This is a genomic window from Vibrio sp. CJQ_6 (assembly GCF_043106745.1).
Taxonomy (GTDB): domain Bacteria; phylum Pseudomonadota; class Gammaproteobacteria; order Enterobacterales; family Vibrionaceae; genus Vibrio; species Vibrio furnissii.
The window spans coordinates 1-57671 of sequence record NZ_JBICMV010000004.1 but is presented as its reverse complement, the minus strand read 5'-3'; the positions used below and the strand labels follow the sequence as shown (position 1 = coordinate 57671).

General features: G+C 53.5%; 52 protein-coding genes, 1 tRNA gene and 1 riboswitch. Of the genes, 20 read left to right on the top strand and 33 right to left on the bottom strand.

Going from position 1 to position 57671, the window contains the following annotated elements:
• Positions 1–443: 443 nt before the first annotated feature.
• From polA to hemB, 3 genes are all read right to left on the bottom strand, one after another.
• On the bottom strand, positions 444–3242 hold the full coding sequence (gene polA / locus ACF8PK_RS00275) for a DNA polymerase I (RefSeq protein WP_392439474.1): 2799 nt from the start codon (positions 3240–3242) through the stop codon (positions 444–446).
• A gap of 688 nt (positions 3243–3930) precedes the next feature.
• A complete protein-coding gene (locus ACF8PK_RS00270; RefSeq protein ID WP_283512531.1) occupies positions 3931–4365 on the bottom strand; it encodes a GNAT family N-acetyltransferase in 435 nt (144 codons plus the stop codon).
• A gap of 128 nt (positions 4366–4493) precedes the next feature.
• Entirely contained in the window at positions 4494–5537 is a 1044-nt protein-coding gene (hemB, locus tag ACF8PK_RS00265; RefSeq protein ID WP_004724330.1) for a porphobilinogen synthase, read from the bottom strand.
• A 184-nt stretch (positions 5538–5721) separates the two neighbouring features.
• Between hemB and ACF8PK_RS00260 the strand changes: the two genes are divergently transcribed.
• Positions 5722–6483 (top strand): TatD family hydrolase, encoded by a 762-nt coding sequence (locus tag ACF8PK_RS00260; RefSeq protein WP_004724328.1) that lies wholly within the window; start codon positions 5722–5724, stop codon positions 6481–6483.
• Between the two features lie 345 nt (positions 6484–6828).
• Here ACF8PK_RS00260 and tatC read toward each other — a convergent pair whose 3' ends face one another.
• The 7 genes from tatC to rmuC form a co-directional block, all read right to left on the bottom strand.
• Positions 6829–7572, bottom strand: a complete 744-nt coding sequence (gene tatC / locus ACF8PK_RS00255) for a twin-arginine translocase subunit TatC (protein WP_004724326.1) — start codon at positions 7570–7572, stop codon at positions 6829–6831.
• Between the two features lie 62 nt (positions 7573–7634).
• Complete coding sequence (gene tatB / locus ACF8PK_RS00250; RefSeq protein ID WP_004724325.1) at positions 7635–8036, bottom strand: Sec-independent protein translocase protein TatB; 402 nt, start codon at positions 8034–8036, stop codon at positions 7635–7637.
• Between the two features lie 3 nt (positions 8037–8039).
• Positions 8040–8282: a Sec-independent protein translocase subunit TatA gene (tatA, locus tag ACF8PK_RS00245; RefSeq protein WP_004724324.1), complete on the bottom strand. Its 243-nt coding sequence runs from the start codon at positions 8280–8282 to the stop codon at positions 8040–8042.
• Between the two features lie 50 nt (positions 8283–8332).
• On the bottom strand, positions 8333–9967 hold the full coding sequence (ubiB, locus tag ACF8PK_RS00240; RefSeq protein WP_004724323.1) for a ubiquinone biosynthesis regulatory protein kinase UbiB: 1635 nt from the start codon (positions 9965–9967) through the stop codon (positions 8333–8335).
• Positions 9964–10602, bottom strand: coding sequence for an SCP2 domain-containing protein (locus tag ACF8PK_RS00235; protein WP_392439469.1), 639 nt, complete (start codon positions 10600–10602; stop codon positions 9964–9966). The genes ubiB and ACF8PK_RS00235 overlap by 4 nt, the downstream gene beginning before the upstream one ends.
• A gap of 10 nt (positions 10603–10612) precedes the next feature.
• A complete protein-coding gene (gene ubiE, locus ACF8PK_RS00230; RefSeq protein ID WP_004724321.1) occupies positions 10613–11395 on the bottom strand; it encodes a bifunctional demethylmenaquinone methyltransferase/2-methoxy-6-polyprenyl-1,4-benzoquinol methylase UbiE in 783 nt (260 codons plus the stop codon).
• A gap of 49 nt (positions 11396–11444) precedes the next feature.
• A complete protein-coding gene (gene rmuC / locus ACF8PK_RS00225; protein WP_143680745.1) occupies positions 11445–12977 on the bottom strand; it encodes a DNA recombination protein RmuC in 1533 nt (510 codons plus the stop codon).
• 146 nt (positions 12978–13123) lie between these two features.
• Here rmuC and ACF8PK_RS00220 point away from each other — a divergent pair, with 146 nt between their 5' ends.
• Positions 13124–14029 carry a DMT family transporter gene (locus tag ACF8PK_RS00220; protein WP_004724319.1) on the top strand — a complete coding sequence of 302 codons (906 nt, stop codon included), beginning with the start codon at positions 13124–13126 and terminating at the stop codon, positions 14027–14029.
• 26 nt (positions 14030–14055) lie between these two features.
• Here the strand turns inward: ACF8PK_RS00220 and ACF8PK_RS00215 are convergent, their stop codons facing one another.
• The 6 genes from ACF8PK_RS00215 to ACF8PK_RS00190 all read right to left on the bottom strand — a co-directional run bounded on the left by ACF8PK_RS00215 (position 14056) and on the right by ACF8PK_RS00190 (position 20407).
• Positions 14056–14886, bottom strand: coding sequence for an HDOD domain-containing protein (locus ACF8PK_RS00215; protein WP_004724318.1), 831 nt, complete (start codon positions 14884–14886; stop codon positions 14056–14058).
• A gap of 80 nt (positions 14887–14966) precedes the next feature.
• Positions 14967–15806 (bottom strand): arabinose operon transcriptional regulator AraC, encoded by an 840-nt coding sequence (araC, locus tag ACF8PK_RS00210; RefSeq protein WP_004724317.1) that lies wholly within the window; start codon positions 15804–15806, stop codon positions 14967–14969.
• A gap of 65 nt (positions 15807–15871) precedes the next feature.
• A complete protein-coding gene (locus tag ACF8PK_RS00205) occupies positions 15872–16387 on the bottom strand; it encodes a hypothetical protein (RefSeq protein WP_004724316.1) in 516 nt (171 codons plus the stop codon).
• Positions 16388–16432: 45 nt separating this feature from the next.
• Positions 16433–17935 carry an L-arabinose isomerase gene (araA, locus tag ACF8PK_RS00200; RefSeq protein WP_004724315.1) on the bottom strand — a complete coding sequence of 501 codons (1503 nt, stop codon included), beginning with the start codon at positions 17933–17935 and terminating at the stop codon, positions 16433–16435.
• A gap of 13 nt (positions 17936–17948) precedes the next feature.
• A complete protein-coding gene (gene araD, locus ACF8PK_RS00195) occupies positions 17949–18698 on the bottom strand; it encodes an L-ribulose-5-phosphate 4-epimerase (RefSeq protein ID WP_158141308.1) in 750 nt (249 codons plus the stop codon).
• Complete coding sequence (locus tag ACF8PK_RS00190; protein ID WP_392439465.1) at positions 18695–20407, bottom strand: ribulokinase; 1713 nt, start codon at positions 20405–20407, stop codon at positions 18695–18697. The genes araD and ACF8PK_RS00190 overlap by 4 nt, the downstream gene beginning before the upstream one ends.
• 362 nt (positions 20408–20769) lie before the next feature.
• On the opposite strand from ACF8PK_RS00190, the gene ACF8PK_RS00185 reads away from it, so the two are divergent.
• From ACF8PK_RS00185 to yjfF, 7 genes are all read left to right on the top strand, one after another.
• Entirely contained in the window at positions 20770–21771 is a 1002-nt protein-coding gene (locus ACF8PK_RS00185) for an arabinose ABC transporter substrate-binding protein (protein WP_004724312.1), read from the top strand.
• Between the two features lie 60 nt (positions 21772–21831).
• Positions 21832–23346, top strand: a complete 1515-nt coding sequence (gene araG, locus ACF8PK_RS00180; RefSeq protein ID WP_004724311.1) for an L-arabinose ABC transporter ATP-binding protein AraG — start codon at positions 21832–21834, stop codon at positions 23344–23346.
• A 17-nt stretch (positions 23347–23363) separates the two neighbouring features.
• Positions 23364–24350, top strand: a complete 987-nt coding sequence (gene araH / locus ACF8PK_RS00175) for an L-arabinose ABC transporter permease AraH (RefSeq protein ID WP_004724310.1) — start codon at positions 23364–23366, stop codon at positions 24348–24350.
• A gap of 335 nt (positions 24351–24685) precedes the next feature.
• On the top strand, positions 24686–25645 hold the full coding sequence (ytfQ, locus tag ACF8PK_RS00170) for a galactofuranose ABC transporter, galactofuranose-binding protein YtfQ (RefSeq protein WP_158141306.1): 960 nt from the start codon (positions 24686–24688) through the stop codon (positions 25643–25645).
• A 63-nt stretch (positions 25646–25708) separates the two neighbouring features.
• On the top strand, positions 25709–27214 hold the full coding sequence (ytfR, locus tag ACF8PK_RS00165) for a galactofuranose ABC transporter, ATP-binding protein YtfR (protein ID WP_392439462.1): 1506 nt from the start codon (positions 25709–25711) through the stop codon (positions 27212–27214).
• Positions 27215–27224: 10 nt separating this feature from the next.
• Positions 27225–28253 carry a galactofuranose ABC transporter, ATP-binding protein YtfT gene (ytfT, locus tag ACF8PK_RS00160; protein ID WP_038150715.1) on the top strand — a complete coding sequence of 343 codons (1029 nt, stop codon included), beginning with the start codon at positions 27225–27227 and terminating at the stop codon, positions 28251–28253.
• A complete protein-coding gene (gene yjfF, locus ACF8PK_RS00155; RefSeq protein WP_392439459.1) occupies positions 28240–29238 on the top strand; it encodes a galactofuranose ABC transporter, permease protein YjfF in 999 nt (332 codons plus the stop codon). Before ytfT ends, yjfF begins: the two co-directional genes overlap by 14 nt.
• 13 nt (positions 29239–29251) lie before the next feature.
• On the opposite strand, the gene ACF8PK_RS00150 is transcribed toward yjfF, so the two are convergent.
• From ACF8PK_RS00150 to ftnA, 3 genes are all read right to left on the bottom strand, one after another.
• Positions 29252–30439 carry an NAD(P)/FAD-dependent oxidoreductase gene (locus ACF8PK_RS00150; protein WP_392439457.1) on the bottom strand — a complete coding sequence of 396 codons (1188 nt, stop codon included), beginning with the start codon at positions 30437–30439 and terminating at the stop codon, positions 29252–29254.
• Positions 30440–30543: 104 nt separating this feature from the next.
• Positions 30544–30867 (bottom strand): universal stress protein UspB, encoded by a 324-nt coding sequence (uspB, locus tag ACF8PK_RS00145; RefSeq protein WP_041942463.1) that lies wholly within the window; start codon positions 30865–30867, stop codon positions 30544–30546.
• Between the two features lie 74 nt (positions 30868–30941).
• On the bottom strand, positions 30942–31469 hold the full coding sequence (ftnA, locus tag ACF8PK_RS00140; protein ID WP_004724303.1) for a non-heme ferritin: 528 nt from the start codon (positions 31467–31469) through the stop codon (positions 30942–30944).
• Between the two features lie 162 nt (positions 31470–31631).
• On the opposite strand from ftnA, the gene uspA reads away from it, so the two are divergent.
• Together uspA and ACF8PK_RS00130 are read left to right on the top strand one after the other, a co-directional pair.
• Positions 31632–32057 (top strand): universal stress protein UspA, encoded by a 426-nt coding sequence (gene uspA, locus ACF8PK_RS00135; RefSeq protein WP_004724302.1) that lies wholly within the window; start codon positions 31632–31634, stop codon positions 32055–32057.
• Positions 32058–32113: 56 nt separating this feature from the next.
• On the top strand, positions 32114–32998 hold the full coding sequence (locus ACF8PK_RS00130; RefSeq protein WP_392439454.1) for a carboxylate/amino acid/amine transporter: 885 nt from the start codon (positions 32114–32116) through the stop codon (positions 32996–32998).
• Positions 32999–33074: 76 nt separating this feature from the next.
• On the opposite strand, the gene ACF8PK_RS00125 is transcribed toward ACF8PK_RS00130, so the two are convergent.
• The 3 genes from ACF8PK_RS00125 to ACF8PK_RS00115 all read right to left on the bottom strand — a co-directional run bounded on the left by ACF8PK_RS00125 (position 33075) and on the right by ACF8PK_RS00115 (position 36678).
• Positions 33075–33482 (bottom strand): hypothetical protein, encoded by a 408-nt coding sequence (locus ACF8PK_RS00125; RefSeq protein WP_392439452.1) that lies wholly within the window; start codon positions 33480–33482, stop codon positions 33075–33077.
• Between the two features lie 77 nt (positions 33483–33559).
• Positions 33560–34348: a class I SAM-dependent methyltransferase gene (locus tag ACF8PK_RS00120; RefSeq protein WP_055466621.1), complete on the bottom strand. Its 789-nt coding sequence runs from the start codon at positions 34346–34348 to the stop codon at positions 33560–33562.
• A gap of 65 nt (positions 34349–34413) precedes the next feature.
• A complete protein-coding gene (locus tag ACF8PK_RS00115; RefSeq protein WP_274613713.1) occupies positions 34414–36678 on the bottom strand; it encodes a bifunctional diguanylate cyclase/phosphodiesterase in 2265 nt (754 codons plus the stop codon).
• 121 nt (positions 36679–36799) lie between these two features.
• On the opposite strand from ACF8PK_RS00115, the gene asnC reads away from it, so the two are divergent.
• The gene (asnC, locus tag ACF8PK_RS00110; RefSeq protein WP_004724297.1) at positions 36800–37264 is read left to right on the top strand and encodes a transcriptional regulator AsnC; all 465 of its coding nucleotides are present in this window, start codon (positions 36800–36802) and stop codon (positions 37262–37264) included.
• 42 nt (positions 37265–37306) lie between these two features.
• On the opposite strand, the gene ACF8PK_RS00105 is transcribed toward asnC, so the two are convergent.
• Both ACF8PK_RS00105 and ACF8PK_RS00100 read right to left on the bottom strand, forming a co-directional pair.
• Positions 37307–37588: a hypothetical protein gene (locus tag ACF8PK_RS00105; RefSeq protein ID WP_004724296.1), complete on the bottom strand. Its 282-nt coding sequence runs from the start codon at positions 37586–37588 to the stop codon at positions 37307–37309.
• Between the two features lie 106 nt (positions 37589–37694).
• Complete coding sequence (locus ACF8PK_RS00100; RefSeq protein WP_004724295.1) at positions 37695–38855, bottom strand: multidrug effflux MFS transporter; 1161 nt, start codon at positions 38853–38855, stop codon at positions 37695–37697.
• Positions 38856–38999: 144 nt separating this feature from the next.
• On the opposite strand from ACF8PK_RS00100, the gene ACF8PK_RS00095 reads away from it, so the two are divergent.
• From ACF8PK_RS00095 to choV, 8 genes are all read left to right on the top strand, one after another.
• On the top strand, positions 39000–39941 hold the full coding sequence (locus ACF8PK_RS00095) for a LysR family transcriptional regulator (RefSeq protein WP_004724294.1): 942 nt from the start codon (positions 39000–39002) through the stop codon (positions 39939–39941).
• A gap of 116 nt (positions 39942–40057) precedes the next feature.
• Positions 40058–41848, top strand: a complete 1791-nt coding sequence (locus tag ACF8PK_RS00090; RefSeq protein ID WP_014204214.1) for an aminopeptidase P family protein — start codon at positions 40058–40060, stop codon at positions 41846–41848.
• Between the two features lie 267 nt (positions 41849–42115).
• Positions 42116–42718: a transcriptional regulator BetI gene (gene betI / locus ACF8PK_RS00085; protein WP_004724292.1), complete on the top strand. Its 603-nt coding sequence runs from the start codon at positions 42116–42118 to the stop codon at positions 42716–42718.
• Between the two features lie 8 nt (positions 42719–42726).
• Positions 42727–44187, top strand: a complete 1461-nt coding sequence (betB, locus tag ACF8PK_RS00080) for a betaine-aldehyde dehydrogenase (protein WP_392439448.1) — start codon at positions 42727–42729, stop codon at positions 44185–44187.
• Positions 44188–44196: 9 nt separating this feature from the next.
• Complete coding sequence (gene betA, locus ACF8PK_RS00075; protein WP_392439446.1) at positions 44197–45918, top strand: choline dehydrogenase; 1722 nt, start codon at positions 44197–44199, stop codon at positions 45916–45918.
• 10 nt (positions 45919–45928) lie between these two features.
• Positions 45929–46858 (top strand): choline ABC transporter substrate-binding protein, encoded by a 930-nt coding sequence (locus tag ACF8PK_RS00070; RefSeq protein ID WP_158107876.1) that lies wholly within the window; start codon positions 45929–45931, stop codon positions 46856–46858.
• 51 nt (positions 46859–46909) lie between these two features.
• The gene (choW, locus tag ACF8PK_RS00065; RefSeq protein ID WP_055466617.1) at positions 46910–47752 is read left to right on the top strand and encodes a choline ABC transporter permease subunit; all 843 of its coding nucleotides are present in this window, start codon (positions 46910–46912) and stop codon (positions 47750–47752) included.
• Entirely contained in the window at positions 47749–48933 is a 1185-nt protein-coding gene (gene choV, locus ACF8PK_RS00060) for a choline ABC transporter ATP-binding protein (protein ID WP_283512546.1), read from the top strand. The genes choW and choV overlap by 4 nt, the downstream gene beginning before the upstream one ends.
• Before the next feature lie 122 nt (positions 48934–49055).
• On the opposite strand, the gene thiH is transcribed toward choV, so the two are convergent.
• The 9 genes from thiH to ACF8PK_RS00015 form a co-directional block, all read right to left on the bottom strand.
• Positions 49056–50168, bottom strand: a complete 1113-nt coding sequence (gene thiH / locus ACF8PK_RS00055; RefSeq protein WP_014204206.1) for a 2-iminoacetate synthase ThiH — start codon at positions 50166–50168, stop codon at positions 49056–49058.
• Complete coding sequence (locus ACF8PK_RS00050; protein ID WP_392439443.1) at positions 50165–50935, bottom strand: thiazole synthase; 771 nt, start codon at positions 50933–50935, stop codon at positions 50165–50167. Before ACF8PK_RS00050 ends, thiH begins: the two co-directional genes overlap by 4 nt.
• A gap of 5 nt (positions 50936–50940) precedes the next feature.
• The gene (gene thiS, locus ACF8PK_RS00045; RefSeq protein ID WP_055466616.1) at positions 50941–51147 is read right to left on the bottom strand and encodes a sulfur carrier protein ThiS; all 207 of its coding nucleotides are present in this window, start codon (positions 51145–51147) and stop codon (positions 50941–50943) included.
• Positions 51144–51953, bottom strand: coding sequence for a HesA/MoeB/ThiF family protein (locus ACF8PK_RS00040; RefSeq protein ID WP_392439440.1), 810 nt, complete (start codon positions 51951–51953; stop codon positions 51144–51146). The genes thiS and ACF8PK_RS00040 overlap by 4 nt, the downstream gene beginning before the upstream one ends.
• Complete coding sequence (locus ACF8PK_RS00035) at positions 51940–53142, bottom strand: thiamine phosphate synthase (RefSeq protein WP_392439439.1); 1203 nt, start codon at positions 53140–53142, stop codon at positions 51940–51942. The genes ACF8PK_RS00040 and ACF8PK_RS00035 overlap by 14 nt, the downstream gene beginning before the upstream one ends.
• Before the next feature lie 3 nt (positions 53143–53145).
• The gene (thiC, locus tag ACF8PK_RS00030) at positions 53146–55101 is read right to left on the bottom strand and encodes a phosphomethylpyrimidine synthase ThiC (protein ID WP_392439438.1); all 1956 of its coding nucleotides are present in this window, start codon (positions 55099–55101) and stop codon (positions 53146–53148) included.
• Between the two features lie 110 nt (positions 55102–55211).
• Positions 55212–55310, bottom strand: a riboswitch (TPP riboswitch).
• Positions 55311–55361: 51 nt separating this feature from the next.
• On the bottom strand, positions 55362–55745 hold the full coding sequence (crcB, locus tag ACF8PK_RS00025; protein WP_004724280.1) for a fluoride efflux transporter CrcB: 384 nt from the start codon (positions 55743–55745) through the stop codon (positions 55362–55364).
• 138 nt (positions 55746–55883) lie between these two features.
• The gene (locus tag ACF8PK_RS00020) at positions 55884–57266 is read right to left on the bottom strand and encodes a multicopper oxidase family protein (protein WP_014204201.1); all 1383 of its coding nucleotides are present in this window, start codon (positions 57264–57266) and stop codon (positions 55884–55886) included.
• Positions 57267–57544: 278 nt separating this feature from the next.
• A tRNA-Trp gene (locus ACF8PK_RS00015) sits at positions 57545–57621 on the bottom strand.
• Positions 57622–57671 lie beyond the last annotated feature (50 nt).

The window sequence follows — 57671 nt, the reverse complement described above, 5'->3', positions numbered from 1 at the left end:
CTTAGTTTTTAATTAGAATTAACTAAAATTGTGATTGGAGATTAGTTACAGAAATGAAGCTTGCTGTCATTGACGTGACGTCGAGGATAAACGACAACGATGAGCGAAATTGCGGTCAAAAAGCCCAGAAACAGGCCGAAGGAAATGTGGAATGCGGCCCAATAAAAAACGCCCCAGTCAAATGGTGACTGGGGCGGCTGAATCAGCCTAATCCAATAACGTGAAACAAAAGGTCTGAAAGATAGAACATCTTACCTCTGTACCCTACGGAAGTTAATGTACAACAATTGGTCACAAATGAAAACCATTTTTGTAGTTTATTTTCATTAAATTTTTATTAAGCAACACAAATATATGAATGTTGTTTACTTTTTTATTGGTAAAAAAAAGCCAGCGACTGTGCGCTGGCTCATATATTTAGCGTGATTTAGGCGATTTTAGGCTTAATGAGCCTCATCCCAGTTGTCACCATGGCCAGCTTCGGCCACCAGCGGCACCTTCAGCGCTGCTGCAGATTCCATCAATTTCTGTACTTTACTTTCAATTTCGGACAAAGCTGACTCTTCGACTTCAAACACCAGTTCATCGTGTACCTGCATCAGCAGTTTCACGCGACCCGCACCTTCCGCTTCAATCCACGCATCCACCAGCAACATCGCTTTCTTAATGATGTCGGCCGCAGTGCCCTGCATCGGCGCGTTAATCGCCGCTCGTTCCGCTGCTTTCCGACGCATACCGTTACGCGAGGTGATTTCCGGCAGATGGAGACGACGACCAAACAAAGTTTCCACGTAGCCCTGCTCTGCAGCGGTACTGCGTGTGTCTTCCATGTATTGCATCACGCCAGGGTAACGCTCAAAGTAAGTGTCCATGTACGCTTGCGCTTCACCGCGCGGAATGCCGAGTTGTTTCGCCAAGCCAAACGCACTCATGCCGTAAATCAAACCAAAGTTGACCGCTTTCGCGCGGCGGCGCTGCTCGCTGGTCACCTGATCGATGCTGATACCCAGAATTTCAGCCGCGGTGGCGGCGTGGATATCTTTACCTTGTTGGAAAGCTTCCAGCAGCGCTTTATCGCCAGACAAATGCGCCATGATGCGCAGTTCGATTTGCGAGTAGTCGACCGCCATGATTTTCCAGCCATGTGGCGCGATGAACGCCTGACGAATGCGACGGCCTTCTTCATTACGAATCGGAATGTTCTGCAAGTTTGGATCGGTCGAAGAGAGACGCCCGGTGGCCGTCACCGCCTGATGATATGACGTGTGTACGCGGCCCGTAGTCGGGTTGATCATCTTCGGCAGTTTATCGGTGTAGGTCGATTTGAGCTTCGCCAGACCGCGGTATTCGAGAATGACTGCAGGCAATGGATAATCCAGCGCCAGCTCTTGCAGCACTTCTTCGTTGGTTGATGGCGTACCCGATGGTGTTTTCTTGATCACCGGCAGTTTCATCTGATCAAAGAAGATGGTTTGCAGCTGTTTTGGCGAGCTGAGGTTAAATTCTTGGCCCGCGATATCGAACGCTTTCTTTTCCAGCTCATCCAGACGCTGCGCAATCTCTTGCGATTGCGCGCCCAGCAGCATGTCGTTGATCAGCACGCCGGTGCGTTCAATGCGTGACAGAACGGGCACCAGCGGCATCTCGATGTCGCGATACACACTCAGCAGTTTGTCGTCTTGTTCCAGCAGCGGCAGCAAACGATGATGCAAACGTAGCGTGACGTCGGCATCTTCTGCGGCGTAAGGCGCCGCTTGTTCAAGGTCAATCTGGTTAAAGGTGAGTTGGTTCTTGCCTTTGCCCGCCACCTGTTCAAACGAAATGCAGCTGTGTTGCATGAAACGCAGCGCTAGGCTGTCCATGTCATGCTTGCCGCCCACGCTGTTGTACACATACGATGCGAGCATGGTGTCGTGCGCGATGCCCTGCATATTGATGTCGTAGCGCGCCAGAATGCTGGTATCGTACTTGAGGTTTTGACCCACTTTGGCTTGCTGCGCGTCTTCTAAAATCGGTTTCAGTTGCGCCAGCACCCAATCGCGATCGAGTTGCTGTGGCGCGTCCAGATAATCGTGCGCCACTGGCACGTAGGCAGCCTCTCCTTCCGCAACGGCGAAAGAAACGCCCACCAGATTGGCCACCATGTAATCCAGGCTGTCGGTTTCGGTATCAAACGCAAACACCTCGGCGCTGCGCAGTTTGTCGAGCCAACGGTTGAATGCCGCTTCATCCACAATGGTCTCATAATGGCTGCGATCGATTTTCACCGCCACCGAGTCAGCCATCGGTGCCGCTTGCGGCGCGCCACCGACGGCAACGCTAGCAGCGCTTTTCTCTGCCGCTTCGACCACACCAGTGCCGCCTTCAAGCAGCTCGTTCAACCAAGATTTAAACGACAATTGGCCATAAAGTTCAATCAGCGCATCGCGATCCGGCGTGGCTTTGAGCAGCGTTTCCGGCGTGCAATCCAGCGCAACATCGAGTTTGATGGTCGCCAATTCGTACGACAGCTCGGCGTTGGCGCGGTTGTCTTCCAGCTTCTTGGCCATGGTTTTAGACCCACGGAATCCCAGGTCGGCAATTTTATCCAGATTGTCATACAGCGCAGTCAGGCCACCGATCCCCTGCAACAAAGCCGTGGCGGTTTTGTCGCCCACGCCCGGCACACCCGGAATGTTATCGACTTTATCGCCCATCAGCGCGAGATAATCGATGATCAGCTCTGGCGGAATGCCGAATTTTTCAATCACGCCGTCGCGATCCATCACCACGTTGGTCATGGTGTTGATCAGGGTCACGTTGTCGTCAACCAACTGCGCCATGTCCTTATCGCCGGTACTGATCAGCACCGGAATACCCGCCTGAGACGCTTGATGCGCCAGTGTCCCGATCACGTCGTCCGCTTCGACCCCTTCAATCGACAGCAATGGCAGCCCCATGGCACGAATCACGTTATGGAGCGGTTCGATCTGACAACGCAGATCATCCGGCATCGGCGGACGCTGCGCCTTGTATTCCGGATACAGTTCATCGCGAAAGGTTTTGCCTTTGGCATCAAAGACGACCGCCATTCGATCACTGGCAAATTGACGCATCATGGCGCGAACCATGTTGATCACGCCATACACAGCGTTAGTCGGGATCTCACCGTTGCTCATGGTGCCCGGGTAGGCATGAAATGCACGGTATAAATAAGAAGAGCCGTCGATCAGAATTAACGGGTTATCAGGGATGCGAGCCATAGTTTTGCTATCCAACAAGAAACAATGGCGCTAAGGATGCCATGACTGCTGATTGGTTTCCATGCTCACGACCGCATGCGGCGGAACTCACGGCGGTGAATAATTCAACGCCCAGCCCACCATCTGTGGATAACTCTGTTTATAGAATTTATCCACCGGTTATTAAAGCGCGAATAACGTTGTCATTTGTGTTTTTAATTACTTGTTTTTATTTGATTTTTACAAAGATCGATCATTCCTATCACGATCCTTTTGCGATCATGGATTGTGGAAAAGACACTCGCTGCCCTTTTACTCAACCTGAGATCTTGATCCCGACACGCTGCTGTAGATTTGCACAGATCAGGATCGAAAGTTGGACGTTTTACCGTAGGAGAATCAGGCGCGGTGGATAACCGGCATAAAAAAAGCGACATCCGAGGATGTCGCCTAGCAATAACAGGTCAAAGCCAATACCGATTGTTCAGCCTTACCATAAAGCTTAAATATTACACTGGAAGCAATGTGAGCAATGTCGTGTCAAAAAGAACGTGTGCAAGTTCAAGCGTCAGTTAGATTATCTGCCAACCTAAAGAACCATTCAGGTCGATAATTCAACGTCCTGGTGAACTTCACTCATTCCCTAAGACAGGGTTAATAATAATGATTCTCATTTAATGGTCAAGCATTAAATGAGAAAAAATCTCATTTAATTTTGGAAATGTTTCACGAAGTGAATGCGACTTTCCAACAATGGTTCTACTTTTTCAAAATTTTCAATGAGATAACCATTCCTTAGCAACAGGCGCAACATGGCCGGAAATTGGTTGCGCGATTTCACTTTGAGCTGGCGATAGCCATGCTTGGCCACCCAATGCTCTTGTGCATTCAATAAATGCTGCGCCACCCCGCGATTGCGCGCCAACGCGGAAACACCGCCAAACCAGCTATAGAAGGTCTCACTATCGAGTTCATAGCCAATTTTGAATCCGAGTAACTGGCCATGTTCTTCTGCGATCAGAATTAAATCGTGCTTGCCCGCTAAACGCTGCGCCATACTCGCCACCGTTTCTTTGTGCGCAAATTCATCAATCTCTTGGACCACCTGTACGGCTTCTGCCAATGTACCTAAGCGGATCTGCATCCCCACCTCCTCATGGCATTCGAAGCAAGCCGGTACTCACCCACCCGCGTTCACCGAATGCATTCTTAACCCCGAAAAAACAAAAAGGCCGGCAACGGTGCCAGCCTTCTCAATCGATGTTGCTGTCGTTAGTCTGCGCGCAGATGCTGCGCCGCTTGTGCGTTTTCTTCTGCCAGCCACTCAGCCACATCTTTGGCAAAGTAAGTCAGAATGCCATCGGCACCCGCGCGCTTAAAGCACAGCAGTGATTCCAGCACGGTGTCTCGCTCTTTGAGCCAACCGTTCATGATCGCGGCTTTGTGCATCGCGTACTCTCCCGACACTTGATACGCAAACGTCGGGACTTGCAGTTCGCTCTTCACGCGGCGCACCACGTCCAAATAAGGCATGCCCGGTTTCACCATCACCATGTCCGCGCCTTCGTTGATGTCCATCGCCACTTCATGTAGCGCTTCATCACTGTTGGCCGGATCCATCTGGTAGTTTTTCTTGTTGCCACCTTTGAGGTTGCTCGCCGAGCCGACTGCATCGCGGAACGGGCCGTAATAGCATGACGCGTATTTAGCCGAGTACGCCATGATCTGCGTATGAATATGCCCCGCTTCTTCCAGCGCGTCACGAATCTTGCCGATGCGACCATCCATCATGTCAGATGGCGCCACCACATCCGCACCCGCCGCCGCATGGGACAACGCTTGCTTGATCAGCACTTCCGTGGTTTCTTCATTGAGGACGTAACCCGCTTCGTCGATGATGCCGTCCTGACCGTGGGTGGTGAACGGGTCCAATGCCACGTCGGTGATCACTCCCATTTGCGGCACGTGTTCTTTCAGCAAACGCACTGCGCGCTGCACCAAACCGTCCGGGTTGTAGGCTTCGGTCGCACACAGGCTTTTCGCATCCTGATTGACCACAGGAAACAGCGCGATGGCCGGCACGCCAAGGTTGGCCAAATACAGCGCCTCTTCCAGCATCAGGTCAATCGACAGACGTTCAACGCCCGGCATCGATTCCACTGCTTCACGACGATCTTTGCCCATCAGAATAAACATCGGGTAGATCAAGTCACTCACAGACAACTGGTTCTCCGCCACCAGACGACGGCTGAAATCATGCTTACGCAGACGGCGCATACGACGCCCAGGAAACTGACCTTGGATGGATACAGACACTCGACTCTCCTTATTTGTCTACCTGAACCACGGCGCTGACGCGCCCCGTCAGGCGTTTTGTGTTGGCGAAATCATATCATTCTGATGGCCCGGCGCTAGGCTCTGGGCGGAAAAATGCAAAAAATGACCCCAAGCTCACACTCACGTATACTGCCGCCAAGCTTACCGAAAATGAGACGTTGCCATGATTGATACCCACGCCCACATTTATGCCAGTGAATTTGACCACGACCGCGATGAGGTGGTCAGCCGGGCATTGGCGCAAGGCATTGAACGCATTCTGCTCCCCAACATTGATCTGGAATCGATTGAGCCGATGCTGGCGACCGAAGCGGCTTACCCCACAGTCTGCCGCGCCATGATGGGCCTGCACCCGTGTTATGTCGATGGCAACGTCACGCAAACACTCGACACGATCCACCGCTGGTTTGCCCAACACGATTTTATTGCGGTGGGCGAAATCGGCATCGACCTCTATTGGGACAAAACATTTCGCGCCGAACAAGAAATGGCGTTTGTGACCCAGCTCAACTGGGCTAAAGAGATGAACCTGCCGGTGGTGATCCACACCCGCGATTCGATTGACGAGACGCTCACCCTGCTCAAACAAGAGCAAAATGGCCAACTGCGTGGCGTGTTCCACTGCTTTGGGGGCAGCGTAGACGAAGCCAAAGCAATCAACGACCTTGGCTTTCATCTCGGCTTGGGCGGCGTGTCGACATTTAAGAACGGCGGCATGGATCAGGTGATTCCACACCTCGACATGAACTACGTGATTTTGGAAACCGACTGCCCGTATTTGGCCCCGGTGCCCCATCGTGGAAAGCGTAACGAACCGGCCTACACTCAACTGGTTGCACAACGTGTTGCGGACCTGAGAATGACGACCATCGAAGCGATCGATTGCATTACATCAGTGAATGCTAAATCACTGTTTAATCTATAGTTTAGGGATATGTTGATTACTAATTTATAGATTAAGATCACATTTTTTAAATGGGATAAAGATCACATTAATCGCTATGCATGCAATGTACTATTCGTGGCCAAATTTTTATAACGATCTACATATACAAACGTCATGGCTAGCTGTAATCACACCAACCAACTGCAACGACTACGTCGTACCTTCTGGCAGAAAATGCTGGGAGTGAAAGAAGTCTACGTCTGCAAGCATTGCGGACAAATCGTAAAAATTAAATAATTTTGACGAGAAGACACCCCATCTACAACGGAAAAAGCGGCCACTGGCCGCTTTTTTTTATTCATGGTTTGCCCCATCACGTGACGACTACGCTTCCCCGTCTTGCGCCTCATCTTTGCGCGTGTAGAAACGCGCGAAGAATAGACCGATTTCAAACAGCAAACACATGGGAATCGCCAACAGTGTTTGTGAAATCATATCAGGCGGTGTCAGCAGCATGCCAACCACAAACGCGCCCACGATGATGTACGGACGTTTTTGGCTTAACTCTGTCGGCGTGGTCGCGCCCGTCCAACACAACAGAATGATGGCCACCGGAACTTCAAACGCGATGCCAAACGCCATAAACAGCGCCAAGACGAAATCAAGGTAACTGGCAATGTCGGTGGCAAACTCCACCCCGCCGAGCGATATCGCGGTAAAGAAGCCAAACACCAGTGGAAAAACCACGTAGTAAGCAAACGCCACACCGCAATAAAACAGCAGCGAACTCGACACCAACAGCGGAAAAATCAGGCGACGCTCATGCTTATACAGGCCCGGCGCCACAAACGCCCACACTTGATAAAGAATAAACGGCACCGACACAAATACCGCCACAATCAGCGTCAGCTTGAGTGGGGTGAAAAACGGTGAAGCCACATCGGTGGCGATCATCGTTGCCCCTTCCGGCAGGCGATCCACCAGCGGGCGAGAGACAAATTCGTAGATGTGATTGGAGAAATAAATCAGCCCAAGAAACACCACGATCACCGCCGCAATACTGCGCAGCAAGCGATCACGAAGTTCCAATAAGTGGCTGATCAACGGTTGAGTCTGTTCGACTGACATTGACACCTCATGTAACCGATCAAAAAGAGTTACCGCTCAGGGGTAACTCTTTACAAAGACTATTAGTCGGCTTTCTTTTCTGCCGTCTTCGGCTGAGCGGGTTCAGCCACAACGTGGAGGGATTCTGCCGAGGGTTGCGGCTGGTCATCCTCTGTCGGGCTGGTGGCTGGAGTGGCGTACGGACGTTGCACGTCCTGCGCTGCCTGCTTGAGCTTATCGACCGATTCTTGCAGCTCTGGCGACAAGTTTTGCATCCCCATCTGCTCGGCTTTGCGCAGGTTTTCCTGCAGCTCCTGCACTTTCAGCTCGTGCGCCAGCTCATCTTTGACACTGTTGGCCATGTTTTTGGCCGCCGAGACAAACTTCGCCACACTGCGAATCGCATGCGGCAGCCGCTCTGGACCCAGCACCACCAGTGCCACGACAGAAATTAATACCAGTTCCCAAAAACCGATATCAAACACGATTTAAGCCTGCTCTTTGTCTTTCTTTGTTTCAGCAGTTGCGTCGGTCTTCTGCTGTTCCAGATTTTTCTGTTCGAAATCGGCATCTTTCTTCGCCGCAGACTGATCTTCGTCTGCCATGGCTTTCTTGAAGCCTTTCACTGCGCTACCGAGATCGCCGCCGATACCACGAAGTTTCTTCGTACCGAACAGCAATACAACGATGACCGCAATGATAAGAAGTTGCCAAATACTGATACCACCCATTCTTTCTACCTCGGGTTATGTGTTACAAAAACAGTTCAAGAGTTTAACGTTTATTGACGATAAGCTCGCCAACTAAACAACCAAAATGTGACGCCTGCGATTGCACTGCCCGCGGCCCACGGTTCGTAGTGACTGGCCACCAATATAGCCGAGCATACGACTAAAGTGGCGCCAACACCAAACAAAAACTTACCGGTCGCCTGCTGGCGCTTGCTGTCGCGGTAGCCCTGATAAAACTGCTCCATGCGCAGATTCAGGTGACGACCTTGTTTCAAACTGTCGTACAGCAATTCCGGTAGTTCCGGCAATTTTTCGGCCCAGAACGGCGCACGCTCTTTGATGGCATTCACCACCGCTTGCGGGCCAACCTGATTCATCATCCATTTTTCCAGAAAGGGTTTCGCCGTCTGCCATAAATCCAATTGTGGATATAGCTGACGCCCTAACCCTTCTACGTACAGCAGCGTCTTCTGGAGCAACACCAGTTGCGGCTGCACTTCCATATTGAAGCGACGTGCGGTGTTGAACAGGTTCAACAGCACATGGCCAAAGGAGATGTCGCACAGCGGTTTGGCGAATATCGGTTCGCACACAATACGAATCGCCACTTCGAATTCATCGATGTTGGTGTCTTGCGGCACCCACCCCGAATCGACGTGCAATTGCGCCACTTTGCGATAATCGCGGTTGAAGAACGCCAGGAAGTTTTCCGCCAGATAACGTTTGTCGTCTGCATTCAGCGTGCCGACAATGCCACAGTCGAGACCAATCCATTGCGGGTTGTCTGGATGCTCCGGATTCACAAACACATTGCCCGGATGCATGTCTGCATGGAAGAAACTGTCGCGGAACACCTGCGTGAAAAACACACTCACGCCGCGCTCAGCCAAGAGCTTCATGTTGGTGCCATTGGCCTGCAAGCGTTCAACATCGGACACCTGAATGCCATATATTCGCTCAGAAACCATGACAGTTTTATTACTGAAATCGGTAATGACTTCAGGAACATACAATTCTTCGCTGTCTTCAAAGTTGCGGCGCAGTTGAATCGCATTGGCCGCTTCACGACGCAAATCCAGCTCATCAAGCAGCGTTTTTTCGTAATCACGCACCACTTCAAGCGGTTTCAAACGACGTGCTTCAGGCGTCGCTCGTGCGACTATACGCGCGAGACGATGCATCAGTTTTAGATCTGCATCAATCACCGGACGAATATCTGGACGAATGACTTTTAACACCACTTCGCGGCCGTTGGATTTGAGCGTCGCGGTATGCACCTGAGCGATCGACGCAGAAGCCAGCGGCTGGAGGTCGAAGTCGTTGAACCACGTTTCCAGTGGGCCGCCGAGTGCGCTTTCGATCTGCGCTTTGGCAAGGTTGCCGTCAAACGGCGCTACTTTGTCTTGCAGCAGCGCGAGCTGATCGGCGATGTGCGGAGGGAAGAGGTCGCGGCGGGTCGACATCATCTGGCCGAACTTGATCCACACCGGGCCAAGTTCTTGCAACGCCAAACGCAGCCGCTCACCGAGCGGTTTGTCGGCGTGTTGATTGCGAATCCAGAAGATGGACTTGCGCGCCAGCCGCGGCGCTTTGGTCAGTTGATGTTCGGGTAACAACTCGTCCAGCCCATATTCGAGCTGAACTTTGATAATGCGGTATAAACGTTTGAGTTCGGCTGGGGTCATACAGTGTCCATGTACCCTTGTTCTGTCGGTTGCCCGCGCTCAAGCAACTGATTCAGGCGGCTTTCTAGGCGTGCCGCTTGGCTGTTTACCTCGTCCACTTGATCGCAAAAATGAGCAATTTCCAGCGGCCCCGGAGCCACGCGCCACTCTTCGGTCAGCACTTGCGCCAAATGGTTCTGGTGTTTACTCACTTGCGCACTCAGCAGCGCGCCGAAGTTTTTGGCGCCTTGCACCACGGTGTGTGCGACCACATCACCGGTCACGCGTGACAACCACTCTTCGATGTCGGGTTTGCAGTCCGTCATGAGCTGAGAAAATTTCTGCGCCAGTTGAATGTCGCCTTCCAGCACCAATTTGTCTTGTTTGATCAACTGCGTGATGTTGGCCTGCTCACGCAGTTCCGGCAGCACCGACAGATTGAGCGACAGATAACAATCCGGCGCCCCTTCGTAGTGAGCCAGCACGTCGATCTGCTGACTGAAAATGAAGGTCAGGGTTTGATTGAGTTCTTTGAGATGGACCTGAATCACTTGGCCTTTAAGGCGGGCCAAACGACGACCCAGCTCCGGGTCGTCTTTGATCAGGGCATTGAGCGATGATTCAATCACCGCGGTGATTAACGGTTCAAACGGCATACGCAAGTCCTCAGAACTTGTAGCCGCGGTGCAACGCCACGATACCGCCAGTCAGGTTGTAGTAGCTGGCCTGATCGAAGCCCGCATCTATCATCATGCCTTTCAGCGTTTCTTGATCTGGGTGCATGCGAATCGATTCCGCCAAGTAACGGTAACTGTCAGCGTCGTTGGCGATCAGTTGACCCATTTTCGGCAGAATGTGGAACGAGTACGCGTCATACACTTTGGATAACGGTTCCAGCACCGGTTTTGAAAATTCCAGCACCAGCAGACGACCACCCGGCTTCAACACACGGAACATCGAACGCAGCGCTTTGTCTTTGTCGGTGACGTTACGCAGACAGAAACTGATGGTGATGCAATCAAAATAGTTGTCTGGGAACGGCAGTTCTTCCGCATTCGCTTGCACGTAATGCACGTTGCCGACAATGCCGATGTCGCGCAGTTTATCGCGGCCGACATTGAGCATGGAGTTGTTGATGTCTGCCAGCACCACGTGGCCTTTGTCGCCCACGATGCGAGAGAATTTTGCCGTCAGGTCACCGGTACCGCCGCCCAAATCGAGAATACGCTGCCCCGGACGCGCGCCGGCACAATCGATGGTGAAACGCTTCCACAGACGATGAATCCCGCCCGACATCAAATCGTTCATGATGTCGTATTTCGCCGCAACCGAGTGGAACACTTCCGCGACCTTGGCTACTTTTTCTTCTTTACGTACGGTTTCAAAGCCGAAATGGGTGGTGTCTTGATTCTCTACTGCTGTTTTCGTTTGCACGCTGGTATCCGTCATTGTGTTTCCTCTTAGGCAGTTTTCACGACCAAACTGCGACTGCGGGCGATTAGTTTACTTTATCCTCAGCGGGATGTCTTTCTACTAAAGGGCCAATTTCCGAATCTGCCTCACGCTGTGCCTTTTCCACCCACTCGGTGTTGATAGAACGCTTAATCTCCACGCCCAGTTGCTTAAAGCTTTCGGCCTGACGAATGGCATTGCCACGCCCGGTAGCAAGTTTGTTCATCGCGCCTTGATACGATTGGTTGGCGCGGTCGAGCGCGCCGCCCAAGCCTTCCATGTCTTCCACGAACAGGCGCAGTTTGTCGTACAAACGGCTCGCCCGCTCAGCAATCAATTGTGCGTTCTGGTTCTGGCGTTCGTTGCGCCACAGGTTATCAATAGTGCGCAGCGCCACCAGTAACGTGGTCGGGCTGACCAGAATGATGTTCTGCTCCATCGCATCTTTCACCAAGCTCGGATCGGCTTGAATCGCAACCTGAAACGCAGGCTCGACCGGAATAAACATCAGCACGTAATCGAGCGACTGAATGCCTTTGAGCTGATGGTAATCTTTCTGCCCCAAACCTTTGATGTGACTGCGCAGCGCCAGCAAGTGATCGCGCAGCGCGACATCGCGCTCGGCATCGGTGTCAGCGTGGTAATACCGCTCATACGCCACCAGCGCCATTTTGGAGTCAATCACCACCTGTTTATTGTGCGGCAGATGCACGATCACATCCGGTTGATATCGCTTGCCTGCTTCGTTTTGCAGGCTCACTTGGGTTTGATATTCGTGCCCTTCTCGCAGGCCCGATTCGGCCAGTACGCGCGCCAACACCACTTCGCCCCAGTTGCCCTGCTGCTTGTTGTCGCCTTTCAGCGCTTGCGTCAGGTTGAGTGCTTCTTTGGCCATCTGTTCATTGAGGCGCTGCAAATTACGCAGCTCATGCACCAACGTGTGACGCTCTTTGGCTTCTTGGTTGAAGCTGTCGTTGACCTGTTTCTTAAAGCCATCCAACTGCTCACGCAGCGGCGATAGTAAACCATCCAGACTTTGGCGGTTTTGCTGATCCACTTTGGCGGTTTTGGCTTCAAACACCTGATTGGCGAGGTGCTCAAACTGCTGCTTGAGGCGCTCTTCAGCACGTTCGAGCAGTTGCAGTTTGTCTTGGCTGGCTTCGAGTTGCTGCTGATGACGCGCTTCTTGCTCACGCAGTTGCACGTCGAGCTGCGCTTTCTGTTCCCGCATGCGGTTGAGTTCGTCGGCGTATTGCTGGCGCTCTTGTTTAATCGCATCGAAATAACGCAGTTTTTCCATCACGGCCATCACTTTGCCGTGCGATTGCTTGAGCTCAAACTCCGCTTTGTCGCGCTCTTGGTCGAGTTCATCCAGCTCTTGCTGCGCCGCCTGCAACTGCTGTTTGAGCTGCTCAAGCTGCTGTTCATGCCAGCGAGCATCACTCGTCAATTGCTGTTCTAACAGCTGCGCTTGCAGTTGATATTTCTGTTTCACCCACCAACCAGCGGCGGCGGCGGACACCACGGCGCCAGACAGCGTACTGATCCACACGGCGGGGTTCTCGAGAATCCATTGCATAATAATGAGTTACTTGATGTTGGTTGTTGATAAAAAGAGTATTTCGATACTGGATAAATGTCCAGTTTGCCGGGCAATTATTCAGCCGATAGACTAGCGATTCACCTGAACACAGGTTTACCTAACATGGATATGGGGAATTGGGAATGAATGAACGCCGCGCTCTGGGATTGGGCTTGTCTGCTGTGTTGTTGTGGTCGACGGTGGCCACTGCGTTCAAACTGACGTTGGCAGAGTTTTCCCCCATTCAAATGCTGACCATCGCCAGCATGGTTTCAGCCTTGGCGCTGTTGGTCATCTGCACGCTGCAAGGCAAGCTGCCTTTGGTGATCAGCACCTTCCTCGCCAACCCGTGGTATTACCTGCTGCTGGGGCTGATTAACCCGCTCGCCTATTACCTGATCCTGTTCAAAGCCTACGCCCTGCTGCCCGCCTCGCAAGCACAGGCGATCAACTACAGCTGGGCGATCACCCTGACACTCATGGCGGCGGTGTTTCTTGGCCAAACCATTCGCAAACAAGATTGGATCGCCTGCGCGCTGAGTTATTTCGGCGTGGTGGTGATCGCCACGCAAGGCGATGTGCTCGGCATGCAGTTCGAGAGCCCGCTCGGCGTTGGGCTGGCGCTGCTGTCGACCCTGTTGTGGGCCGGTTATTGGATTCTCAATACCAAAAATCAAGCCGATCCGGTGGTGGGCGTGCTGTTGGGGTTTGTGATTGCAATTCCGTTTGCCATTGCGCTCAGCGTGTATGAAGGGGCGCCGTGGCAGCACATCAGCCCGCAAGGCTGGGCGGCGGTGACCTACGTCGGTTTATTTGAGATGGGCATTACCTTTGTGTTGTGGCTCAGTGCGCTGAAAAACACTCGCAACACCGCGCGCATCAGCAACTTGATTTTCGCCTCGCCGTTTATTTCACTCATCCTGCTGTCCACCATCATTGGGGAAGCGATTCACCCCACCACCCTGATTGGATTGGTGCTGATCATCGCCGGTTTGGTGGTGCAACAAGTGAAACGTCGCAGCAAACCGCTTGCCACCGAAAAAGCGTGAGCGGCGCTTCGACCCGCCAAAGTGCGTCAGAACAATTGATGCGCCAATTCGGCGCCTTGGCCGCGTACCTGATCAATCAAGCCATGACTCTCCGGCGCTAAGGCCAGCGCTTTGGCTGCCGGATGACGGGCGAGAAACGCCTGCTTTTCATGCACATCAAACAGCGAATCCCAGCGCTTATGAATGTCACGCGCCAGATAGAGCACGCACGCCAAACGCTTGGCTTCGCCCGCTTGACCGGGATGATTGACGTGTTCAATCGCATCGGCCATGTCGACCGGAAAATTCCACGCTTTGGCCAATTGCGCGCCGAGTTGCTGCGCGTCAACGCCCAGTAAATCCTGCTGCACATCTGCCCGCTTTTCGCCCTGCTTGACGCGCTGTTCAATCTGCTCGGCGAGATTCGGTTCGAGCGCATGAATCATCAGCTCGCCGATGTTGTGCAAGACGCCGGTGGTGAACACTTCGTTGGGATCAAGCTTGAGCGGTTTGGCAAGCTTGCTGGCGATCATCGCGATTTCAAATGTGTTCGACCAGTAATCTTTGATGTTGAGTGTTCGCAACTGGGGAAACACCCCCGACACGACCGATGAGGAGATCAGCGTGCGCACCGCGCCGCTGCCGACACGAATGATGGCATCACTGATGGTGGAGACGCCCTTGCCGTTGACGCCGCCAAATTGCGCGGAATTGGCCATTCGCAACACGCGCGCACTGAGGACCTGATCCATCGACATTTTGCGCGACAGTTCGCTGAAGTCGACGTTGTCGCGATTCACCATATTCAGGAGTTCTTGCTGGATACTTTCAATGCGGGGCAGTTCATTCAGGCGGGAGATCAGGGCTTCTTGATTCATTCGTTCACTCCTTCTAGCAACCAACAGATTTACTATAGGACAGAAATCCCGCTTTGGAATGGCAAATGCTGAGCAATTTATCAGGTAATTTGTTCGCGATAGAGCTTCGGACTGACCCCGGCTTTGCGTTTGAAGACGCGCGAGAAATAGAGCGGATCCGAGTAGCCGACAATCCGGCCAATGTGGTTGACTGAGTAGTGAGTGGTCACTAACAACTGTTTGGCACGACTGATGCGCTGATCATCCCGCCACTGGGTGATGGTCATCTTCATCTCATCACGAAACAGGTGCCCTAAGCGCGACGGCGACAAACAGGTGTACGCGGCAATCTCTTCCAAGGTGAAGTCTTGATTGAGGTTCTGCGTCATGTAGTTGATGGCCTGAATGATGCGCGGGTCGAGCGGCTTGCTCACCACATCCGGTTGCACCGTTTTACAGCGGATCAGCAACTGCTCGAGCAGGTTAATCGCCAAGTCATCGCGATATGGCATGTCGGATTTGGCGGTGTATTCGATATCGACAAACAGGTTTTCGATGTGTGCCATGGTTTGCGCGTCTAACCCACGAGTCAGATAGACCCCGTTGCGCTCTTCCTGCCAGCTCAGCCAGTCATTCCAGAACGCGCGCGGACGAAAATAGACCCAGCGATGGAACCAGGACGCACTGTCGGTCCGACGATGATAAAAGTGCGCCGCACTGGGCGGAAACAGCAACAAGTCACCCGGTTTCACATGAAACATCTGCTCGCCGGAAAAAATAGTGCCCTCGCCTTTGCTGGTGTAGTTGATGATGTAGCCTTTCATGCCATGAGGGCGGTCGATCGGGTAATCGAGCTCATCGCCTTCGATGATCGGCGTTAAACCGGCTACCAAATGCGCATCAAAGTTATAGCCCGGTTTGAGAGGATCGGTTGTTTGCATAGACCAACAGTCGCTAAGTTTTTGCCTAGTGTATGTTGCGCCTTGTCGCATTGCGATTTTCGAGTTCACACTTTTCCTAATACGATCCATTGGGTGGCGGAAAACGCCTCACGAAACCAATCGGTTTTGGCCGATTGGCGAATAAAATCGCTCGGTAGCCCGTGTCTGGCGCGTTGCCAGTCCGGCTGGACGGTGTCGGTGGATGGGGGCACCACCAGCGCCGCGTTGAGCGGCTGAATGACGTGACGAATGTCGAGCCGAGTCGGAATGCTGTTGCGCGCCAGATACTCAATCACCACCGCATTGTGCTGAAAGTAGTAATTCATATTGAGCGACAACCGGTCGCTGTGATGCCACTGGCACCATTGCTCAATCTTGTCCGCGCGATGGCGAAAGTTCCACTGCGCATGCGACACATCCAGCGCTTCGCCGTTGTTGATCAGCTCCAACGCCCCTTCGTACATCAGTTGATTGCCATGCAGCAGTTGGAACTGTGTCGGGCTCGCGCTGGCGACCCGCAGCGTCCAACGTTGATGATGAATGTCAAAGTGCGACACTCGCTTCGATTCGTCAACCGTCATAAGTACCTCTACAACGCCCCCTCATCGCTGAGGGGGCTGATTTCGTTACACCCCAGACGTTAAGCGATAGTACACGCTATTGGTTTTCAACTCATGTTTGAAGGTGCGCGTCTCGGTGTGTTCATCAATCACCACCATTTCCATGCCAAGAATATCGGCATAGTCAGCCAAGGTGTCGACACTCACTTGTTGGCTGTACGCACTGTGGTGCGCCGCCCCGGCGTGAATCCAGCTCGCCGCCGCAACTTGCAGATTCGGCATCGGTTCCCACAACGCATGCGCCACCGGCAAATGCGGCATACTTTGCGGCGGTGCCACGGTGTTCACTCGGTTCACCACCATGCGGAAGCGGTTGCCCAAGTCGATCACCGACACGTTCACCGCCGGGCCTTCACGACCGCTAAACAGCAGGCGAGGCACGTCGCAGCGCAAGCCGATGGTGTGCAAATGCACTTCGAGTTTTGGTTTCGCCGCAGCAATCGATGGACACACTTCCAGCATGTGCGCGCCCAGCACTTGGTCAGTGGCGCCGAAGTTGTAGGTGTAGTCTTCCATAAACGAAGTGCCGCCCTGACGCCCTTTGCCCATCTGTTTCATGATGTGCACCATGGCCGAGGTTTTCCAGTCGCCTTCCCCGCCGTAACCAAAGCCTTTGGCCATCAAACGCTGGGTCGCCAAACCGGGCAATGAATCCAGGCCGGTCAAGTTTTCAAAGGTGTTGGTAAACGCATGCGCGCCCACGTCGGTCAGGAAACGTTCCATCCCCATTTCCAAACGCGCTTCGTGCTGCATCAGTTTGAGCAGCGCCGGATCGCTCAGCAGCTGCGGGCTCATGTCATAGGTGGAGGCGTATTCATCGAGCAGACGCGCGACATCCGCATCCGACACCGATTGCACCACTTCGCTCAGTTCACCCAAGCCATAGGCATTCACTTCATAGCCAAATTGAATTTGCGCCGACACTTTGTTGCCTTCGGTCACTGCCACTTGGCGCATGTTGTCACCAAAGCGCGCCACTTTCAGGTTCTGACCAGCATCAATGCCGATCGCAGCGCGGCACCACGCGTCGATTTCTTGATGCACGTTCGGGTTCTGCCAATGACCGACCACCACTTTGCGGTCCAAATCAAGACGTGTGCCGATAAAGCCAAATTCACGACAACCATGCGCACTCTGGTGCGTGTTCATGTAGTTCATGTCGATGCTGTCCCATGGCAGCGCCGCGTTGAACTGGGTATGCAGATGCAGGAACGGTTTGTTGAGCTGCGATAACCCCGCGATCCACATTTTTGCTGGCGAGAAGGTGTGCATCCACAGCACCAGACCAATACACGCCGGATCGTTGTTGGCCGCGCGGCACACTTGCAGAATTTCGTCCGGTGACTTCACCGTGCCTTTGTCGACCATCGGCACGGAAATCGCGTCGGTTTGGTTAAAGCTGGCCACGATTTGTGCGCTGTCTTGCGCCACTTGCTCGAGCACTTTTGGGCCGTACAGGGTTTGCGAACCGGTTACGAACCACACGTGTTTGTTGTCGAATACTTTCATAACTTTCCCTTGATTATTTTTTGTTCGTCGCAGTCTGACCGTAATAAGCGTTCGCGCCGTGTTTGCGCAGGTAATGCTTATCGAGCAGAGCCTGATTGATAAATTGCACCGCCGGGTTGATTTGCAGCGTTTGCAGCGCCATCGACGCCACCACTTCCATCACCACCGCGTTGTGCACCGCTTGATGGGCATCTTTCCCCCAGCTGAACGGGCCGTGTTCATTGACGATGATGCCGGGAATGGCCATCGGGTCTTGCGCTGCGATGGTTTCGACAATCACGCGTCCGGTATTGAGTTCGTAATCGTGGGCGATTTCGTCATTGGTTAGCGGGCGCGTGCACGGAATGCTGCCGTAGAAGTAATCGGCATGGGTGGTGCCAAGCGCCGGAATGGCTTTGCCCGCTTGCGCCCACGAGGTGGCGTGCGGCGAATGGGTGTGCACCACGCCGCCAATGTGTGAATAGGTGCGGTACATCACCAAATGGGTCGCGGTATCAGACGACGGATTGAGGTCACCCTCCACCACATGCCCCGCCAAATCCACCACCACCATGTTGTCGGCCGAGAGATCTTCGTAAGCCACGCCGCTTGGTTTGATCACCACCAACCCTGATTCGCGGTCGATGGCTGAGACGTTGCCCCAAGTAAACGTCACCAGATTGTGGCGTTGCAGATCGAGGTTGGCTTGCCACACGTCATGGCGCAGTTGGCGCAGCCGTTCAGTTTGAGTCGATACGGGTTGCATCAAGGTGTGTTCACTCATGATTGCACTCCTTGGCTTGATGATTTGGCTTGATGAAATTCAGCCAACTGTTCTAGGTGTTGACCCAGCTCACGGTAGCCCGCGTAACGTTCACGGCGCAGCGCTTGCGTGTTGGCATTGGGCGAATACACTGCACTGATGGGGCTCGCCATCGCTGCCTGCGCTTGCTGGGCGTCGTCATACACTCCCGCTGCCACAGCGGCGAAAATCGCCGCGCCCAATGCGCAGCACTGCTCTGAGCGCACCACCGCAATGTCGCGGCCAATCACATCGGCGCACATCTGCATCACATAAGGCGATTTTTGCGAAATGCCGCCAATCGCGATCACGCGATCCACCGCCATACCTTGGTCGACAAAACAATCGACAATCGCTTTGGCGCCGTGCGCACTCGATTCCACCAACGCGGCAAACAGCGCAGGCGCGGTTGAGCCCAAATTCAGATCCGACAGCGAACCTTTCAGGCGTTGGTTGGCGTAAGGGGTACGGCGGCCATTGTGCCAGTCCATTGCCAGCGGCGAATGGGCGTTAAACTCGTAGCTTTCCGCCGCTTGAGACAGCATCGGAATCAAAGCTTTATCTAAGGCGTCTAATGTGGCTTGCGCTTCGGGCTGCTGCGCAGCCAAGGCTTGCACTGGCCACAACAGCACGCGTTTGTACCAAGCATAAATGTCACCAAACGCCGATTGACCGGCTTCAAGCGCCATCAAATTCGGCAGTGCGCTGCCTTTGACCTGGCCGCAAATGCCGTGAATGGTGCGCTCGCCCACGTTGTCGGCGTCCACCATCAAAATGTCGCAGGTGGACGTGCCAATCACTTTGACCAAATCGTGCGCGCCTGCGCCTGCGCCGACAGCGCCCATGTGGCAGTCAAATTCGCCAACTGCGACCGCGATGCCCTCCGGCAAGCCCAGCGTTTGTGCCCAGGCCGCCGACAAGGTGCCCGCTTGCTGCTCAGCGGTGTAGACCTCGCTGAACATGCGCTCGCGCATGCCATCCAAGGTGGGGGAAATTGCCGACAAAAACGCTTGATCCGGCAAACCGCCCCAGCTTTCGTGCCACATCGCTTTGTGGCCGGCCGCGCAGATGCCGCGGCGCAGGTGGTGTGGGTGCTGATTGCCGCTCAAGAGCGCTGGAATCCAGTCACACAACTCCACCCAGCTGTAGGCATGTTTGGCCACATCGGCATCTTGTTCGCTGACCCACGCGGCTTTGGCCCAAAACCATTCCGACGAATAAATGCCGCCGATGAATTTGGTGTAGTCAGTAAAATCGCCGCTGTGCGCCAGTTGGTTAATGCGTTCGGCTTTGGCGACCGAGGTATGGTCTTTCCACAAAATGAACATCGCGTGTGGGTTGTGTTCAAATTCCGGCAGCAGTGCCAACACATTGCCTTCAGCATCGATCGGTGCCGGCGTCGAGCCGGTGGTGTCAACGCCAATGCCCACCACCGATTGCGCGACCTCAGCCGGCACGGCGGCCAGCGCCTCACGCACCGCTTGGGTCATCGCTTCAATGTAGTCTTTCGGGTGGTGGCGAAATTGCGATTGCTCCGGCTGGTTGTACAGCCCCTGCATCCAGCGCGGGTAGTAAGTGACGCCGGAGGCGACTTCTTCCCCGCTAACCGCATTCACCAATAAGGCACGCACGGAATCGGATCCAAAGTCGAGGCCGATGACATGCGCAGGTTGAGTAGCAAAATGCTCCATAACAACTCCAATTCGGGTGATATTTTCTATTTGTTATAACGCTCGAACCCCATTTCAACCATGAACCGCACCGCTAGATTCATGGATAAAAACGCCACATGGACAAAACCGTGCAGTTGTTTAAAAAAAGTGCATCATGTTTGAAATGGCCTTAAAAACCTCAGTTAACCGTTTACATCGGGTCTATTTTTATGCAACAACGCACCAAAAAATAGCAAATGGGATCCACATCATGGCTACTCGCGCTAAATAAATGGACTTTTCTGCTACATTTTTTTGGTGTGATTTTGCTCACTCCAACGGCGAGTCGAATCAACAACTATGGATAGCGAAACAACCCCCTACCAGCGGATGGACTTATAATGAAACTAAAAACCTTACTCTCGACCGCAGCCCTCTCCGGGCTGACGCTGCTCAGTGCTTCTGCCAACGCTTTCTTTGGATCCAGTGACGACACCCTGAAACTGGGCTATCTGGTGAAACAGCCCGAAGAGCCTTGGTTCCAGACCGAATGGTCGTTTGCCGAACAAGCGGGCAAAGACATGGGCTTTAAAGTGATCAAGATGGCGGTGCCGGACGGCGAAAAAACCCTAAACGCGATCGACACCCTAGCGGCCAGTGGCGCCAAGGGCTTCGTCATCTGTACCCCCGACCCGAAATTGGGGCCGGCGATCATGGCCAAAGCCAAAAGTTACGATCTGAAAGTGATCACCGTGGATGACCAGTTCCTCAACGCCAAAGGCGAGCCGATGAAAGACGTGCCGTTGGTGATGATGGCCGCCAGCGCGATTGGCGAACGCCAAGGTCAGGAGCTGTACAACGAAATGCAAAAACGCGGCTTTGATGTCGCCACCACCGGTGTGATGGCGATTACCGCCGATGAACTCGATACCGCACGCCGCCGTGTGGACGGTTCAATCAAAGCGCTGAAAGCGGCTGGCTTCCCCGCCAACCAAATCTATCGCGTGCCCACCAAAACCAATGACATTCCCGGCGCACTCGATGCGGCCAACTCTCTGCTGGTGCAATACCCGAACGTGACCCAGTGGCTGGTGGTCGGCATGAACGACAACACCGTGCTGGGTGGCGTGCGTGCCACAGAAGGCCAAGGCTTTGCCGCGGACAAAGTGATCGGCATTGGCATCAACGGTGTGGATGCGGTGAACGAACTGGCGAAATCACAAGCGACCGGCTTCTACGGATCCCTACTGCCAAGCCCCGACGTTCATGGCTACAAATCGATTGAGTCGCTGTACAAATGGGTCCAAGACGGCGTGGAACCGACCAAGTTTGTCGAAGTGACCGATGTTGTCCTCATCACCCGTGACAACTACAAAAAAGAACTCGAGAAAAAAGGACTGTAAGTCCGGTTTGGGCGGCAGCAGATTGACGCGGCCGCCCGCTATTGGAACGGAGAGAATGTTATGGCGAAGTCCCCCTCATCCCTTGAGTTTCGCAACATTTCAAAGCACTTTCCCGGTGTAAAGGCGCTGAGCAACATCAGTTTTCGCGCCAACGCAGGCAGCATTCACGCCCTGATGGGCGAAAACGGTGCCGGTAAGTCCACGCTGCTCAAAACGCTCAGCGGACTCCACCAACCCACGGAAGGTCACATTGCGATTGACGGCCAAGAGCTGTCGCTCACCAACACCACCGATGCCCTCAATCAAGGCATCGCCATCATTTACCAAGAACTCAATCTGGTGCCAGAACTGAGTGTGGCGGAAAATATTTTTCTGGGGCAATTCCCGACCAAAAACGGCCGCGTGGATACCGAAACCCTCAATCGTCAGGCCCGCGAGCAATTGCTGCGTCTGGGCGAGGATTTCGACCCGTCACGTCCGCTGAAAGAGTTTTCCATCGGCCAGTGGCAGATGGTGGAAATTGCCAAAGCGCTGAGCCGCAACGCGCAAATCATCGCCTTTGATGAACCGACCAGCAGCTTGTCGCAACGTGAAATTCAAAACCTATTCAACGTCATTCGCGAACTACGTGATGACGGCAAAATCATTCTGTATGTGTCACACCGCATGGAAGAGATTTTTACCCTGTGCGATGCGATCACCATTTTCAAAGATGGCACTCATGTGCAGACGTTTGATGACCTAACGCAACTGACTCACGATCGCTTGGTGGAACTGATGGTCGGACGCGAAATCAACGACATCTACAACTACCGCGCGCGCAAACTGGGGCTCAGCGGCCTGCGCTTAGAGAACTTTGAAGGCCCCGGGCTAACCGCGCCGGTGTCGCTGGATATTCGCCAAGGCGAGATCCTCGGCCTGTTTGGTTTGGTCGGCGCCGGACGCACCGAACTCACCCGGCTGATCTTCGGCGCCGAAAAACGCACCGCCGGCGACTTGTACCTGCACGACGTCAATATCCAAGTGCGCAAACCGGGCGATGCCATCAAAGCGGGCATCACCTTGTGTCCGGAAGATCGCAAAACCGACGGCATCGTGCCGATCATGTCGGTGGCAGAAAACACCAACATCAGCGCGCGTCCGTGGCACCTCAAACTCGGCAGCCTGATCGACTTTCACTGGGAAGCGAAAAACGCCGACACCCAACGTCAGGCGCTCAACGTCAAAACCACCTCGTTGGAGCAGCCGATCGGTAAACTCTCGGGCGGCAACCAGCAAAAAGTGATTCTTGGTCGCTGGCTCTCCACCGCCATGAGTGTGATTTTGCTCGATGAGCCTACGCGCGGCATCGACGTCGGTGCCAAATCAGAAATCTATGAACTGATCTTTAAGCTGGCGGAAAACGGCGTCACCGTGTTGGTGGTATCGAGCGATTTGCCCGAGGTGCTCGGCATCTCGGATCGCCTGCTGGTGATGAAAGATGGCGCCATCGCCGGTGAACTGCAACGCGATGAATTTAAAGAACAGACCGCGCTGCGCCTCGCCATGTTAGACAACGAACACGCCGCTGCATAAGAAGAAGGAATTGCATTATGTCTCTATCAAGTTCTACCAAAGTGGTTGCTGCCGACCAAAAGCCGAGCGGCGTGAACTTCGCCCAGATCTGGGATCGATTCGGCATGCTGATGGTGTTTGCCGGTCTGTTTTTGCTGTGTAGTTTGTTCGTGCCCTACTTCGCCACCCTGATCAACATGAAAGGCTTGGGCTTGGCGATTTCCATGAGCGGCATGGTCGCCTGTGCCACGCTGTTCTGCTTGGCCTGTGGCGACCTCGACTTGTCGGTGGCCTCCGTGATCGCCTGCTCAGGCGTGGTTACCGCCGTGGCCATCAACGCCACCAGCAGTGTGGTGCTGGGCATCGGCGCGGGGCTGCTCTCGGGCGTACTGTTTGGCCTGCTCAACGGCTTTGTAATTGCCAAACTGCAAATTAACGCGCTGATCACCACCCTCGCGACGATGCAAATTGCCCGCGGTCTGGGTTACATCATCTCAGACGGTAAAGCGGTCGGCATCACAGAAGAGAGCTTCTTTGCGCTCGGTAACTCGTCGCTACTTGGCATTCCAACGCCGATCTGGCTGACCATCATCACCTTCATCGTGTTTGGCTTTTTGCTCAACCGCACCGTATATGGCCGCAACACCTTGGCCATCGGCGGCAACGAAGAAGCGGCGCGCTTGGCTGGCGTCAACGTGGTCAAAACCAAGATGATGATTTTCACCATCTCCGGCTTTATCTCCGCCTTGGCAGGGGTCATTTTGGCGGCGCGCATGACCAGTGGCCAGCCGATGACATCCGTCGGGTTTGAAATGGTGGTGATCTCGGCGTGTGTGTTGGGCGGTGTGTCGCTCAAAGGCGGGATCGGTAAAGTCTCTTACGTGATTGCCGGGGTGCTGATTTTGGGCACCGTGGAAAACGCCATGAACCTGCTGAACATGTCCCCCTTTGCACAATACGTTGTCCGTGGCGTGATCTTGCTGGCAGCCGTTATTTTTGACCGCTACAAACAAAAATCACGTTAAGTACATTCCGCTCCAAATAGCTCTCTTATTTCCCATCAATAAGAGAGCTTTTCCCGTTCTTATTCAAAATTAACTTTCTTACGAAGATAATCAAGCCACTGTTTATATTAGCAAAAATTAAATAAACATTTCGTTCTACTTAAGTCGTAAGAAACATTGTCGATCATGCTAATAAAATGGATATTTCTGCTACCCCAAACTTTATGTGATTAAACTCTAACCAACGCGTCATTCCCGCCCCTATGATTTAATCACTCTCACACATTTCGATAACATTATTTTTAAACCGAGAGTGAAACAAAAACAAAGGTATCAACAAGATAGGGAATTACATCATGTTCAAAAAACTCTCCTTAGCGGTCGCCGTGGGCACGGTTTTGATGTCCAGCTCACTGATGGCGAAAACACTCACCGTTGGCTTTTCACAAATCGGTTCAGAATCGGGTTGGCGCGCTGCGGAAACCGCGGTGTCGAAAGTGGAAGCGGAAAAACGCGGCATCACGCTGAAAATCTCCGATGCGCAGCAAAAGCAGGAAAACCAAATCAAAGCGGTGCGCTCCTTCATCGCCCAAGGCGTGGATGCCATTTTTATCGCGCCCGTGGTGCAAACAGGCTGGGGACCAGTGCTGGAAGAGGCCAAAGATGACGGCATTCCGGTGTTCCTGCTAGACCGCGGCATCACGGTCGATGACGACTCGCTCTACACCACCGCCATCACCGCCGACAACGTGCTCGAAGGCAATGTGGCGGGTCAATGGCTGATCGACCAAGTGCAAGGCAAGCCGTGCAATGTGGTGGAACTGCAAGGCACCGTGGGGGCCAGCGTGGCAATTGATCGCAAACAGGGCTTTAGCAACGCCATCAGCGCGGTCGACAACATCCGCATCGTGCGCACTCAGTCGGGCGAGTTCACGCGCAGTAAAGGCAAAGAGGTGATGGAGAGTTTCATCAAAGCGGAAAACAACGGCAAGAATATTTGCGCGGTGTTCGCGCACAACGATGACATGGCCATCGGCGCCATTCAGGCGATTAAAGAAGCCGGTTTAAAACCGGGCAGCGACATTTTCATTGTCTCAATTGATGCCGTGCCCGATATTTTCAAAGCGATGATGAATGGCGAAGCCAATGCCACGGTCGAGTTAACCCCCAATATGGCCGGCCCAGCCTTTGATGCGCTGATGGCCTTGAAAGACAACGGCACCCTGCCGCCGAAGAAAATCGTGACTGAATCGACCTTGTATTTACCCGATGATGCGCCAGCACAATTGGATATGAAAAAAGATCTCGGTTACTAACCTGAATGGTTCAATAACGCCTCACCCACGGGCTGTGGGTGAGCGCTGATTCAAGGAGCGATTATGTCTTTAGCTTCGGACGCGACAACCGTGCTGACCGCAAGCGGGATCTGCAAATATTTCCCCGGCGTGAAAGCATTGCATCAGGTCGATTTCACCCTCCGGCGAGGCGAAATCATGGCCTTGTTGGGCGAAAATGGCGCGGGTAAATCCACACTGGTGAAAACGCTGACGGGCGTGTATCAACGCGACAGCGGCGATATTCGCCTCGATGGCAACCTGATCTCGCCGCAAAATACCGCGCATGCCCAGCAACTTGGCATCGGCACCGTATATCAAGAAGTGAACCTGCTGCCCAACATGTCGGTGATGGATAACCTGTTTATTGGCAACGAGCCGAAAAAATGGGGCTTCGTTGACCGCAAAACCATGGCGCAGCAGGCGCAACACATCGTCAGCCGTTACGGGCTCGACATTGACGTCACAGAACCTCTCAATCATTTCTCGGTCGCGATTCAGCAAGTGATTGCCATCGCACGCGCGATTTCGATGTCGGCCAAGATTTTAATTCTCGACGAACCGACAGCCAGCCTCGACAGCAATGAAGTGAAGATGCTGTTTAACATCATGCTCGACCTGAAACAGCAAGGGGTCAGCCTGATTTTCATCACCCACTTTCTCGACCAAGTTTACGCCGTCAGCGATCGCATCACCGTGCTGCGCAACGGCCAGCTCGTCGGCACCCGCAACACGTGCGATCTGCCGCAGATTGAACTGGTCAAAATGATGCTCGGCCGCGAACTCGACGATACCGCCCTGCACCGAGCGGGCAAAACCAAGCTCAGCAACGAACCGGTGGTGCAGTTTGCCAACTACGGCAAAAAAGGCACCATCGCGCCGTTTGATCTCAACGTGCACGCGGGTGAAATCGTTGGGCTGGCGGGTTTGCTTGGCTCAGGACGCACGGAAACTGCGCAGGTGATTTTTGGCATTGAAGGCCATGATTCCGGTGAATGCCGCCTCAAAGGTCGTCCGGTGCAGGTGCGCTCTGCGCGTCAAGCCTCACACCTTGGCTTTGGCTATTGCCCGGAAGACAGAAAAACCGATGGCATCATCGGCGCGGCCTCGGTGCGCGAAAACATCATCCTCGCCTTGCAGGCCCAACGCGGCTGGTTCAAACCGCTGTCTCGCAGCGAGCAAGACGCCGTCGCGAAGCGCTTTGTGCAACAGCTCGACATCAAAACGCCAAGCATCGAACAACCGATCGAGTTCCTCTCGGGTGGCAACCAGCAAAAAGTGTTGTTGGCACGCTGGCTGCTGACCAAACCGAAATTCCTCATTCTGGATGAACCGACGCGCGGCATTGATGTCGGCGCGCATGCAGAAATCATTCGTCTGATCGAAAGCCTGTGCGCCAACGGGTTGGCGTTGCTGGTGATCTCGTCCGAGCTGGAAGAGTTGGTCGGCTATGCCGACCGAGTGATTGTGCTGCGTGACCGCAAGCAGGTGGCGGAGATTGCCACCGAAGCGCTGTCGGTGCCAGCCATTATGCAAGCCATCGCGATGTAAGGAGGCAGCGATGAGTACTTTGAATTCCTCTGCTCTGCACACGCCGAGCACACGCCGGCGCACGTTGCCCAAAGGCACACCGCAGGTGGCAGCCTTGTTGCTGCTGTTTGTGGTCAACGCGCTGATTGCGGATAACTTTTTTTCGATTCACATTCAAGAGGGTCGTCTGTTTGGCAGTGTCATCGATATCTTTAACCGCGGCGCGCCTGTCGCCCTGCTGACACTGGGCATGACGTTGGTCATCGCCACCGGCGGCATCGACTTGTCCGTGGGCGCGGTGATGGCCATCAGCGGTGCTGTAACGGCGAGCCTCGCTCAGCATGGTTATGCACCGGGCACGATTTTGCTCTGCGCCCTGCTGTCGGGCGTAGTGTGCGGCGTGTGGAACGGCTTTTTAGTCGCCGTCTGCAAAATCCAACCGATTGTCGCCACGTTAATCCTGATGGTCGCTGGGCGCGGCGTGGCGCAGCTCATCACCGAGGGGCAAATCATTACCTTCAACAACGCCACCTTGTCGTGGTTTGGCAGCGGCTCGCTATTCTATTTGCCAACGCCAATCATTGTATTGGCTCTGGCGGCACTGGCCGTGTGGGCATTGACCAAAAAAACTGCGCTCGGCCTGTTCATCGAATCGGTCGGGATCAACATTCGCGCAGCTAAAAACGCCGGCATTCATACGCCCGCGATCGTGATGTCGGTGTATGTGGTCAGCGGGCTGATGGCGGCGCTGGCGGGGATCATCGTCGCAGCAGACATCAAAGGCGCCGACGCTAACAATGCCGGGCTGTGGCTGGAAATGGACGCCATTCTCGCGGTGGTGATTGGCGGCACCTCGCTGCTGGGTGGACGCTTCAATTTGCTGCTGGCGCTGGTGGGCGCGTTCATCATTCAAAGCATCAACACCGGTATTTTGCTGTCGGGCTATCAGCCGCAATGGAACCACATTGTGAAATCGGTGGTGGTGCTGACGGTGCTGATCCTGCAATCACCCGCCGTGATTCAACTCATCAACAAGGGGCGTTCTCATGCTAAAACGTAATTTCCCGTTGTTTATCACCATCAGTGTGTTTTTGCTCGGTTACGCGTTTTGCATGGTCGAATTCCCGGCGTTCCTCAGCACCCGCGTGATTTGCAACATTCTGACGGACAACGCCTTTCTCGGCATTCTGGCGGTGGGGATGACGTTTGTGATCCTCTCCGGCGGCATCGACTTGTCGGTTGGTTCCGTGGTGGCATTCACGGGCGTCCTACTGGCGACCTTGATTGGCGACTGGGGGTGGCACCCTTGGATGGCGATGGGCGTGGCGCTGGTGATGGGCGCCCTATTTGGCGGCCTGATGGGCTGGGTCATCGACACCCTGAAGATTCCCGCATTTATCGTCACTTTGGCCGGCATGTTCTTTCTGCGCGGGGTCAGTTTTCTGATCTCCGAACAGTCGATTCCGATTGAACATCCGCTGTATCGCGACTTGTCGCGCAGCGCTTGGCATATCATCGGCGGCGGGCGTTTGAGCCTGATGGCGGTCGTGATGCTGGTGGTGGTCGCACTGGGCATGCTGCTGGCGCATCGCACGCGCTTTGGCAACAATGTCTATGCGGTGGGGGGCAATCCTGCCTCGGCAGCGCTGATGGGAGTGCCCGTCAAACGCACCACCATCGGCATTTATATGCTCTCGACCTTTCTGGCCACCTGCGCGGGGATTGTGTTTTCAATTTACACATCCGCAGGGTATCCGCTGGCCGCCGTCGGTGTGGAATTGGATGCGATTGCGGCGGTGGTGATTGGAGGCACCTTGCTATCCGGCGGTGTAGGCACGGTATTTGGGTCCCTGTTTGGCGTGCTGATTCAGGGCCTCATCCAAACCTACATCACCTTTGATGGCACGCTCAGTTCATGGTGGACCAAAATCATTGTCGGTATTCTGCTGTTCAGTTTCATTGCCCTGCAGCGTTTGCTGATCATCATGAGTGAACGGCGCAAGGTGGTGAACACCTCACGCGTTGGTGGGTTCGCGCGCGATTAAGACAACAGAGCGGTTACGCCCATTGCCCTGCCACGTAGCCGCTCGACCACGCCCACTGGAAGTTGTAGCCTCCCAGCCAACCGGTGACGTCCATCACTTCGCCGACAAAATAGAGCCCCGGCACGGTTTTGCACGCCATGGTTTTCGATGAGAGCGAATCGGTATCGACGCCGCCCAGCGTCACTTCTGCGGTGCGATAACCTTCGGTGCCGTTGGGCACAATACGCCACTGTTGCAGCGTGTCGGAAACCGCGCTTAGCTCTTTCGGGTTGAGTTGTTTGAGCGGTTTGTCGCTCAGCAGTTGGCGCTCGATGAGCACTTCCACCAAGCGTTTTGGCAGCACGCGCGCCAGAGTGTTTTTCAGGCTTTGGTTCGGGTGCTTTTCACGCGAACGAGTCAGCAGCTCGTCGATGTCCACATTCGGCACCAGATTGATGCTGAGCGCTTGCCCCGGCTTCCAGTAAGAGGAAATTTGCAATACGGCAGGGCCGGATAAACCGCGATGGGTAAACAGCAGCGCTTCTTTAAATACTTTGCCGCATTCCGCCTGAATTTCAGAGGGCACCGCAATGCCCGACAATTCAGCCAGCGCGTCTTTGTCTTCCACATGCAGCGTAAACGGCACCAAACCCGCAATGGTCGGAAGCACGGGCAAACCAAACTGCTCGGCAATCTTGTAACCAAATGGCGTCGCGCCCAGTTTGGGCATCGACAAGCCACCGGTCGCGACCACCAGCGACTGACATTCAATATCGCCCGTTGAGGTCGAAAGGTGAAAGCCCTGCTCGGTTTTGGCGATGGCCAGCGTTTCCACTTGGTAGCGCTGGCGAATGGTCGGCTGATCGCACTCTGCCAGCAGCATGGTGACAATGTCTTTGGCCGAATCGAGACAGAATAACTGGCCGTGGTCACGCTCTTCGTACGCAATGTCGTACTTGCTGACCATGGCAATGAAATCCCAGTTGGTGTACTGCGACAGCGCCGATTTAACGAAGTGCGGGTTGCCACACAGGTAGTTGGCTGCCGACACATCGGTGTTGGTGAAGTTACAACGGCCGCCGCCAGAGATGAGGATTTTACGACCCGGTTTTTTGGCGTGATCGAGGATCAAGACACTGCGACCCCGCTTCCCCGCTTCCGCGGCACACATCAGGCCAGCGGCACCCGCGCCCATCACGACAACATCGACTTTTTCACTCATTTCGGCTCACTCACTGCAATAAAAAAGGATGTGCAGCGCACATCCTTACTCACTTGGGGCGGTATTCTAACGGTAAAACTATTGCTTGCCAATTGACCGCGAAATCACAGCATAAAGGCGGCCACCGTCGTCAGCACCACCAGTGACGTCGAGAGGATAAACAGCTCACGCACGCGGTCACACTTGCCAGTAAACACCGGGTCGTGATGGTGGTGATACTCTTTGCTTTTGATGTAGTGGTACAAGCGCACCTGTTTGGTCACGTTGCCGTGGGTGGTAAAAAAGCCACCGCCATCGACTTGCTGATAGAGCAACGGGTGAGCTTCGCGCATGATGTAAATAAGAGAGCGTAATGCGGTGAGGTAACGGAGCACGTTCACACCAGTTACGATCATTAGCGCTAAAAGAATGGTATCTCCACTGATCATCTTTTCCTCCCTACATCTTGTGTAAGAATGCCCAGAGAAAAAGACGATCGCTTCAATTGGTCTTTTTGCCGAGATTACTCAGCGGGGGCATCCATTACCGAAGATGAGCCTGCTTTTGCCAATGCAGCCAGATCTTTATCGATGAAGAACAACGCCTTACCATCTTCGCCGACCAGTTCCAGCTTATCTAAAATCCCTTTAAACAACTTCTCTTCTTCATGTTGCTCCGCAACGTACCACTGAAGGAAGTTAAATGTTGAGTAATCTTGAGATGTGAACGCCAGATGAGCCAGTTTGTTGATTTTCTGCGTAATCATCTGCTCATGTTCATACGTTTCGCGAAATACTTCGCCTAAGCTTGCGAAATCGTGTTTTGGCGCTGCGATCGCCCCCAGGATTGGCATCGAGCCGGTTTCACTGACATAAGTAAACAGTCGTTGCATGTGCTGCATCTCTTCTACGGCATGAGCGCGTAGAAACTCTGCGGCACCATCAAATCCTTTGTCTTCACACCAAGCACTCATTTGTAAGTATAGATTGGATGAAAAAAATTCGAGATTAATTTGATCATTCAATTGATCGACCATGGCTTGAGCTAGCATCGAGGGTTCCTATTCATCATAAATCACTGAAGCCACTATAACATGTTCGTTGGCTATTGTTAGAACACCGTGACCATACACGATGGATATTTGATCGCGACGGCAAAAAACTTCTCAGCGAGGTGCTAATCTGTAGTGAGTCACCTACAAGGAGATAGCATTATGAGTTATCAACACATTTTAGTTGCCGTCGATCTCTCAGAAGACAGCAAACTTTTGATCGACAAAGCGGTTGCGCTGGCTAAGCCTCTGAATGCCGAGATCTCTTTTATTCACATTGATGTGAACTATGCCGAGCTCTACACCGGGCTGATCGACATCAACCTGGCGGAAACGCAACACCACGCGATGGAAGCATCTCAGAAACAGCTGCAAGAGATGGCCAACTACGCCAACTACCCGATTCGCCACACCTTGGTGGGCAGCGGCGATTTGAGCAACGAGCTGTGCGACACCATCAATGAGTTCAACATTGATTTAGTGGTGTGCGGTCACCACCAAGATTTCTGGAGCAAACTGCTGTCCTCAACCCGCCAGCTCATTAATTGCTCACCTGTCGACCTGTTGGTTGTACCACTCAACGACTGACGACGAAGAAAAACTCAGTTAGACTGCAGATAATTTTTCATTGACCCCTTTTCGTTATGATTTATTTATCTGCAGTGACCCTACTTTGGGCCTTCTCATTCAGCCTGATCGGCGTGTACCTCGCCGGTCAGGTCGATTCTTGGTTTTCGGCACTGATGCGGGTGGCCCTCGCCAGCCTCGTGTTCCTTCCCTTTCTTAAATTCAAACACGTCCCCGGTCAGCTGATCGGCAAACTGATGGCAATTGGCGGCATTCAACTTGGCTTGATGTACTGCTTCTACTACCAATCGTTTTTGCTACTTTCAGTGCCGGAAGTACTGCTGTTTACCGTGTTTACGCCGATTTATGTCACCCTGATTTATGATTTGCTCAAAGGGCGGTTCTCGCCGTGGTATCTGGTCACTGCCGTGATTGCCGTGGCAGGCGCAGCGGTGATTAAATTCGCCGGCATCAACGACAACTTCTTCCTTGGCTTTATGGTGGTACAAGGCGCTAACCTCTGCTTTGCCATCGGTCAGGTGGGCTACAAATACGTGATGGAACGCGAAACCGTGACACTGCCGCAACACACGGTGTTTGGCTACTTCTATCTCGGTGCGCTGGTGGTCGCCAGTGTCGCGTTTCTGCTGCTTGGCAATCCGAGCAAACTGCCCACCACCTCGCTGCAATGGAGCATTCTGATTTATCTCGGCGTGATTGCGTCGGGATTTGGTTATTTTGCGTGGAACAAAGGCGCGTGCATGGTCAACGCGGGCGCGCTGGCGATCATGAACAACGTGCTGGTGCCGGCGGGTCTGGTGGTCAATATTCTGATCTGGAACCGCGATGTGGATGTGCTGCGTCTGTCGCTGGGTGGATTGGTCATTTTGCTCTCGCTGTGGGTCAATGAAACCTGGGTCAAGCGCCGTGTGGAGCAGCACTACCGCACCTTTGACCAATAAGCGAATGCACCGTCAACAAATGAGCCGAAAGCGACACACAAAAAAAGCCCACCGAATGGTGGGCTTTTTCATGGCATCAGTGCACGTGCGTCAGCACGCGGCTGTCAGTTAACACCACGCTGGGGGTCAACGCATCAAATTTGGCTTGCAGCGCTTGCTGCTTTTTCATCACTTTTTGTTGCTGTTTGAGTACTTTGGCCAGCTTCTTCTGATATTTTTTCTGCTTTTTCAGCGTCTTCTTCGCCAGTTTCAGCGCCGCTTTTTCTGCGGACTTGCTGCGCGTCGCACGCACATCAACAGCCCCTTGGCCTTTGCTTGCACGTTTGAGCGTGGGCAAGGCTTCGGGCTTACACAGCGCATTTTTGTCGGCGGATGAACGGGCACAAGCACGGCACATAAAGGCCGGTTGCGCCACCAAGCGATGAATCTCACCCAGGGAGGTGGTGATGTCACGACGATTTAACTTACACAATCGTTTCGTCATGGTCGAGGCTCCAGCTAAGAATAGGAATAATTCTTAGTTAGATATAACCGCCCCCCCGCGGAAACGCAAGGGCTGATTTATTGGCTGTCGCCCATCGCAGCAATCACGTACACATCAAAGCGGTTCTTCTTGGTTTCAATCGCCATGCTCGGTTTGTGTTCATTCAACCATTCGGCGTAATCCGGACGCTTCACCACCACACGTTTGGTCGCCAGCGACAATGCCGGTGCCAGCAACGCATCCGCGTCGTTGTCGGCCCCGACCAAGGATTGAAACACGCGCATCTCTTTTTTGACCAACGCGGTTTTCTTTTTGTTTTCCGGGTGCGGATACATGGGATCGAGATACACCACGTCTGGGCGTTCAAACGTTGCATCCTGCGCCAGCTGATCCAGCGCAGCATGGCTGGACGCATGCAGCAACGTGACTCGCTCACTGACCCACGGACCGATTTCTGCATCGAGTTGCGCGCGCATCAGACCATCATCGAGCAACGCCGCAACCACCGGATGACGTTCCACCATCTGCACCTTGCAGCCCAACGACGCCAGCACAAACGCATCACGCCCCAAACCTGCCGTGCCATCAAGCACCGTCGGCGTCACGCCTTTGTTCAACCCTGCAGCTTTAGCAATTGCCTGACCTTTGCCGCCACCAAATTTACGGCGATGCGCCACCGCGCCGCTGACCCAGTCAACGTAAATCGCACCCAGTTTGGGTTCATCGGTTTTACGCAGTTCCAAGCGTTCCGCCGTCAGCACCAGCGCAAACGGGCTGCTGGCATCGTGGCTTAAGTGCCAGCGCTTGGCGATACGTTGCAGTTCTTCAGCACGTTCGCGGACTTCACAAATCAGTTGTAGCTGCAAAGGTCTCACTCCAGAATCGAGGGGGTCAAATCGGCGGCCAGTGTAGCCGATTTTCAGCGTGGCGGCTAAGCCTTCTGCGCGGTCAGTAGTTGTTCAACCAGCTCGTCAATCGGCTGTGGTTTGCCAATCTGATAACCCTGCGCAAAATGGACGCCAATCTCGCGTAAACGCTGCAAAATCGCCTCATTTTCGACGAACTCGGCCACGGTCTGTTTTCCCATCTGGCGGGCCAAATCGTGGATTGAACGCACCATCAAATGGTCCGTCTCATTCACATCAATGTCGCGCACAAACAGGCCATCGATTTTAACAATGTCGATCGGCAACTTTTTCAGGTAGCCGAACGAAGAGAGCCCCGATCCAAAATCGTCCAACGCGATGCGACAGCCGAGCTGCTTCAGGCGACTAAACAGATCAATCGCCTGATTGAGGTTGCGCATCGCGGCAGTTTCGGTGATTTCAAAACAGATTTTTTCGCATGGCACGTCACTGCGTTGCAGCCTCGCCAGCAGCGTGTCGATGAATTCTGCATTGCCCATCGAGTGGCCGGACAGGTTGATGGAACACAAGCCCAAGTGAGCCAGCACCTGCGGGCGGGTTTCAAACCAGCGCAGCGTCTGTTCCACCACTTGTTTATCCAGCAGGTGTGCCACATTATAGCGTTCAGAGGCAGGCACGAAGATGCCCGGCGACACGTACTCGCCCGCCGCGTTCTTGATGCGCACCAAAATCTCAAAGTGCATGCCCGCGTCATCCCCGCTCAACGCCAGAATCTGCTGCGCAAACAGCTCGACGCGATCTTTTGCCAGCGCATCATGCACCAGATTGACGCTCTCCATCTCCAACTGACGGCGGCACAGATCCGCATCGTCCTGACGATACAAGTTGTAGCGGTTGCGTCCCTCTTCTTTGGCAGCGTGACACGCGGTGTCCGCCTGCGCATGCACCATCTGCGGTGACGTCGCAGTATGGTCAATCAAACGAATCCCGATCGAACACGTCAAATTGAGGCGAATGTCATCCCACCAAAACGCGTGCTCAGCCAAGGTCGCGACGATGATTTTCGCCACCTGAATCGCATCTCGCTCGGTGCAGTCTTTGAGCAAAATAGCAAACTCATCGCCGCCCATGCGCGCCAAAACGGCGTTGTACGGCAACACCTCTTCCAACATGCTGGCGCAAAACTGAATCGCGCCGTCTCCGGCATCGTGGCCGGCGGTGTCATTGAGGACTTTGAGTTGGTCGAGGTCGAGGTACAACATGGCGTGCGTGCGCAGTTCGGTTTCCGTTTCTTGCAGCGCTTGCGCCAGTTCCAGCTCAAACTGGTTGCGGTTGTAGGTGTTGGTCAGCAGGTCAAATTTGGCTTGATAAGCCAGTTCGTCAGCCAGTTTGCGCGTGGGCGTCACGTCTTCTCCCACAATCAGCAGGTGGCCCGTTTCCACCAGCGCACGAATGTTTTCACGCACCCAAATGGCGTGGCCATCAGCATGGCGATATTCAATTTCGCGCTGCCACACGCCTTGCAGCGACTGATTGGGTTGTAGCAACATTTGACGCGCGCTGAGCGCTTGCTCGCTGAGGTAAAACTCTTTCAAACGATGGCCAAGCATCTGCGAGGCATCAAACCCGAGCATCTGCTCGGCAAACCGGTTCACTTGTTGAATGCGGTTCTGCTCATCGAGCGTCAGCATCATCACCGGTTGCAGGTCGTAATAGTGACTGAGGCTGGCTTCACGCTGAAACAGTTTGTCTTCGGTGATTTTCCGCCAGGTAATATCTTGCGCTTCACACAGATATTGAATCGGTTCACCCGGCATGTTGAACATGGGTTTGAATGCCCATTCCAATACAATGGCGCCCTGATCGGCGTGCCAGATTTCCGCTTCAAACTGCCGCGGTTGGGTGGAGACTTCTTCAAAGTACGCTTTGATGCGTTCGGCGGAGGCATCTTCCCAGTGCGGATGCTGCCACAACGGCTGTTCGAGGCTCACACCTTGGCGGTACAACAGTTCCTGAAATTTATGATTGCAGGAAATAAGCCCGCCCTGATGATCAAAAATACCGATATAGTGGTTACTCTGTTCAAACACCGACTCCAACAGGCGCTGATGATCGCGGATCTGGCGTTCACTGTTGCGCAGCCGTACGAGGTAGTAAAGTAACAAGGCGAGGACGCCGACCACCAGCACCAGCCCTGTCAACACCGTGGCGATGTCCCAATGTTGATGATTGCTCAGCCCGATGCGTTCAAAGAACGTCGGCGCCGCTGACGTGGTGAGAGGGGCCGCATGAAGCGGCGCCACCATGACGCTCAATAACAGCGATGACATGGCGAAAAATAAGCGAGCCACAAACGGATTCCTTGGCAGAGTCGATGATTAATGATATCACTCCAAATCATAGATTATCCGTGTGATATTCTGACCAATTGCACAAAACGCAGGATTTAATATGCAAGTAGCCACAGCAAAACTGGACGAATTGGATCGCGCGATTCTGAAAATTTTGATGGATGACGCTCGGACCCCTTACGCAGAAATGGCCAAGCAGTTCAATGTCAGCCCCGCCACCATTCACGTGCGTATCGAGAAGATGAAAGCCGCGGATGTCATTCAAGGCACCGAAGTGGTGGTGAACACCAAAAAGCTCGGATACGACGTGTGCTGCTTTATCGGCATCAACCTCAACGCCGCGCGCGATTACCATTCCGCGCTGGCCAAGCTCAATGCGCTAGATGAAGTGGTCGAAGCCTATTACACCACCGGCGCGTACAACATATTCGTCAAACTGATGTGTAAATCGATTGAAGAGCTGCAATACGTGCTGATCGACAAGTTGCAAGCGATCGACGAAGTGCAATCGACCGAAACACTGATTTCGCTGCAAAACCCAATCAACCGCAACGTCAACCCATAAAAAAGCCCGGGACTCAGCCCAGGCTTTTCTTGTAAATTTTGTTTATTTGTTCAGGTATTTCAACAGCTCATCGGGTGAGATACCTTGTTTGGCGAGCTCTTTCGCCAGCAAATCAACTTGTTCGTTCTTGCGTGAATCAATCACTTGTTGGAATTGAAAGACCAGATCACGCAACACCGGCAGTGGTACCTGCTTGGCGGCACTACGAACACGTTCACTACTTTGGTTGCCCAGCTCTGCGAGCAATTTGCCAAACATAACCTTTTCTGGAGACTCGTCGAGTTGTTCCCAGATGCGAGCCATTTCATAGGTTGTCATAGACATCGTATCGTGATTCCAAAGCATTTTTCTAATGAATGAAGAGGCCACAATATACACGCCTAATCGAATTTAGAAAATAGCCGTTTGAGTGAATTTACCAAAGCTTACGCTACGATTCCAAAGCCCATTGGTGCCAAGCACGGCCCGCTTTTGAAAACAGAATGATCAGGGCCGGCGCGATAAGCCACATATGCAATGCAATCAGCATTTGCGGCTCCAAGTGTAAACGTTGCAACGTGCCAACCACCAGACCGGAACCACTCATTTGGAATAAACCTAACAATGCTGCTGCGGTGCCCGCTTTATCACCAAACGGCGCCAACGCTTTGCCTGCCGCTGCGCCCAGAATCCAAGCAAAACCAATCGATGACACGAAAATCGGCAGCATGAACGCAAATGCCGTCGCCACATCGGCCAGCATCACCATAGTCACCCCAGCCACCAGCAGCGCGCTGATGCCCATCACCAAGGTGGTGTGAGTACCAAAGCGGTCCATGATGCGCGGCGCCGTCATACAAGCGACGATATTCACCACCGCGTTGATTCCAAACCAGAACGTAAACTGGTTCATGGTCAGGCCCAAATGTTCCATCAACACCACCGGGGCCGACGTCACGTACGCCAGAATCACCGCCATTGCGAGCAAGCACAGCGAGGCATGGAACAGGAACGACGGGGTTTTCAGCACCGACCAGTAACGCGATAACTTAAACACCGCTTGTTTTTCGGTGACGGGGTTGGTCTCTTGCATTCGCACCAGCAACAGTAACCCAACGGTCACGGCAAACCCCGCCATAAAGCTGAAGTTCGCGCGCCAGCCAAACTGCTGCGTGAGCCAACTGCCCAGAATAGGCGCGAGCGCAGGAATAAAGCAGATGGCGCCATTGAGGTAACTGATCATTTTACCGCTGCGTTGCGGGCCGAAAATATCGCGAACTGTCGCAAAGGCTGCTACCGATGTCGCACATGCACCGAAGCCTTGTAGCAGACGGGCCGTCAGCATCCATTCAATGCTTTGCGCGCTCCACGCCAATAAAGCGCTCACCGCATAAATGCTGATGCCACCCAATGCAACAGTTCGACGACCGAGTTTGTCTGCCAGAGGACCGGCAAACAACTGGCCGACCCCCATCGCAAACAGAAACCAAGTAATCGTGTCTTGAGCCAGAGCGTGTTCCACGTGAAACGTCTGCGCAATTTGCGGCAAAGCCGGCAAATAAATATCAATCGCCAAAGGGCTAAACAGGACCAACAGCGTCAGTAATACCATTTGCTGTTTACTCGGTCCGCTCGAATGCGTCACGCTCACGTGCTTCTCCAACTAAATTAATGAGACTTCGCGCATCATAGAGCAATCCTGATATGCGTAAAAATGGCTTATAATCATCAGTAATATTCCTCTAAGGAAAATCAGATGAAGATTGAAAAGTTAGCCCGCATCGATCTCAACTTGTTGGTGTGCCTCAAAGTCCTCAGCGAAGAGTTGAGTGTCACGCGCACCGCCAACCGCCTCTACCTCAGCCAATCGGCGGTGAGTAAATCGCTGGCCAAACTACGCGAGCAATTTGATGACCCGCTGTTTATTCGCACGTCACATGGCCTGAAGCCGACCCCCAAAGTGGTGTTTCTCAAGCCCAAGCTCGACATTCTGGTCAATCAACTTGAACTCATCACGCAGCCAGAGCAGTTTTCACCGCAATCGAGTGAGTACCGTTTCCACATCGCCACGGTTGAAAGTGTCTATCCGTTGATCCTGCCCCATTTTTTGCCTGCTATTTTCAGTCAGGGTCCGAACCTCAACATCAGTACGCACGCGTGGACCGAGCAAACGTTCAAAAAGCTGCAACTGGGTGAACTTGATTTTGGCTTGACGGGGAAAGACATCGACATCAACGACGCGCGGCTGACCATGATGCCGCCGAGTGACATCTGCGAGCAGGAAATTTACCGCGACACCCAAATGTGTGTGGTGCGAAAAAACCACCCGGCGCTGAGCCGACCGTGGAATCTCGAGCAGTATCTGGCACTGCGCCATGTGCAAGTGCGTTGCGATGGCAACGACCGCTGGTTGTTGGACTATCGCTTGGCCGATATGGGCCATGAGCGCGACATCGCCATCACGGTGCCCGACTTCAATAGCGCAGCCAGCTTATGTACCTACACCGATTTTGTGTTTACCGCGCCGAGCCATTTCACCCATTTGGTCGCACATCAAATGGATTTGGTGGTACTGCCGCTACCACTGGAATTTCCGCCGATGGCCTACACACTGTTTTGGCATCGCGATCGAGAAAATGACCCGGCGTTGAACTGGCTGCGCCAGATCATTCAAACCAAAACACTCCATTTGCGCTGAGCAGACGACGATTTGCACGCCTTGGGCAAAAGGAGTAGCTTAGTCGCACTTGTCCCGGGCCAGCAAACCACCGCATGTGCCGTCACAAAGGACTGTTCAAAAAAGGATAATCACCGATGCCACACTCCATTTCACAACGTGTTACCGAGCTGCGTCACTGGCTAGCACAACATGATTTCGATGCACTCATTGTGCCTCACGAAGATGAATATCTGGGCGAATACGTGCCCGAACACAACGAACGTCTGCATTGGCTGACCGGGTTTACCGGTTCAGCGGGTGCGGCAGTGATCACCCGCGAACACGCCGCGATCTTCGTCGATGGTCGGTATACCGTGCAAGTTCGCAAACAAGTTCCGAGTGACCTGTTTGCGTATCACCACTTGATTGAAGAACCCTACTTGGCGTGGCTGAAAAACGCCCTCCCCAACGGTGGCAAAGTGGCTTACGACCCACGCATGCACCGCGCCAGTTGGCTCAACGCCGCGCAAGCGACACTGGGAACCACGCTGCCGTTGGTCGCCACCCGCGGCAACGCCATTGACCAACTGTGGCACGATCGCCCAGCGCCTGTCGTTTCTGACATGCGCCTGATGGGCAATGATCTGGTGGGCGTCGACAGCGCAACCAAGCGCCGCACCATCGCAGAGATTCTGGTCAGCAAAAACGTCGACAGCGCCATTTTGACCGAACTTGATTCCATCTGCTGGCTGCTCAACATTCGCGGCTTGGATGTCTCTCGCCTGCCAGTTCTGCTGTCGCACGCGATTGTGCATGCCGATGCCAGCGTGGACTTCTTCCTCGATCCCGCACGGTTAGCGCCGGGCTTTGATGCCCATGTCGGCGCCGGTGTTCGCGTTCATCAGCCCGACACTTTGGAATCCCACTTGGTGCAACTGCGCGGCACACGCGTGATGGTTGATCCTGCCACCAGCAATGCTTGGTTTACCTTGGTATTGCAAAACGCGGGCGTTGAACTGCTCAACGATGCCGACCCGTGCCTGCTGCCTAAAGCGGCGAAAAACGCCACCGAAATTGCCGGCATGAAAGCGTGTCACGTGCGCGATGGCGCAGCGATGACCAAGTTCCTCGCCTGGCTGGATAGCGAAGTGGCGGCCGGCCGTTTGCACAATGAGGCTGAATTGGCCGATCAACTGCAAGCGTTCCGTGAACTCGACCCAACGCTGGCCGATCTGAGCTTTGATACCATTTCGGCCGCATGCAGCAACGCCGCCATGTGTCACTACAACCACATGAACCAGCCGCAACCGGGCCAGTTAGAAATGAATACACTGTATCTGGTCGACTCCGGCGGTCAGTACATCGACGGCACCACCGACATCACTCGAACCATCGCCATTGGTGATGTGAGTGACGAGATGAAACAGCAATTTACGCTGGTGCTTAAAGGCCACATCGCACTCGCCAAAGCGCGCTTCCCTCAAGGCACCTGCGGCCATCAGTTGGACGTGTTGGCACGCCAATACCTGTGGGCCAATGGCTATGATTACGATCACGGCACCGGCCACGGCGTCGGCCATTTCCTGAGCGTGCATGAAGGCCCACAACGTATCAGCAAAGTGTTCAACAACGTTGCGCTGCGCCCGGGCATGGTGCTGTCAAACGAGCCGGGTTACTACCGCGCCGACGGCTTTGGTATTCGTATTGAAAACTTGGAATTGGTTACGGAAGTCGCCACCCAAGGTGATTTCAATGTGCTCGGGTTTGAATCACTCACCCGCTGCCCGATTGATGTGCGCGCCATCAACGTCAACCTGCTGACCAAACCGGAACTCAACTGGTTGAACGCCTACCACGCCACGGTATGGGATGAAGTCAGTCCGTTGGTCGATGGGGATGTTCGCGCTTGGTTACGCCAAGCAACGCAGCCCATCCATCACGCTTAAGGGCCTCAGGCCACGATCAATCCCTTAACGACGTTGTCGTTAAGGGATTTTTTTCGTTTACACCCCGCAACAATTACATTTACCACTAAACGTTACGCATCAAATTAATTTTTTATTTCCCCATTAAATACCTGTTTTAAATCAATTAATTCATCAAAACCATCCCAACTCACCCCAGATACGCCAACATTTTAGTTTGAGATCTAATGATTTTTTGTTTAACGTATATTTAACTAATCGTTCAATTAAAAATGATAAGGACTCGTGATGCCGAAAGTTGGAATGCCAGATATACGCAAACCACAGTTGGTTCAAGCCACCATGGCAGTGATCGAACGCGTTGGGTTACATGCGGCCAGTATCGCGCTGATCAGCCGTGAAGCCGGCGTCTCAACCGGCATCATCAACCACTACTTCGGCGGCAAACACGGATTGTTGGAAGAGACCATGCGCGCGATTTTGCGCGAGCATTCGGTCACCGTCACACAGGCGTTGGCGAAATTGCCTCGCGATGCGCATCAGGCACGCATCAACGCCATCGTCAATGCCAACTTCGAAGGCTTCCAAGCCGAAAGTCAGGTGGTCAAAACCTGGCTGGCGTTTTGGTCTTACTCAATGCACGACGCCCAACTGCATCGCTTGCAGCGCGTAAACGAACAGCGCCTGCTCTCTCACCTCAAAATTGAACTGAACGCCCTGCTTCCACGCCACCACGTTCAATCGGTGGCCCACGGCATCGCCGCCCTGATCGATGGCATCTGGCTACGCGGCGCACTGAACCCCGACGGGATCAACGCCCAGCAAGCGCGCGTTTTGATCAACGACTACTTAGACATACAACTGGCGCAGCATGCGCTGACAACCGACTAGGTCTTCACATGGAACATGCATCACTTTATATCGATGGCGCGTTAACTCACGCGACATCCGGGGAAACCTTTACCTCATACAACCCGGCCACAGGCGAACCGCTCGCTGTATTGGGTCACGCCAGCGCCGCAGACGTGCAGGCAGCGGTGGATTCTGCGCAGCGCGGCTTCGCAATTTGGTCGGCAATGACCGCCGTAGAGCGCAGCCGCATTCTGCTCAAAGCCGTGGCGATTTTGCGCGAACGCAACGACGAACTGGCCCTGCTCGAAGTACTTGATACCGGTAAACCGATTCAAGAGGCAGACTGTGTGGACATCGCCACCGGCGCTGACGTGATTGAATACTTCGCCGGCCTCGCACCTGCGTTGCAAGGCGAGCAACAACCGCTCTCCGCCAGCCAGTTTTTCTACACCCGCAAAGAGCCGTTAGGGATTTGCGCTGGCATTGGCGCGTGGAACTACCCGATTCAAATCGCGATGTGGAAATCAGCGCCTGCGCTCGCCGCGGGTAATGCGATGATCTTCAAACCGTCGGAAGAGACGCCGCTCAGCGTGTTGAAACTGGCGGACATCTTTATCGAAGCGGGCATGCCTGCGGGCGTGTTTAACGTCGTGCAGGGCGATGGCCGAGTCGGCCAGATGCTGACCGCGCATCCGGCGATTGCCAAAGTCTCCTTCACGGGCGAAACCGGCACCGGTAAAGCGGTGATGGCAGACAGCGCGCGCAGCCTTAAATCCGTCACCATGGAGTTGGGCGGTAAGTCCCCGCTGCTGGTGTTTGAGGATGCCAAGCTCGATCAGGCGGTTTCTGCGGCGATGGTCGCCAACTTCTACACCCAAGGCGAAGTGTGCACGAACGGCACCCGCGTGTATGTGCATGCGCATTTGTACGACGCATTCATCGATCAGCTGAAATCCCGCACCGAACAACTGATCGTGGGCGATCCGCAAGATCCGCGCACTCAAATCGGCGCGCTGATCTCCAACGATCATATGCACAAGGTTTTGGCCGCCATCGACAGCGCCAAAGCGTGCGGTGCCAAGCTGCTGACTGGCGGCTACCAAGTGACAGACAACGGCTTGGCCAATGGCAATTTCGTTGCGCCGACGGTGTTTGTCGACTGCGACGACAACATGGATTTTGTGCAGCAAGAAATCTTTGGCCCAGTGATGGCCGTCATGAAGTTCAATGACGAACAAGAGGTCATCCAACGCGCCAACAACACCCACTACGGCTTGGCCGCTGGCGTCTTCACGCAGAACCTGTCGCGCGCGCACCGTATCATCCACCAGCTTGAAGCGGGTATTTGCTGGATCAACACCTGGGGTGACTCGCCAGCGCCAATGCCCGTTGGTGGCTACAAGCTCTCGGGCGTGGGACGTGAAAACGGCATCGAAACGCTCAGCCATTACACCCAAACCAAAAGTGTATTGGTGGAACTGGATGATTTCGTCGGGCCATATGCGTAAGGAGACAGCATGAAACAACACTTTGACTACATCGTCATCGGTGCGGGTTCCGCTGGCTGCGTGCTGGCCGACCGTTTAACCGAAAGCGGTGAACACTCCGTGCTGCTGCTGGAAGCCGGCGGCAGTGACAAAAGCATCTTCATTCAGATGCCCACCGCGCTCTCATACCCGATGAACAGCGACAAATACGCCTGGCAGTTTGAATCGCTGCCCGAGCCGGGTCTCGATGGCCGCGCCCTGCACTGCCCGCGTGGCAAAGTGCTGGGCGGTAGCTCGTCGATAAACGGCATGGTGTATGTGCGAGGCCACGCTTGCGACTTTGATGAATGGCAACAACACGGCGCGACAGGCTGGGATTACGCATCGTGTTTACCGTATTTCAAACGCGCGGAACGCTGGCGCGGCGGCGCGGATGACTACCGTGGTGGCGAGGGTCCACTCGCGACTTGCAACGGCAACGACATGACGCTCAACCCGCTCTATCAAGCCTTTATCGATGCCGGTCAGCAAGCTGGTTACCCCAAAACCGACGATTACAATGGCTATCAGCAAGAAGGCTTTGGCCCGATGCACATGACCGTCGATAGTGGCGTGCGCGCCTCCACCGCCAATGCGTACTTGCGCCGCGCACTTAAGCGCAGCAACCTGACGCTGCTAAAAGGTGTATTAACGCGCAAAGTGGTGCTGAAAAACAAGCGGGCAATCGGTGTCGAGTTTGAACGCAACGGCCAAATTCAAGTCGCGTTTGCCAATCGTGAAGTGGTCTCCAGCGCAGGCTCGATCGGTTCGCCGCACCTACTGCAATTGTCCGGTATCGGCCCGCGCGACGTGTTAGAACACGCAGGGATTGACGTGCACCACGAACTGCCCGGTGTGGGCGAAAACTTGCAAGATCATCTGGAAATTTACTTTCAGTATCGTTGCCAACAACCCATCACACTCAACAGTAAGCTGGGGTTGATCAGTAAAGGCATGATCGGTGCCGAATGGATACTGACCAAACGGGGCTTGGGGGCGACCAACCATTTTGAATCGTGCGCGTTTATTCGCTCACGTGCCGGACTCAAGTGGCCTAACCTGCAATACCACTTTTTACCAGCCGCCATGCGCTATGATGGACGCACCGCGTTCGACGGTCACGGGTTTCAAGTTCACGTGGGCCCCAATAAACCGATGAGTCGCGGTCGCGTGTGGCTTCGTTCTAGCGATCCCAAACAAAAACCGGCGATTCTGTTTCGTTACCTGTCCGAACCACAGGACATTCAGGACTGGCGCGATTGCATTCGCCTCACACGTGAAATTCTGGCGCAGCCAGCGCTGGATGATTACCGCGGCGATGAAATTCAACCTAGCCTTGCGGTCAGCAGCGATGCCGAGATTGATGCGTGGGTGAAGCAAAATGTCGAGAGTGCCTACCACCCGTCGTGCACCTGCAAAATGGGCGCCGATGATGATGACATGGCCGTGCTCGACAGCACTTGCCGAGTCCGTGGCATTGACGGGCTGCGCGTCGTGGATTCGTCCGTCTTTCCCACCATTCCCAACGGCAACTTAAACGCGCCGACCATCATGGTCGCCGAGCGCGCCGCCGATCTGCTGCTGGGCAAAACGCCTCTGCCCCACAGCGACGCCCCCGTTTGGATCGCGCCGCAGTGGCAGACCCAACAACGTCAAACCGCGCCGCAACGCGCGCTGGATGCTCAACCGTCCGTGGCACTGGACACACAATAAGGAAATCCCCATGCGTCACCTCATGACTTTCACCGCAGCCACGCTGCTTTCTCTCAACGCCTATGCCGACAACTGCAACACGGTACGTTTTGCCGATGTGGGTTGGACGGACATCACGGCGACCACCGCAGTCACCACTGAACTGCTGCATGGTTTGGGCTATCAAACCAAAACCGATTTGCTGTCGGTTCCCGTCACCTATTCATCGATGGCCAATGGCGATATTGATGTCTTCCTTGGCAACTGGATGCCAACCATGGAAGGCGACATCGCCAAGTATCGCGATGCCGGCACCGTGGAAACGCTCCGCGCCAACCTCGAAGGCGCCAAATACACACTGGCCGTTCCTCAATACGTGTATGACGCCGGCGTGCACTCGTTCGCGGATCTCGCCCAGCACGCAGACGCGTTCAAGCACCGCATTTACGGCATCGAACCGGGCAACGATGGCAACCGTCTGATTCAATCCATGATCGATAACAACGCCTTTGATCTCAACACCTTCGATCTGGTTGAGTCGAGCGAAGCTGGCATGGTGTCGCAAGTCAAACGCGCCGTGCGCCGCAAACAGTGGATTGCCTTTTTGGGTTGGGCGCCACACCCCATGAATAGCAATGTCAAAATGGCCTACCTCAGCGGTGGCGATGATTACTTCGGTCCGAACTACGGCGGAGCCAACGTGTATACCAACGTGCGTCAGGGCTACGTTTCGCAGTGTCCAAATGTCGGCCAGTTGCTCAACAACCTCTCTTTCAATCTGGAGATGGAAAATGCATTGATGGAAGCGATCCTCAACCAAGGTCAACAACCATCGAAGGCGGCCAAAGCGTGGTTGCGTGAGCACCCGGAAGTATTGTCAAAGTGGCTCAACAAAGTCACCACACTCAATGGCAAACCTGCTGAGCAAGCCATCCAAGACTACCTTAACTCCGATATTTAATTCAGCGCCGGTGGAGTCCATCTCCACCGCACTTCAAGGACTTCTCAACTTATGATTAGCGATCACAAAATTCCGTTAGGCCATTGGATGGAAGCCGGGGTCGACTGGCTGACCCTGCATGCGTCCGGCTTTTTCGATGCCATTTCATTTCTGCTCGAAAGCATCATCATGGTGCTGGTCGACGTGTTCAAATGGTTCCCGCCCGCCGTGCCGATTGTCGTCACCGCCGCCCTCGCATGGTGGTTGCACCGCAGCCTGTCGTTGGTGATCTTCATCATCGCTGCACTGCTGCTGATTCTGAATTTGGGCTACTGGCAGGAAATGCTGGAAACTTTTGTTTTGGTGTTTGCCGCGACAACGATTTCCGTATTAATTGGCGTGCCCCTTGGCATCATGGCGGCGCACCGCCCGTGGATGTACACCGTGATGCGGCCGATCCTCGATTTGATGCAAACCGTACCGACGTTTGTGTACCTGATTCCGACGCTGGTGTTGTTTGGTCTGGGGATCGTTCCGGGGCTGATCTCGACGATTATCTTTGCCATTGCGGCGCCCATTCGTCTGACCTATTTGGGTGTCACACGAGTGCCGGAAGCACTAATTGAGGCAGGAAAAGCGTTCGGGGCCAGCAACATGAAATTGCTGTTTAAGGTCGAGCTGCCGGCGGCGTTACCCAGCATCATGGCGGGCATCACACAATGCATCATGCTGTCACTGTCGATGGTAGTGATTGCCGCGCTAGTCGGCGCCGATGGGTTGGGCAAACCAGTCATTCGCGCGCTCAACACGGTGAACATTTCGCAGGGCTTTGAAGCCGGTCTCGCCATTGTGCTGGTTGCGATTATTCTCGATCGCTTGTGCAAAGCGCCTAACAGCAAGGAGGTGTCATCATGAACGCCATCAGTATTGAAAATCTGGATGTGGTGTTTGGTTCCCATACCGCACCCGCTCTCGACTTACTGGACCAAGGCAAAAGTCGTCAGCAAATCATCGATGAAACGGGCCTCGTGGTAGGCGTGGATAACGTCAGCTTGGATGTTCAACAAGGTGAAATCTGCGTGTTGATGGGCTTGTCGGGTTCCGGCAAATCCAGCCTGTTACGTGCCGTGAATGGCCTGAATCCAATTACGCGTGGCGCCCTGAAAATTCAAGATGGCGATCAGTGCATCGATTTAGCCCACTGCGACGATGCCACCCTGCGTCACCTACGCACTCATAAAGTCTCGATGGTGTTTCAAACGTTCGCCTTGATGCCGTGGCTAAATGTGCTGGATAACGTGGCGTTTGGTTTAGAGATGCAAGGTATCAGCAAGAGCGAACGCCGTCAGCGGGCGCGCGAAAAACTGGCCATGGTTGGCTTGTCGGAGTGGGAAACGAAATTCCCTCATGAACTCTCTGGCGGCATGCAACAGCGTGTCGGTCTGGCTCGCGCCTTTGCGATGGACAGTGACATTTTGTTGATGGACGAACCGTTCTCCGCCCTCGACCCGCTGATTCGCAGCCAACTGCAAGATGAGTTGCTGAGCCTGCAAAAACAGCTCAACAAAACCATCATCTTTGTGAGCCATGATTTGGACGAAGCCCTGAAGATTGGCTCACGCATCGCCATCTTAGAATCCGGCAAACTGATTCAGTATGGCAAGCCAGAAGCGATCGTCCTGACGCCTAAAACACAATATGTGCAGGACTTCGTGGCTCATACCAACCCACTGAATGTGCTCAAAGGCCGTTCGTTGATGAACAGTTGCGACGACCTGATTCAAGACAATGGTCGCTGGCAGATTTGTCAGCAGTCAGATGTATGGGTGGAACAGCAAGCGCAGCGCTGGGTGGTGTCTGGCGATTCCCCGTTAAAACTGATTGAATGGCATGACGAGATGTCACACCAGCACCTCACCCCGGACACCTTGGTAATGGCCAGCCCAGACATCGACATGCGCGATGCGATTGAAATCCGCTACCACACCGGCAACCCGATTTTGCTGATGGAGAAAAACCAGTTGATCGGCACGTTAAGCGATCATGATTTCTACCATGCACTGCTCGGCAAATATCACCAAGTGGATGCGGCTTAAATGAGGTCAATCCAGTGAGCCGCTTGAGGCGTCCTCAATAGAATCGCTGAAAAATGGAATCGATAGAAGAAAGGCGACCATCAGGTCGCCTTTTTGTGTTTCACGTGAAACATGATCATCGTTTAACCAGAGTAAACGGCATGCCAATCATGCCACACCGCTTCCAACCCTTTGGCTTTCATGGCCTGTTCCACTTGCCAAGCCGGCCGTTCATCGCTGGTCGCGAACTGCTCCAATTCCGCTTTGGGATCGGCATATCCCCCCGGCTGGGTCTTCGATGCTGCCGACATACTGGTGATGCCCAACATGGCCACATTATCGCGAAACGCTGGCGTCTCACGGGTCGACAAAGACAACTCCACTTCCGAGTTCAACAAACGAAACGCACAGATCAGCTGCACCAATTGTTTGTCACTCATCACTGACTTGGGTTGCAACGCCCCTTCACAGGGTCGCAAGCGCGGAAACGAAATCGAATAACGTGACTGCCAATACGTCTTCTCCAAATAGTGAAGATGTTCGGCGACGTAGACACAATCGGTGCGCCAATCTTCCAGACCAATCAGCGCGCCCAAACCGATTTTATCAATCCCGGCTTTGGCCAATCGGTCAGGCGTGTCGAGACGAAAGTTAAAGTCCATCTTATTGCCGCGCAAGTGATGCTGCGCATATGTCGATGGATGGTACGTTTCCTGATACACCATCACCGCATCGAGCCCCAAGGTTTTCAACTCGGCGTACTCTTCCTGCTTCAGCGGTTGCACTTCCATTGCCAGATAATGGAACGACTGCTTAATCATCGGCAGCATTTGACGAAAGTAATTCATGCCGACTTTGGTTTCATGCTCACCGGTAACGAGCAGTACGCTGTCAAACTTCATCTGCTTGATCGCCGCAATCTCCTGCGCCACTTCATCTTGAGATAACGTTTTACGCTTGATGCGGTTCTCCATAGAAAAACCGCAATACGTGCAGGCGTTGGCACACAAGTTCGATAAGTAGAGTGGAATGTAAAACGACATGGTATTGCCAAAGCGGCGCCGAGTCGCCTGATAAGACAGTTGCGCCATCTGTTCCAAGTACGCTTCTCCGGCGGGAGAAATCAGGGCTTTGAAATCCTCCACGTCGCGTTTGCTTTTTGCCAGTGCTCGCTCAACGTCAGCCGCGGTTTTGCCGTACACCGACAACTTAATGTCATCCCAATCCAGTTGGTTGAATCGTTGTACAAAGCTCATCGTGAACCATCCAGAAAAGCAGTGAACGGACTCGATGCAGCCGCGTGTGGTTGCTGTGTTGCCAAGCCAGATTCATACGCCAGTCGCCCCGCTTCTACCGCGAGTTTGAAAGCGCGTGCCATCGCAATCGGATCGCGCGCCGTGGCAATGGCGGTATTCACCAGCACGGCGTCGGCCCCCATCTCCATCGCCAGCGCTGCATCCGAAGGTGCACCAATGCCTGCATCGACAATGACCGGCACGTTTGCTTGATCGATGATGATTTCCAGAAAGGTCTTTGAACTCAACCCCTGATTGGTACCAATCGGCGCACCGAGCGGCATGACCGCAGCGCAGCCCACTTCCTCCAACCGTTTACACAGCACCGGGTCGGCATGGCAATATGGCAACACGGTAAAGCCATCTTTCACCAACTGCTCCGCTGCTTTCAGCGTTTCAATCGGGTCAGGCATCAGGTATTTCGGATCTGGGTGGATTTCCAGTTTGAGCCACGACGTCCCCAACGCTTCACGCGCTAAATGCGCGGCAAACACCGCATCACGCGCTGTTTTGGCACCCGAGGTATTGGGTAGTAAATGAATTCCCGCCGCGATCAACGGCGCCAGAATGTCATCATCACGTTCGGCCAAATCAACGCGCTTCAGCGCCATGGTGACCAGTTCAGATTCACTATCACGAATGGCATCGGCCATCACATGACGATTGGCAAATTTGCCTGTCCCGGTTAAAAGCCGGGAGCGAAAAGTTTTATCAGCTATGGTAAACATGGCGTTTAGCCTCCTGCAATCGCCTGAAAGAGAGAAATGTGGTCACCGTCGTTGAGCACCGTTTGGTGCCATAAACCACGCGGAATCACCTGATCATTGATGGCAAACACGCAGCCTTGTACTGGCAGCTCAAGCTGCGTTTGCACGCTCGCCAAGGTGCTGCCAATTTGGGTGATGTGCGGTTGCGCGTTGATGTGAATCGTCATAGTCATGACTCGTCCTCGTTGATTGGGGATGCTAGATTGGTGGTTGAGTGAGGTTTGGACGGAGACGCGCAGCATACCGAACAATCGGGATCATTCAGCAAGTGCCATTTTTGCCACTGCATGTTCAGTCCATCAAACCGCATCACCTGATGGGATTGGAAATGGTTAAGTTGCAGCAGCCACTGCATCGCCATCAACGCTTGCAGGTTACCGATGGAACCCACCACAGGCCCCATCACACCGAGATCGGTGCAACGTCTCGAGGTGGGAATGACATCATCCGGCACCAAGCAGCGATAACAGCCTTGAGGCTGATTGGCAAAATCAAACGCCACCAATTGGCCTTCCCAGCCAATCGCCGAACCGGCGATCAGAGGCTTGCGCGCAGCAAAACACGCTGCGTTGATCGCATGACGTGTCTCTAGATTGTCACTGCAATCGAGTACGATATCGGCGTGCGCAACTTCCAAGTCCAGCACGCTGCCCGCCATTTTGCGCTGCACAGTGCGGACCCGGCAGTCAGGATTGATGCTTGCCAGTGTTTGTGCCAAGGCTGCGACTTTCGGCAGCGTCAACTGCGTCATGCGATATGCCAATTGGCGATGCAAGTTGGACAACTCGACACAATCGTCATCGGCAATCACCAGAGAACCGACACCGGCTGCCGCCAAATATTGCGCTGCAGCCGTACCTAAACCGCCGCAACCGACGATCAAGATTCGGCCATTGAGGAGCTTGTGTTGACCACATTCACCTACATCAGGCAACGCGACTTGTCGCTGATAGCGAACAAATTGTTCATCCGACAACATGGTTGCGCTCCTTCGTCGATGCCAGCGACAGCGCGAGAATATTCTGCAACGTGTGGGTAGCAACAGCCACATCCTTTGCCTCAGTAATGGCTCTCACCACGGCAATACTGGTGACGCCGCACGCCAGAACGTGCTCGGCGTTAAGCGCATCAATCCCGCCTATCGCTACACTGGGCACCCCCGTGGTGTCACCATAAGGCATCGAATCAAGCAGTTGTTGATACAACGCCAAGCGCACCAGCCCCTGCGGTTTGGACGGCATTTGTTTGGTGGTGGTCGGAAAAATATGCCCCAAGGCAATGTAGCTCGGCGCCAATTGGTGAATGCGCAGCAATTCAAAATAACCGTGAGTGGATAAACCCAACCGAAGGTTATTGTCCGATAGTATCTTCAAATCGACCGTCTGCAGATCTTCCTGCCCAAGGTGCACGCCATAAGCGCCATGCTTTACCGCCAGCTGCCAATAGTCATTAATAAACACCTGCGCCCCGAACTCGCGCCCAAGACGAATGGCTTCCATTACCTGCTGTTCCAAATCAACTTGATGCGAGTCTTTGATGCGCAGTTGAATGGTGGTGATCCCCAGTGGCAATAATTGCGCAATCCAACGGACATCATCCACCACGGGGTATACACCCAATGACGCCGACTTCAGGGTTGGAAAAGCAGAAAATTCAGCTTGGGTGCGTGGTTGAGGAAAGTGTCGGTAGTCGCTTGGCCATGTTTCACGTGAAACATTCAATGCCGCTCTGCTCAAAACCAACGCATCTTCGATGGGAAAATCGAGACTCAGACACGCCAGCACCCATGCCAAATGACGCCCATAATCACGAGGTTCCAAGGGGGTGACTTGAAGCAAGGAACGGACTTCATCAGAATGTTGCCAATGGTCGGTCACGCGCCCCTGATGCTCGTCGCCAATAAAAATCCAACGGTCATGCATTGCTGTGGACGCATAATCATCAGCCACGCCACCGTAGTACAACACCCAATCAGCATCTGGCTGAACATGGGGGAACCAATTGCAAGACAAACGGAGAGTCGTGTCACCAACAAGTTGCAAATCAGGCGTTGGGCTCACGCCCAACTCGATATGTCCAATCGCAAAACCTTGTTGTTCAGCGAGCAATAGCACCCGCTGCACGTCTCCCGTCAGTTCAATGCATTGAGATGGGATAAGTAATTTCACGATTTATTCCTCTGTCACCGTCTCGGCAGACGCAGATGCAACCGCGGGGTGATACAGTTCCGCTCCCGTGGCTAAGAACTCCTCAGACTTCTGGCGCATGCCTTCCAGCGGATCGTCGAGAACCTTCACCTCAACCGATTGTTCACCGGTCATCCTGTCAGCATTGGCGTACGTACGGCGCACTTCCTGCGAGATTTTCATCGAACAAAATTTTGGACCACACATCGAACAGAAGTGCGCGACCTTTCCTGACTCCTGCGGCAACGTTTCATCGTGGAATGCGCGCGCCGTGACTGGATCCAGCGACAGGTTGAATTGGTCTTCCCAACGGAATTCAAAACGCGCTTTCGATAACGCGTTGTCGCGAATCTGCGCGCCAGGATGTCCTTTGGCCAAATCGGCCGCATGGGCAGCGAGTTTGTAGGTAATCAGACCGGTTTTGACATCTTCTTTATTCGGCAATCCCAGGTGCTCTTTGGGCGTCACGTAACACAACATGGCACAACCAAACCAACCGATCATCGCAGCACCAATGCCCGAGGTAATGTGGTCATAACCCGGCGCGACATCGGTCGTCAATGGACCCAAGGTGTAAAATGGCGCTTCATGACAATGTTCCAACTGCTCGTCCATATTGGCTTTGATCAGATGCATGGGCACGTGTCCTGGGCCTTCAATCATCACTTGCACGTCGTATTCCCACGCCACTTGAGTCAGCTCGCCCAATGTTCTTAATTCGGCAAACTGCGCCTCATCGTTGGCATCAGCAATCGAACCCGGACGCAAACCATCGCCCAATGACAGCGCTACATCGTACTTAGCACAAATCTCACAGATCTCGCGGAAGTGCATATAAAGGAAGTTTTCCTGATGATGAGCCAGACACCATTTGGCAATGATCGAGCCACCGCGTGACACAATGCCAGTGACACGCTTCGCGGTCATCGGCACATAACGCAATAGCAAACCGGCATGAATGGTGAAGTAATCCACCCCCTGCTCTGCCTGTTCTAACAACGTATCGCGCATCACTTCCCAAGTCAGGTTCTCTGCAATACCGTTCACTTTTTCCAGCGCTTGATACATCGGTACGGTCCCAATCGGTACCGGACTATTGCGTAGAATCCATTCTCGTGTTTCGTGAATATTCCGTCCGGTCGACAGATCCATCACGGTATCGCCGCCCCAACGGGTGGCCCACACCAGCTTTTCAACTTCTTCTTCAATCGACGAACTTACGGAGGAGTTACCAATGTTCGCATTGACCTTCACGAGGAAATTGCGGCCAATAATCATCGGTTCCGATTCGGGGTGGTTAATGTTACATGGAATGATGGCACGGCCTTCCGCCACTTCCTGACGAACAAATTCAGGGGTGATTGCTTTTGGCAAATGAGCACCAAAGTGTTGCCCCGGATGTTGGCGGTTTAACTGCTCATCTTGATAGTGGTGGCGTCCCATATTTTCACGCAGCGCAATGTATTCCATTTCCGGTGTAATGATCCCCTGACGGGCGTAATGCAGTTGCGTCACACGACGACCAGCTTTCGCACGGCGAATAACAGGAAGGTTGCCATAACGCAATTCATCCAGAGTCTGGTCGGCGAGGCGTTCACGCGCGTACGCTGAACTCATGCCCTCGAGAACTTCGGTATCCTCGCGCTCCATAACCCAGTGTTCACGCAGTTTGGGCAACCCCTGATAGAGATCGATGGTGTAATTTGGGTCGGTGTATACACCTGAAGTATCGTACACACACACCGCTTCGTTCGGTTCATAGACGGGTGCGTCTTTCGTACCACCGATCAAGCTGTCGGCGAGCGAAATTTCGCGCATTGGTACGCGGATATCGTCACGCGACCCAGTCAGATAGGTTTTCTTTGAATTGGGGTACGGCTGTACCGAGAGGGTTTCAATAAACTGTTTGGCTTCCAGTCTCGCTTGTTTGCGACTCGACATAGCATTTTCCTTGATGAGGATTTTAGGGATAAATGCTTGGCGGAAAGATGCGACAAGAGGTGATCAGACAGATCTTGGAACTGAAGATACGACGATCCACAGATCGCCAGAGATTGTCTTCTCTTGTTCCCTTCGCAGGTTCTAACCTGATCAGGTTCAACGGATCCCGAATAAACGGTCTCAGCCTTATGGCACTCCGACAAGTGAAATCATTATAGAGCAGTGATATTGCTAAACAAGCAGAAAAGTAGAGTTTTTAATCAACCACGGACCAACCACTGGTACGCAACCCAAGCGGCCGAGATACTCAGCAACACGTTGAGCAGCACGTTTAAACCCATTTTAAAAAACGCACCTTGTTGCATAAGTAGCACGTTATCCATCGAAAAGGTGGAAAATGTGGTCAATGCGCCCAAAAAGCCCAACCCGATGATCTGACGCCAAGGGTATGGCGCTAACCATTCATTTTCAAAAGATGCAATGAGCAACCCCATAATGAACGAACCGACGATGTTAACGGTTAACGTGCCGTAGGGGAAATTGCGCCCAAAGAGTGTCACACACCATTCCGAAACCAAATAACGCGAACAAGCACCCACAGCACCACCGATGGCAATCAAACCTAAAATTGCAAATTGTCCCATGTGCCCTCCAAATGTATTGCCATCATTGTACTGGTTCATTGATGAAAAATGAGCCAGTACGGGTAAAAAAATAGTTTTCAATAACAGCACTAGATAGCCAAAGTGCGAAGAAATACAAAAGTTACAGGAGTCACTTATTTAAGCAACTTCGATAAAACCCATCAATCCGGTTTTCATATGCTCGATCACGTGGCAGTGATACATCCATCGTCCAGGGTTGTCGGCAACAAACGCTGCCTTGGCACTGCCATTTTTGCCTAGCAGTACGGTATCGGTATGAAACGGTTTTTCCAGAACTTGACCATCAAGCTCCAACACTGTAAACGTGTGACCATGTAGGTGAATAGGATGATGGTACTGCGTGACATTGCGTAAATTGAAAATATAGGTTTTTCCCAATTCCAGTTTTGCCAAGGGTTCAGGAATGTGCTCGGCACTCATCCCTTCCCACGCACGTTTATTCACCAACCAGAAGTTGGGCACAGCGTGACCACGCTTATCCGCAGGTGTCACTGCACCTTCCCATTCAAATACAAAATCGATTTCTTGCGCTTGATACAGCTTTACAGGGGCGATCGGATTCAATGGTAATCGAGGGATGGATTTCCCATTGGCCAGCCAAGACTCCTCACAGAGGAACTCACACAACGGAAAAGCGAACTTCCCTTTCATTTGGCGAACATAAACCGTTTCACCCGCTTTAGGCGCGATAAAGGCAATGTCTAAACGCATGCCAGGGCCAATTTTATGTTGCGTTAGCAGATATGGCGTTTCGACTGGGTTGCCATCAATCGCAATGATCCACGCCTCTGCACCTTCGACAGCGATTGGATAGGTGATCGTGTTATCCACGTTGGCAATACGAGCTCTCACCGTCGCATTCTGTTTAATCGTGTATTGCGGATTGTGTTTACCGTTCACCGTCCCCCACTCGCCGGGCGTTCCCATCCGCGCACTGTAGCGTGGGATCATTAAATCTTTCCACTGACCTTTTTTATCCAAATGCCAATGTTTCAGCATGAGTGGGTATTCATGATCAAAGGCCACAGGTTCGGCCTCATCAACAATGATCAAGCCCACTAAGCCCATCCCGAGCTGTTTGACACTGTTCATGTGTGGGTGGTACCAAAACGTACCCGCATCCGGCGGTGTAAACTCATAGGTAAACGTCTCGCCGGGAAGAATGGGAGGCTGACTCAGAAAAGGTACCCCATCCATGGCGATGGGAATGCGTAGACCGTGCCAATGTATGGTGGTCGGTTCATCCAACTTGTTGGTAAAGTGGATCGTCACCTTCTGCCCTTGGCGACAACGAATGATAGGAGCTGGGATGGAACCGTTGAACCCGAGAACGGGTGTCGAATAATCTGGTACTAACGTGGCGTTCGCCGGTTCAGCGGTCAGTTGATAAACATATTCGTCCGGGCTTGAGACCAATCGAATCAACGAACACGCTGGTAATGCAGCGGTGAGACCTAAAGCTGACCCAATTTTTAAAAAGTGACGACGCGAGATATCCATAACCAGTCCTAATAACAATGTTTTCTGGATTGGTAATAAAACTGATTCGCAACAAAATGTAAATGATGAGCCGTTGAAATCTGAAAGAAAAACCGAGCAAATTCAGATTCACTGCGAGATTTCAGAGTAAAGAGTAACACCAAGGAGTCAATCAATATAGGAAGCGATGAATGGCTGGAGTACAAGAAACGAATGAGCTGACGCGGCAACACCCAATACGAGTTGTTTCAAAAGCCACAAACAACAAAGCCCCAGCTTTCGCTGAGGCTTTGTAATGATGGCAGGGGTGGAGAGATTCGAACTCCCAACACGCGGATTTGGAATCCGCTGCTCTGCCAATTGGAGCTACACCCCTAAATTTGGTCTTCCAGATTGAAGAAAACCCCAGCATTGCTGCTGAGGTCT

Coding starts and splice junctions, on each gene's coding strand:
- polA (WP_392439474.1), bottom strand. CDS start 3,242: ATGGCTCGCATCCCTGATAACCCGTTAATTCTGATCGACGGCTCTTCT.
- ACF8PK_RS00270 (WP_283512531.1), bottom strand. CDS start 4,365: ATGCAGATCCGCTTAGGTACATTGGCAGAAGCCGTACAGGTGGTCCAA.
- ACF8PK_RS00260 (WP_004724328.1), top strand. CDS start 5,722: ATGATTGATACCCACGCCCACATTTATGCCAGTGAATTTGACCACGAC.
- tatC (WP_004724326.1), bottom strand. CDS start 7,572: ATGTCAGTCGAACAGACTCAACCGTTGATCAGCCACTTATTGGAACTT.
- tatA (WP_004724324.1), bottom strand. CDS start 8,282: ATGGGTGGTATCAGTATTTGGCAACTTCTTATCATTGCGGTCATCGTT.
- ubiB (WP_004724323.1), bottom strand. CDS start 9,967: ATGACCCCAGCCGAACTCAAACGTTTATACCGCATTATCAAAGTTCAG.
- ACF8PK_RS00235 (WP_392439469.1), bottom strand. CDS start 10,602: ATGCCGTTTGAACCGTTAATCACCGCGGTGATTGAATCATCGCTCAAT.
- ubiE (WP_004724321.1), bottom strand. CDS start 11,395: ATGACGGATACCAGCGTGCAAACGAAAACAGCAGTAGAGAATCAAGAC.
- rmuC (WP_143680745.1), bottom strand. CDS start 12,977: ATGCAATGGATTCTCGAGAACCCCGCCGTGTGGATCAGTACGCTGTCT.
- ACF8PK_RS00220 (WP_004724319.1), top strand. CDS start 13,124: ATGAATGAACGCCGCGCTCTGGGATTGGGCTTGTCTGCTGTGTTGTTG.
- ACF8PK_RS00215 (WP_004724318.1), bottom strand. CDS start 14,886: ATGAATCAAGAAGCCCTGATCTCCCGCCTGAATGAACTGCCCCGCATT.
- araC (WP_004724317.1), bottom strand. CDS start 15,806: ATGCAAACAACCGATCCTCTCAAACCGGGCTATAACTTTGATGCGCAT.
- ACF8PK_RS00205 (WP_004724316.1), bottom strand. CDS start 16,387: ATGACGGTTGACGAATCGAAGCGAGTGTCGCACTTTGACATTCATCAT.
- araA (WP_004724315.1), bottom strand. CDS start 17,935: ATGAAAGTATTCGACAACAAACACGTGTGGTTCGTAACCGGTTCGCAA.
- araD (WP_158141308.1), bottom strand. CDS start 18,698: ATGAGTGAACACACCTTGATGCAACCCGTATCGACTCAAACTGAACGG.
- ACF8PK_RS00190 (WP_392439465.1), bottom strand. CDS start 20,407: ATGGAGCATTTTGCTACTCAACCTGCGCATGTCATCGGCCTCGACTTT.
- ACF8PK_RS00185 (WP_004724312.1), top strand. CDS start 20,770: ATGAAACTAAAAACCTTACTCTCGACCGCAGCCCTCTCCGGGCTGACG.
- araG (WP_004724311.1), top strand. CDS start 21,832: ATGGCGAAGTCCCCCTCATCCCTTGAGTTTCGCAACATTTCAAAGCAC.
- araH (WP_004724310.1), top strand. CDS start 23,364: ATGTCTCTATCAAGTTCTACCAAAGTGGTTGCTGCCGACCAAAAGCCG.
- ytfQ (WP_158141306.1), top strand. CDS start 24,686: ATGTTCAAAAAACTCTCCTTAGCGGTCGCCGTGGGCACGGTTTTGATG.
- ytfR (WP_392439462.1), top strand. CDS start 25,709: ATGTCTTTAGCTTCGGACGCGACAACCGTGCTGACCGCAAGCGGGATC.
- ytfT (WP_038150715.1), top strand. CDS start 27,225: ATGAGTACTTTGAATTCCTCTGCTCTGCACACGCCGAGCACACGCCGG.
- yjfF (WP_392439459.1), top strand. CDS start 28,240: ATGCTAAAACGTAATTTCCCGTTGTTTATCACCATCAGTGTGTTTTTG.
- ACF8PK_RS00150 (WP_392439457.1), bottom strand. CDS start 30,439: ATGAGTGAAAAAGTCGATGTTGTCGTGATGGGCGCGGGTGCCGCTGGC.
- uspB (WP_041942463.1), bottom strand. CDS start 30,867: ATGATCAGTGGAGATACCATTCTTTTAGCGCTAATGATCGTAACTGGT.
- ftnA (WP_004724303.1), bottom strand. CDS start 31,469: ATGCTAGCTCAAGCCATGGTCGATCAATTGAATGATCAAATTAATCTC.
- uspA (WP_004724302.1), top strand. CDS start 31,632: ATGAGTTATCAACACATTTTAGTTGCCGTCGATCTCTCAGAAGACAGC.
- ACF8PK_RS00130 (WP_392439454.1), top strand. CDS start 32,114: ATGATTTATTTATCTGCAGTGACCCTACTTTGGGCCTTCTCATTCAGC.
- ACF8PK_RS00125 (WP_392439452.1), bottom strand. CDS start 33,482: ATGACGAAACGATTGTGTAAGTTAAATCGTCGTGACATCACCACCTCC.
- ACF8PK_RS00115 (WP_274613713.1), bottom strand. CDS start 36,678: ATGTCATCGCTGTTATTGAGCGTCATGGTGGCGCCGCTTCATGCGGCC.
- asnC (WP_004724297.1), top strand. CDS start 36,800: ATGCAAGTAGCCACAGCAAAACTGGACGAATTGGATCGCGCGATTCTG.
- ACF8PK_RS00105 (WP_004724296.1), bottom strand. CDS start 37,588: ATGTCTATGACAACCTATGAAATGGCTCGCATCTGGGAACAACTCGAC.
- ACF8PK_RS00100 (WP_004724295.1), bottom strand. CDS start 38,855: ATGGTATTACTGACGCTGTTGGTCCTGTTTAGCCCTTTGGCGATTGAT.
- ACF8PK_RS00095 (WP_004724294.1), top strand. CDS start 39,000: ATGAAGATTGAAAAGTTAGCCCGCATCGATCTCAACTTGTTGGTGTGC.
- ACF8PK_RS00090 (WP_014204214.1), top strand. CDS start 40,058: ATGCCACACTCCATTTCACAACGTGTTACCGAGCTGCGTCACTGGCTA.
- betI (WP_004724292.1), top strand. CDS start 42,116: ATGCCGAAAGTTGGAATGCCAGATATACGCAAACCACAGTTGGTTCAA.
- betB (WP_392439448.1), top strand. CDS start 42,727: ATGGAACATGCATCACTTTATATCGATGGCGCGTTAACTCACGCGACA.
- betA (WP_392439446.1), top strand. CDS start 44,197: ATGAAACAACACTTTGACTACATCGTCATCGGTGCGGGTTCCGCTGGC.
- ACF8PK_RS00070 (WP_158107876.1), top strand. CDS start 45,929: ATGCGTCACCTCATGACTTTCACCGCAGCCACGCTGCTTTCTCTCAAC.
- choW (WP_055466617.1), top strand. CDS start 46,910: ATGATTAGCGATCACAAAATTCCGTTAGGCCATTGGATGGAAGCCGGG.
- choV (WP_283512546.1), top strand. CDS start 47,749: ATGAACGCCATCAGTATTGAAAATCTGGATGTGGTGTTTGGTTCCCAT.
- thiH (WP_014204206.1), bottom strand. CDS start 50,168: ATGAGCTTTGTACAACGATTCAACCAACTGGATTGGGATGACATTAAG.
- ACF8PK_RS00050 (WP_392439443.1), bottom strand. CDS start 50,935: ATGTTTACCATAGCTGATAAAACTTTTCGCTCCCGGCTTTTAACCGGG.
- thiS (WP_055466616.1), bottom strand. CDS start 51,147: ATGACTATGACGATTCACATCAACGCGCAACCGCACATCACCCAAATT.
- ACF8PK_RS00040 (WP_392439440.1), bottom strand. CDS start 51,953: ATGTTGTCGGATGAACAATTTGTTCGCTATCAGCGACAAGTCGCGTTG.
- thiC (WP_392439438.1), bottom strand. CDS start 55,101: ATGTCGAGTCGCAAACAAGCGAGACTGGAAGCCAAACAGTTTATTGAA.
- crcB (WP_004724280.1), bottom strand. CDS start 55,745: ATGGGACAATTTGCAATTTTAGGTTTGATTGCCATCGGTGGTGCTGTG.
- ACF8PK_RS00020 (WP_014204201.1), bottom strand. CDS start 57,266: ATGGATATCTCGCGTCGTCACTTTTTAAAAATTGGGTCAGCTTTAGGT.